The following is a 57,671-nucleotide window of genomic DNA, read 5'->3' as shown; positions in this document are numbered from 1 at the left end:
AAAAATTTTATCTTTTTCTATATTTAATTTGTATAAATTACTTTCTATTTTTCCTTTTCTTTCAAAATCACAAGCAAATAAAAACGGCTTACCTTTTACTAATTCTCCTAATATCTGCATAAAAATAACAGCATGCATATTCTCATCTTGCTTTTGATCTAGAGAAAAGTTTTGAATCAATAATTTCCCAAGAGCTAATAGCTCATCACTATATTTAAGCTTTAATTGGCTATTATAAGTAATTGGCACATTTAACGCATCCAACTGTGCTATATCATATTCAAATGAGTTAAAATTAGCTTCCTCTCCTATTTTATCTCTTAAAAATTTAAAAACTTTATCAGATAAATTTTTACTATAGTTTTCAGAAGTAAAAGAAACGGTGCTTTTTCCATCCACAGTCAATAAATTAAGATTATCCGATGTTTTAGTATTAGTAATTACAGAATCACTAATATCACTCTCTGCTAATTTTTCTGCATCTAGAGAATTATAAAGAGTTGATTTATTGTCACTCAAGCTTAATTTCCAATAATCAGGCTCTCTATTAAACAAAGATTTTCTAAACCAAATTGTTGTATGATGATCAGGTGAGTAAAAAATATTTTTTTCATCTTGAGCGGTAGTAATTTTTACATTATTTCCGTAAGAATCAATTTTTGTAATATTCAAAAACGGTATATGCCTAATAACTATTTCATCAAAATAAAAATCTATAGGTTTTAACATTACTTTATTTAAAGTAACACTAAATCCATATTTATTAACTTTTATTGCATCATAAGTTATATATTCTTCATATTTATCAAAAATAGAGATAATATTCTCTTTACTTTGATGTTCAAATTTATAGGCAGCGTATCCCCACCCTACTAATATTAAAGCTAATAAGCTTATTATAATAAATCGTATTTTCATCTTTTCTACTGTAAAAAATTATTAAAAATCAAAAATGTTATTCCTGCGTAGATACCAAATCGTCATTGCGAGCAGGCGTAGACTGCGTGGCAATCTTTTGTTTGTTTGCTGAGATTGCTTCGTCGACATAAATGTCTTCTCGCAATGACGATGAAACCGAATCATGCAACAAAACCGGTATGACATCGGAGCGCTTTTCAAGTCCAAAATAGCATATATCGCTTAAAAAATATATTTATTTTTCTTTTAAACGATCAGCTATTAGCTGATATGATTCAAAAACCTTATTTGGTTCTTTTTCAAGCAATTCAAATCCTAATTTTTCATTACTGTTAATATGCCATAATCTACAATTATCCGGACTAATTTCATCAGTTAACATAATGATAGATTCTTCACCGTTAAACACACGCCCAAATTCTAATTTACACTCAACAAGCCGAATCCCGACACCGATAAATAAGCCGCTTAGAAAATCATATATATGCAAAGCTTGCTCTTTTACCGCTTTAATTTCATCCCTAGTTAACCAGCCAAAATTTAATATTTGATACTCATTAACTATCGGATATTTAAATTCACGACTTCGGACCTTAAAATCAATGATCGGTTTATCAAATACATACCCTTCATCCATTCCGAATTCTTTTACAAATCTACCGCACGCTACCGATGATATTATTACTTGTATTGGGAAAACTTCGACATATTGAATTAATTGCTCCCTCATATTTATTTTTTCGATAAAATGATTTTCAATTCCAATCATTTCCAGTTTATCCATTAGAAAGGAAGAAATATTATTATTAAGCACTCCTTTACCTGATATATCAACAGTTTCGCCGGTTTCTAAAATAGCCTTATCGGAAAAAGCCATTATAAGTAAAAAATCTTCTTCGGCGGAATATAAAATTTTACTTGAACCTTCATATAATTTTTTTTTCATTTATTTGTCTCAAAATTCATTTTCCTCGTCATTGCGAGGAAATTACGCAAATAATTGACGAAGCAATCTCAGAAGTTTGTTATTATTTCATGAGATTGCCACGCAGCCTACGGCCGCTCGCAATGACGACTCTGGTATCTACACAAGCATATCATTAAAATCCCTGAAGATCATGAGGGCCTATAATTGCCGATGTAGTAGCACCGCTAAATATTTTATTTGCCGTATTAATAATATCATCAGCTTTTATACTCATGATAATTTCCATAATCTCTTCAGGAGAAATATATTTACCGAAAACAGAATAATTTTTACCTATTTCTTCTGACTTATAGGTATTTTTCTCTTGAGCCATTTGTAAATTACTACGAAGTTGTGTTTTAGCTCTAATAATCTCTTCTGTGTTTACTTTTTCAGTCATTTTTATTATTTCGTTTTTAATCTCTCTATATAATAATTCTAACTTGTCATGTGCAGTGGATGCATAAATTGTAAACACTCCACTATCAAAATAAGCACTATTATAACTACCTACTGCATATGCTAAACCTAATTTCTCACGAATAGTTTGGAATAAACGCGATGACATACCGCCACCGAATATTATAGAAAGTAGATGGGTTTGGTAAAGCTTTTCTAAATTAATATATGATGTACCTTCAAACCCTAACACTAAACTAGTTTGCTCTAACTCCTTATTAATAAAGCCGCTTCCGCCTATATATTTTGCCGGAATAAAGCTACTTTTTACTCCTTGCTTCAAAGAAGAAAATAACTGTTCCGCTATAATTACTATTTTATCATGATCAATATTACCGGCAATTGATAAATAGAGATTTTCGGCATTATAATGTTTACCTATAAAATTAAAAAAATGTTCTTTCGTAAAAGTTGCAAGGGTTTTAGTAGTACCTAAAATCGACTTACCTAATGGTTGCTCTCTATAAACTTTATTATAAAATTTCTCATATACTAGGTCATCCGGATTATCCTGATGATGAGCAATTTCCTGCATTATCACCTGATATTCCTTAGCTATTTCTTCGTCAGCAAAAATAGAATTTTGAATTATATCGGTAAGTATATTAAGTGCTTTATCACAATTTTCAGACAAGACTCGTGCATAATATACCGTATTCTCATGACCGGTATAGGCATTAAAATGTCCGCCTATAGAGTCAAATTCTTCCGCTATCTGTTTTGCCGTTCTAGTTTTCGTACCTTTAAAAGCCATATGCTCAAGAAAGTGAGATATGCCTTCCTCTTCTGCATTTTCATAACGTGCTCCAACTTTAGCAATTAAATTTATTGCTACCGAATTAACATAAGGCATATTATATGTTAAAATTGTCAAACCGTTTTTTAATTTACTAACGTTAAAATTTTCTTTCATAATTTATTTTTTATTTTCTAAAACGTCATTGCGAGGAGACGTTGTTACGTGGATCGGTTTTCCGTCATTACGAGAAGAATTACGTAGTAATTCGACGAAGCAATCCAGTAAAAAATTCTGTAAATCAGAATTTTTTTAATTATTTTTCTGGATTGCCGCGTCGCTTTGCTCCTCGCAATGATGACTTGGTATCCATGCAATAATGCCTATAGTCGCTCGCAATGACGTTTTTTGATTTAAATAACGACTCTCTTAATTTCGCAAGCCTTAGAAACCTTGCAAAAGCAAAAATTATTGAATCTACAAAACCGTCAAAACCGAATACAAAATATCGTCTGATAAAAAATGCTTTAAAAAACCACCATAACATTTCAAATGCTATGCGGGTATTTGAAACTTTTTTATCTTGCATCATTAAATCTTTTGCTTGCTCGCTAGAATAAAAATTTGCTTTAGTTACCAACTGCTCAATTGAAGTACCCGAATAATGATAAGCAGCTTCATTTAATAGATAAATTTTACCTGCAAAATCAACATCCTTATTAAATATCACCGAATCATGAGTAGTATTATTTACGGTATTTGCAAAGCTTGCAAATTTTTTATTATACAACCGAGTACATTTATTAAATGGAGCAAACATTCTTGGCTTTTGGTCATTACGATGCATTATTAACAACTTTATTTGATAAGCTAGATATTGATCTTGATTCTTAGATGCAAAAATATACTCTATTTCATCTTGTAACTCTTTAGATAACTCCTCATCGGCATCAATATTAAGGACCCAATCATTTACGCAAAGGCTTTCGGCAAAAGATTTCTGTCCTACATAACCAAGCCAAGGTTTTATCACTACCTTTGCCCCTAATTTTTCAGCTATACTAACTGTATCATCAGTACTTTCATTATCTACTACTATCACCTCATCGACAATATTTTTTACGCTATTTATAGCTATTGCTATCCTTGCCGCTTCATTTTTAGTAATAATAAATGCTGAGATTTTTGTCATATACCTATACTTTAATGTCATTGCATGTATTCGGTGTCATTCCGTGACTTAACCAGTCTTGTTGCATATATCAATTCCACCCTTGTCACCCCGTGGCTTGTCCACGGGGTGACAACAAAAAATAAACCTACCCTATCATCCTAAACACCAACTTAACTACATAAGTTAAAAGTAATGTGGATAATAATCCGCTGAGCCATAGAATAATAAACCATTGCCACCCTTTTAGACAAGAGGTTATTTTTTTAATATATCGGATGATGAGATGATTTGCCACGGAATATATAATAACAATAGAATGTGTAGCCAAGTATGACAGGTAGGAATATTCCAGCCCCTATCAACAGTAAAGACTGTGACTCCGGTGCTGCTGCTGCAGTTTCAAGCGTAACTTTATAAGGAACGATATATGGCCATATGCTTATCGCAAGCCCTAAATATCCTAATAAAAATAACAAGATCGTATAAATAAACGGCTTTACTTCTTTTTTTTGCTTAACGGCTTTAATTAACTTGATAAATATTAAAGCAGTTACAATAGGTACAATAGATAAATAGTAAATATTAGGTACACTAAACCAACGATGATTTATGTGGTTATTTAAGAAAGGAACCCATAAGCTTACAAGTCCCATAAAAAGTGCAACATAAAATAAAATATATAAAGCAGATTTATAAGCCCAATCTTGTGTTTTCTTTTCTGTTTTCAGAATAAGCCAAGTAGCACCCAAGAGTGCATAACCGAATATTAATGCTATCCCCGTTATAACGGAAAAGGGAGTAAGAAAATCAAAGCTCCCCCCTGCAAATTCTCGTCCTTCTATCTCTATTCCTTGGACAAACGTACCAAGCATTAAACCTTGACAAAAAACAGCAAGCATAGAACCGAAATGAAAAGCGTAGTCCCAAATATAACGATGACCTATATGAGCCTTAAAACGGAATTCAAAAGCTACACCACGAAATATTAAGCCAAGTAACATTAATATAATAGGAATATATAAAGCCGGCATTAATAGCGAATATGCCAGCGGGAAAGCTGCAAATAAACCACCGCCGCCAAGTACTAACCAAGTTTCGTTACCGTCCCAAAAAGGAGCAATAGAATTAATCATTTTATGACGGCAATCATCAGTAGGTGCAAACGGAAATAAGATCCCTACTCCTAAATCAAAACCGTCTAATAAAACATATAAACAAATAGCGGTAGCTATAAGCCCACCCCAAACAAGCGGTAAATCTATATAAGGTGCAAAATTTAACATAAGCTTATTACTTTTCTAATAATGGGTTATTCAAACCGATCTCTCCGTACATTTCTTTATTATCTATCGCTTCTATACCTTTCTTTATCAAATGCATTATATAATATATACCCGCTCCGAAAATGATCACATACACTACTACAAAAGCAATTAGAGAAATAAATACATATTTGCCGAGTACCGGTGATACCGTATCTACGGTTTTTAAAATATTATACACTATATAAGGTTGTCTACCTACCTCGGTTACGAACCAGCCGGCAAGTACTGCAATAAAACCTGAAGGTGACATTAATATATACCAATATTGAAACCAATGCGTAGTATATAATCTTTTCTTCAAATAAAGATATAAGCCGGCAATACCTGTAAATACCATTAAGAAACCGATTCCTACCATAATACGGAAGCTAAAGAATACTAATGCAACCGGCGGACGCTCTTCTTTTATCCATTCTTTTAATCCTTTCACTTCACCGTCTAAACTATGCGTTAAGATTAAACTATTAGCATAAGGTATTTCTACAGCATATTTTGTTTTTTCTTCTTCCCCGTCAGGAAAGCCGATAAGATTAAAAGCTGCTCCTTTTTCCGTATTCCAAATACCTTCCATAGCCGAAACTTTAACCGGCTGATATTTAAGAGTATTTAAACCATGCAGATCACCGATAAATATTTGAATAGGTGCAACAATTAACGCCATTAACACCGCCATAAAAAACATAATTTTAGCATGCTCTTTATAACGATTATTTAGTAAATAAAAGCTAGCTACACCACCGATAACAAAAGAAGTAGTTAAATAAGCCGCCGTAATCATATGGAAAAAGCGATATGGGAAAGAAGGGTTAAAGATAATTTCTAACCAATTCAAAGGATAAAAGAATCCTTCGCCTCGCAGTTCAAAACCAGCAGGCGTATGCATCCAGCTACTAGCTGCAAGTATCCAAAAAGCTGAGATTACAGTACCAACGGCAACTATTAACGTAGAAATAAAATGTACTTTTTTACTGACTTTATTAAAGCCGAATAACATTATACCTAAAAAAGAAGATTCGAGGAAAAATGCAGTAAATACTTCAAAACCGAGAAGCGGACCAAGGACATTTCCAACCTTATCTGAAAAATTCGACCAGTTAGTCCCAAATTGATAAGACATTACAACGCCCGAAACTACTCCCATACCGAAAGTAACGGCAAAAATCTTCACCCAAAATTTGTATATTTCTTGATAAACCGGCTTTTTTGTTTTTAACCATAACCCTTCAATTACCGCTAAAAAGCTTGCAAGCCCTATAGTAAAAGCAGGAAATATTATATGAAAACTTATGGTAAAAGCAAACTGAATCCTTGATAATAATACTTGATCAAATTCCATATTTAAGCTGCTGTTTTAAGATTCAACGTCATTGCGAGCGACTAAAAGGAGCGTGGAAATCTAGAAAAATAATAAAAAATTCTGTAAATCAAAATTTTTTACTGGATTGCTTTGTTAAAATTTTCAATTTTTCCTCGCAATGACAAAAAAACTGAAGCACACAATAACATCAATACAGTATTTGATTTAATCATCCACCTTTGCTATTATTAAATTCTATCTGATTAGTTTTAACAAATTTTCCTTTTTTGGAGTTCCAATTATAATGAACATTTACTATTCTTACTTCTGTAACATTAATATCACCATTGGGCAATTGCGTTACATCATACCCTTTTCGGATAGAATCCGTAATTAATAAACTTGCTTGACAAATATATTTTACATCAAAGAATGGAGAATCGTCTTCCTTAGACTTTTCCTGTTCTTCTAAAAAATTATTAGATAATTCTTTTTCTTGCATTTCTAATGATTTTAAAGTTATTTTCTGAATTTTGTAGCATTATTTAAGGTAAGAAGCAAGGCTTGTTTATTATTTTTCCATAGATTTAATATTTTTAGGTATATTTTTGCAAAATAATTAAATTATATGCTCCAAAATAACACGCGAATTAATATATTATTTTAAAATCGAGGTACATTATCGTGATAAAATACCCTACTTTATCTAAATCAACATTTAGCTTAGGTATTTATTTTTTAAAATTCGATAAAGTTAAAATTACTTTATTGACTGTAATTTGTATTTTACTCGGTATGATTCCGGCGATTGATAGTATATTACTTCAGAAAATCATTGATTTAATAGAATCTTTCAGCGATGAGAACGCTAATAATCCTTTATCTTCCACGATTTACTGGGCAGTATTTTATGCTTTTTGGTGGGAGAGTATTAATATAGCATATCGTTCATATGATTATTTGTATCTAAAGACTATGCCCGTAATAAAAGGGAAAATACTAAATGAACTTTATAATTATACCCAATATCATAGCCATAAATTCTTTCAGGATAATCTAGCAGGACATATTAGCAATCGTATTACCGAAACCGCAAGATCATTTGAGATGATCATTTCAATATTCGGCGAAAAAATTCTTCATAAACTTGCCATTATTGTATTTGCGTTAATTGCTTTATATTCCGTACATTACGTTTTTGCTACGATATTTATTTTATGGATTACGGTTTTTTTAGGACTTAGCGTTCTTTTCTCAGATAAAATCAATAAATACTCGTTAAATTATGCTAGAAGCCAATCTTTTGTTGCCGGCAGTATTGTAGATGCAATTAGCAATATTAATGCGGTTAGAATGTTTACAGCCCATAAACTTGAACGTCAACATCTAGAAACAAGAGTAGAAAATGCCGTAGCCGATGAGCAAACTATGCAATTCTTTATGTTCAAATTGCGTTATGCTCTTGGGACTTCTTGTTCAATAATGATTTTTATAATGATTTATTATTTATCTAAACTTCATAGCGAATTATCTATAAGCATAGGTGATTGCGTATTAGTGCTAACATTATGTATAAATGTAGCAGACGATATTTGGGATTTAACGCAAGAAATCGGTGATATGTTTGAGCAGGTCGGAGCATTTAATCAAGGTTTATCCCTAATGGCACCACATATTATAACGGATATTGAAAATGCTACTCCTTTAGATATCAAAGAAGGTGTTATTGAATTTAGAAATGTTACGTTTAATTATCACCATAATAACAATCTATTTTATAATAAATCAGTATTAATACCGAGTAAACAAAAAGTAGGGCTAGTCGGCTTTTCCGGTTCAGGGAAAACCACTTTTATTAGTTTGCTCACTAGGTTACATGATATAGAAGAAGGGGTGATTTTAATAGATAATCAAAATATTAAAAATGTAACTCAAGACTCTCTTAGAAAAGCTATTAGCCTTATACCACAAGAACCGGTACTTTTTCATCGTACTATTTTGGAAAATATCAGATACGGAAAAAAAGAAGCTACTCTTGAAGAGGTTATAGAAGCAGCAAAAGTTGCACATATCCACGATGTTATCGATAATTTACCGGACGGTTACGATACTATGTGCGGAGAGCGGGGAAATAATTTATCCGGCGGTCAGCGTCAAAGAATCATTATAGCAAGAGCTATCTTAAAAAATGCTCCTATTTTAATTCTCGATGAAGCAACAAGTAGTTTAGATAGCGAAACGGAAAGCCTAATTCAAGAGTCAATGGATTATTTAATGCAAAATAAAACCGTGATAGTTATTGCCCACAGATTATCTACTTTACTCAATATGGATAGAATTTTAGTTTTTGAAAAAGGTAGTATAATCGATGACGGTAGCCACGCAGAATTACTGAAAAATAGTAAGCTATATCAAAAATTATGGAACTCTTAAGTAAAGTAAAAGAGTTGATAGTGTGAAGCAATTATTGTCATACCGTGGTCAAGCCACGGTATGACACCGAAAAAAACTGGATTCCTGCTTTCGCAGGAATGACATAGTACCAGCCTCAACCTTTAAACTAAGTCAGTAGGAGCCACCGCTTCTCCTGCTGCTTCAACTTGAAGTAGTTTACACTCTGTCATCGCTTTTTATTGTACTCTCATGAGTATCTTCAATTTTTAAGATGCATAAAAACTCTAAAGACGGTACCAACTCAACTACCTTTTCTCTTAATTTTATTAGTGGTTGTTTTATAGAATCCGAATCCAAACTCACTTGCTTTGAAAATTTATCTAGTTCTAATAGTTTTTTGATATACTCAAATTTATTCTTAGAAGCATCTTTTGCAACCGGTAATATTTCTACTTTCCATTGAACAAATGCGGCTAAATCTTTCTTGTCAATAGCCTTAATTGCCTTGTAATCATTCTTACGAAATGCGGATTCAAGCGTTAAAAGAGCTTTAAGAGGTTCATAAATTACTTCTTTATCACGGACCATTTGACCGTCAGGATCGAGTATAGTTAGACCATAGTAAATAGGTACAGTTAAATAAACTTTAGTACGTGTTCTACAGCCATACTGATATCTTGAATTGCCCCGTAACTTTTCTTATTTCGTTCTTAATCTTAAACCAATAATGTTCTATAGGATTTAAGTCTGGGCTATATGTAGGTAAGAATAAAATTCTGCACCCAACCGACTCGATTAATTCTCTTATTATATTATTCTTATGGAAGTTGATATTATCCATAATTACTGTTTGTCCAGGATGTAATTCTTTAGTTAATATAGTCTCTACATAGGTTGTAAATATTTCTTTATTACAATTTCCTTCAAATATTACTGGCGCTATAATTTGATTATTACGAAGCCCCGCTATCATACTGATCCTGGATTTATGTTGATACACTTTGTTTCCATAACATCTAGTACCTTTTATACTCCATCCATATTCTCTACAAGCATTATCTTCTATTCCTGACTCATCAATGAATACTAGAGTTTCTTTAGAAATTTGCTGTATCTTTTCTATAAATTCATTCCTTAAACCAATATCCCTTCTGGGATGAAGATGACTTTTTTTTATAAGTGTACCCTAGTAGTTTTCTATAGTAATTTATTCTAGTTCTTTGTAATCTATTACCTAGTATAATACTTAATTCTTTAGCTGTTTTATCATGATTATTGATAATTAATTCTTCAAATTCTTTGAGATTTATTTTTGCATTATAACCCTTTGCTGGACCATAAGGTTTTGCTTTTATATCTCCTGTTTCCCATTTAAGAGTTTTCCATCTATATATAGTGTTACGACCTATATTGAATATTTTACATGCTTTAACAATTGAGAGCCCATCATCTAGAGCTTTGAATAGTTTCATTCTTAAATCGTAACTGTAACTGCTTGCCATAATTTATTTATTATCATTTATAACATATATATTAGCATAGTATGTACCTATTTACTATGGTCTAGCTATACATCCAGATTAGCACCATATTGTAAATATACTTTTACCATATCTGTACTCTGATGCCTATCCTCAAGATTTCTAGTTAAGTCTACTAAACTTTTAAATATGGTCTTTCCACAACAAATAAATTCCATATTAGCACCATAAGCGAGTAATTTAGTTACCATAGCTATATTTTTGTATAGGAAAGTAAATATTTCTAAATAACTAAAATTGTCATCTTTTACGTAATTAGGATCAGCCCCATTTTCAAGTAGAAATTCTACCATATCAAAATGTCCGGCTGTTATGGCAGTGTGTAAAACGGTTATACCGTTATTATAGTCAAGTATTATACTTGCTCCTTTTTCAAGTAAAAGCCTAGCTATCTCTTTCTGATTATTAATACACGCAAACCTTAAAAGACTGGAGGCCTCATGCTTCAACGTAGATACTTTTGTATTTGGATCAATATTTAAAGCAGTTAACATACTATCAACTAAATCATAATCACCTTGACAAATTGCTTTAACTATAGCAGTGTCAGGAAATCTTGCTATTTTATCTACATTGCAGTATGCCATATTGTACACATTAGAAATATTTGTATTTGGATCTTCAATCAAAGCTTTGAATTCTTTGACAAAACTTTCTCTAAAAATTCATATCTTTTTATTTTATCTATATTATTAAATCCCATATTTTGCTGTTCTTCTATATCTTTACTGCTTAATATCTCATAAAATTTATCTCTAATCAGGTTCTCGTTTATCATAGCATTTCCTTTCGTTATTCAATTAATAGTGTTTTGTATCGTACAGAAAAAAATCATTTTATCAACAAATAGTTTATTTATTAGTAAGCAATCAATAAACTAAAATATTATATTAAATATTGTCATATGCTGTTATAATAACTTCTTTAGCCACTAATATTTAAACAATGAAACTATCTGATTTTGACTTTGATTTACCAAGCGAACTTATCTCACAATATCCATCTAATAAACGTGACCACTCGGATTTGCTAATTGCTACCACACCGCTTATTAAAACCAAATTCTATAACATAATAAATTACTTAAAAGAAGGTGATTTATTAGTCTTTAATAATAGCAAAGTGATTAAAGCAAAGTTACATTTAGGGAAGAATATTACAATAAATTTGAATCAAAAATTACCTGATAATTGTTGGTCGGCTTTTGCAAAGCCTGCTCGAAAACTTAATATAGGCGATGAATTTTATTTTGATAATCATAAGGTAATTATTACCGCAAAACTTGCGATGGGCGAGATTAAAGTAAAATTCGAGCTTGATAATATTTCTGTATTTGAATTCCTAGATAAATACGGCGAGATGCCGCTGCCGGTTTATATTAGGCGTTCACACTCATTATGTCATACCGTGGCTACGACCACGGGATCCAAAAAATTTTTAAATAATGACTGGATACCGTGGTCAAGCCACGGGATGACAAACACTCAAAACGACAACGAACGCTATCAAACAATCTATAGTCAAATAGAAGGTTCAGTTGCAGCACCGACGGCAGGCTTGCATTTTACAAAGGATATACTTGATAAGATTAAGGCAGAAGGTATACAAACTACATTTTTAACATTACATGTGGGAGCAGGAACTTTTTTACCTGTAAAAACCGAAAATATTCATGAGCATAAAATGCATACCGAATATTGCTCTATCACTCCTGAAACTGCTGAAATCATCAATAAAGCAAAGCAAGAAGGGAGACGTATTATCGCAGTCGGCACTACAACACTTAGAACACTTGAGAGTTCTTGCAATAAAGGCACTGTAAAAGCCGGTGATTTTGAAACCGATATTTTCATAACCCCAGGCTTTAAATTCCAAACGGCAGATATGCTACTTACTAATTTCCATTTTCCTAAATCTACTTTATTTATGCTTATATGTGCTTTTGCCGGATTTAAAGAGATGCATGAATTATATAAATATGCTATAAAAGAAAAAATGTGTTTTTTTAGCTACGGCGATGCAACCTTGTTGTACAGGAAGATATGAATAGTATAATAGAATATTCCTTTTTAACAAATCTTACTAAACTACCCTTTATAGAAGAAGTTTGGCTTTTTGGGTCACGCGGGCGCGGTGATAATCGTGAACGTTCTGATATTGATATCGCCATCCTCTGCCCTAATGCAAATGAAGATGATTGGCAGCAAGTTTTAGAAATAATATATGATGCAGATACACTTTTAAAAATAGATTGTGTACGATTTGATACATTAAATGATGATGATAAATTTAAACAAAATATCATTAATTTTAAAAAAATTCTTTATAAAAAAGGAGAAGCTCTAATGGAAAAAATATTGTGGCAAGATTATTTTAAAACACTAGGACAAGCTATACAACGCTTACACGAGTTTATAGAAAGAACTAAAGTAGATAAAGATCCTTTCTTTTAGATGCTGCTATTCAGCTATTTGAATTCGTAATAGAACTATTTTGGAAAGTACTAAAGAAATACTAACCCATGAAAAAATTGATAGTACTACTCCAAAAGATGTTCTAAGTAAAGCTTTTCAATTTAGTATGATTGATGATGAAAAAATGTGGCTTGGAATGCTTGATGATCGCAATAATACTTCTCATGTTTATAAATATGAAGATGCAAAACGAGTTTTTGAAAATATTAAATTATACCTACCGATTTTAGAAAAAACATATAATAAATTAGATAAAAAATATTTTGGATGATAAAATCCTCTACTTCATTAGTACAATATATTTCAGAAAGCTTTAGACAAGACGAATTTAAAGGCGAGTCTGCGCAGCGTAGAAAACTACGTGAACACAGACGAGACCTGCAAAATTCGCTTGTATCAAGCTTTCTGAAATATATTGTACTAGATGCAAAACAAGCTGCTTTACTAGAAGAATTAAAACAACTGGCAACAGAACTTAATAAGCCAAAAAGTTTATTTAAATTCTTTAACCAAAATAATTTAAAAAGCGGAATTTATTTATACGGTCCGGTGGGCAGCGGTAAAACTATGCTCATGAATTCTTTTTTTGAAGAATTAACCACACCTAAAATAATAATACACTATCAGAACTTTATGCAGGAAATTCATAAATCTATGCATAAATTACAAACAGAAAATCAGAAAGATATCATTCCTAAAATTGCTAAAAACTATGCTAAACAAACTAAAGTGTTATGTATAGATGAGTTTGAAATTAAAGACATTACCGATGCAATGATAATCGGTAGATTATTTGATGAATTAATAAAGCAAAATATTTTTATTTTTATAACCTCTAACACGAGTCCCAATAATCTTTACAAAGACGGGTTACAACGAGAATCTTTCTTACCTTTTATAAAGATAATCAATAATACATTTTACGTTAAATATCTAGATAATCACCATGATTATCGATTTGATAAAGCGTTAGGAGTTAAAGGAGAAAGGATAATTTATCCCTTAACTTTAGAAAACCAAAACAAACTTGAAAAAATTATCACGGAGATTAGTGATAATAATCTTGTTTCTCAAAATATACAGGTTCTAGGTAGAGAAATATCGTTTCAAAAAGTGCATAAAAGAATATTAGTAACAGATTATAATGAATTATTTGCAAGAGACTTAAGCTATATCGATTATGTTAATATTTGCCAAAATTTCAACGTTATTATAGTGAGGAACGTTCATACTATCGATGCTAACGATACAAATACAGCCGTTAGACTTATCAACTTTATCGATAATGCCTATTTCTATAAAATACTCTTATTTATGAGCTTAGAAGATAACCCAAATAAAATATATCAAGGTTCAGCACGAGCCGCAGAATTTAAACGCACTATTTCAAGACTAAATGAAATGAATAGCGAATCTTATTTATTAAATAATGATTTTAAGAATTAACTTCCTTAAGAGGTTGAAATATGAATACTAATTAAAATTTATTTACAGATGACCTCTAAGAAACTTAATAAATTCATCAATATTGACCTTTATATCGTCTTCTAAATGCTCTTCTGTTGTCTGATCTACATAAAAAGGATAATAATCGCATGACATATAATTTGCCATTCTTTTATAAAAACTTCTAGAGGGAGTTGTACCGTGATCAATTTCTACTACTTTGCATTTTGGAGCCGCAAAAATAAGGTTAGCAAATCCTGATCCGTGCTGTCCAACTATTATTTTTGCTTTATTAAAAAGCTGGGCCTGTTCATACGGGGAGGATAGCTCTAGATATATTACCTTAAAACCGAGTCTCTCAATTTTTTCTATTAATTCCTCTTCATTAACTATTTTTCGGGTAGAAGCGTATTTACGAGAAATATATATTTTATCGTATGCTTTACTATTATCTTTAATAAAAATATTTCTTAAATCTTTTTTTAACCATAAAGGCAAAGGCGTACCTTTTACCGGAATAAACGGTACAGATGGAACAATTAGTCTAGTAGCTTGAATTATACAGTCACTATTTACTACAAAAAGCTTATCTTCCGATATATCTAAATAATTTAATACTATTTCTAATGACTTAATTTGCCATGAATATTTTAAATTATTAATATAGATACGGTCATATTCAAGATCTGATTCTTTTAATATAATTAATCTAGGCAAAATTTGTAGCAGCCAATGATACCAATTTTCAGAACCAGAAGATGAAATTACTGCTAATTTTCCATTAAAATATAAAGGATTTTCTGTATTAATATCTCGTTTTTTATTTAATAAACGATGTTGATCACCTAAGCTTGTTTGAGTATCTTGTAGAATATAACCTTCTTGAGTTAAAATTCCACCTTCATTAATTACTATGCCGTTTGGTAACTCTAAAATAAATTGCTCAGTATTTTTTTCTTTAAATAGCTTTTTATTTCTTGATGTTTATTCTTTAATTCGTAAGCATTACTAATATAGAGAAAGGTAAAAATTATGAATATAAAACATCTAATAAAGAGAAAGAAAGATAATTAAAAATTTGCATTGCAAGCTTGGCAGCGACTTACTCTCCCATGCCTTATGACATAGTACCATTAGCGCTATGAGGTTTCACGTTCGAGTTCGGGATGGGATCGTGTGTTTCACTCATGCTATAACCACCAAGCTAGCAATACAAACTTTTAAAAAGATAGACTTGTATTATAGTTTGCTGTTAATGTTATTGCACGACTCAAAAAAAGTCTTAACATCATATCTTAACTTTTACTACGATACTCAGCAAAATAATTTTTACTGGATACCGTGGTCAAGCCACGGTATGACATTGGTCATGCAACAACATTTTTATTCATTGATAAAGCTAATTTAACCTGATAACTTTGTGAGTTGATACTACATTTTTATAGAATTAACACTATATGCATATGTAATCTCACAGCAAAGTAAATCAATCGAGCTATTAGTATCGGTTAGCTACACACATTACTGTGCTTCCACACCCGACCTATCAACGTGGTGGTCTTCCACGGCTCTAATGGGGAAGTCTAGTTTTGAGGTGGGTTTCCTGCTTAGATGCATTCAGCGGTTATCCCTTCCGTACTTAGCTACCCAGCTGTGCCATTGGCATGACAACTGGTCCACCAGGGGTACGTCCACCTCGGTCCTCTCGTACTAAAGGCAGATCCTCTCAAACTTCCTACACCCACGGCAGATAGGGACCGAACTGTCTCACGACGTTCTAAACCCAGCTCACGTACCACTTTAATCGGCGAACAGCCGAACCCTTGGGACCTTCTCCAGCCCCAGGATGTGATGAGCCGACATCGAGGTGCCAAACGATTTCGTCGCTATGGACGCTTGGAAATCATCAGCCTGTTATCCCCGGAGTACCTTTTATTCGTTGAGCGATGGCCCTTCCACTCGGGACCACCGGATCACTATGACCGACTTTCGTCTCTGCTCGTCTTGTCAGACTCGCAGTCAGGCTAGCTTATGCCATTGCACTCTAAAAGTTGATTTCCGACCAACCTGAGCTAACCATCGCGCGCCTCCGTTACTCTTTGGGAGGCGACCGCCCCAGTCAAACTACCCACCATGCATTGTCTCGGATCCTGATTCAAGGATCTCGGTTAGATGTCAAGAACCAAAAGGGTGGTATCTCAACGATGACTCCACAAAGGCTGACACCTTCGCTTCGTAGTCTCCCACCTATCCTGCACATCTGATTTCTAACACCAGTGCAAAGCTATAGTAAAGGTTCACGGGGTCTTTCCGTCTGACCGCGGGAACTCCGCATCTTCACGGAGAATTCAATTTCGCTGAGTCGATACTGGAGACAGTGGGGAAATCGTTACGCCATTCGTGCGGGTCGGAACTTACCCGACAAGGAATTTCGCTACCTTAGGACCGTCATAGTTACGGCCGCCGTTCACTGGGACTTCAATTCAGAGCTTCGCACCCCTCCTTTTAATCTTCCAGCACTGGGCAGGCGTCAGACCCTATACGTCGTCTATTGACTTTGCAGAGCCCTGTGTTTTTAATAAACAGTCGCTACCCCCTAGCTTGTGCCACCTGCACATGGTTGCCCATATACAGGTCATCTTTCTTCCGAAGTTACAGATGTAATTTGCCTAGTTCCTTCAGCATCGTTCTCTCAAGCGCCTTGGTATACTCTACCTGTCCACCTGTGTCGGTTTTGGGTACGGTCTATAATGAAGGTGTTATTTCCTGGGAAATATTCACTGCACAATCAATCCAATAAGACTGTACAATTTACTATTTTCGTCACATCCTTCAGGTTCAGGAATATTAACCTGATTCCCATCGATTACGCCTTTCAGCCTCATCTTAGGGGCCGACTAACCTTGCGCAGATTAACTTTACGCAAGAACCCTTGGACTTTCGGCGAGAATGTTTCTCACATTCTTTATCGCTACTTATGTCAGCATTCTCACTTCCGATACCTCCAGCAAACCTTACAGTTCACCTTCGCAGGCTTACGGAACGCTCCGCTACCATTTATGCCAAATGCATAAATCCGCATCTTCGGTACATGACTTGAGCCCCGTTACATTGTTGGCGCAAGAAAACTTATTTAGACTAGTGAGCTATTACGCTTTCTTTAAATGATGGCTGCTTCTAAGCCAACATCCTAGTTGTTTTGGTCTTCTCACATCCTTTAACACTTAGTCATGATTTAGGGACCTTAGATGGCGGTCTGGGCTTTTTCCCTCTCGACTATGGACCTTAGCACCCATAGTCTGTCTGCTATGCTGTACTCGTCGACATTCGGAGTTTGATTGAGTTTGGTAAGTCTGTGGGACCCCCTAGCTCATTCAGTGCTCTACCTTCAACGGTAATCGCTATAACGCTCTACCTAAATAGATTTCGCGGAGAACCAGCTATATCCGAGTTTGATTGGCCTTTCACCCCTAACCACAGCTCATCCCCTACTTTTTCAACAGTAGTGGGTTCGGTCCTTCAGCGGATTTTACTCCGCTTTCAACCTGGCCATGGCTAGATCACCCGGTTTCGGGTCTAATTCATCTAACTAAACGCCCTATTCAGACTCGCTTTCGCTACGCCTACACCTAACGGCTTAAGCTTGCTAGATAAACTAAGTCGCTGACCCATTATACAAAAGGTACGCCGTCACAAGACATATAAATACGCTTGCTCCGACTGCTTGTAAGCATTTGGTTTCAGATACTATTTCACTCCCCTTGTCGGGGTACTTTTCACCTTTCCCTCACGGTACTTGTTCACTATCGGTCACTAGAGAGTACTTAGGCTTAGAGGGTGGTCCCCCTATGTTCAAACAGGATTTCACGTGTCCCGCCTTACTCAAGGACTTCAAACTTTTTACCTATACGGGACTATCACCCTCTATGGTCAACCTTTCCATGTTGTTTTAGTTATTTTTTTGAAGCCACTGGCCTGGTCCGCGTTCGCTCGTCACTACTAACGGAGTCTCGGTTGATGTCCTTTCCTCCAGCTACTTAGATATTTCAGTTCGCTGGGTTTGCCTCATATAGCTATGTATTCACTATACAATACCTAATAAATTAGGTGGGTTTCCCCCATTCGGAAATCTTCGGATCAAAGTTTATTCGCAACTCCCCGAAGCTTATCGCAGCGTATTACGTCCTTCATCGCCTTCTAATGCCAAGGCATCCACCAAATGCTCTTATTATATTTACTTACGCTTTTAACTTGAAATTACACGATGCATACAGAATTAATTTCACAATTATTTTCAGTATCTACTCACGATATAAATTTTTATTATCGCGGTGTATTTAGTTTTTAGCTTTATCAACTTTTTAAACAGCTCCAAAGTTTTACGTTTCAAACTTTGTGTGAAGATTTTATATCTATATTTCTAAAGCTTGTCAAACACTAATTTCAAATAATTTTAATTTTATTTTTCATGAAGGAGCTTAAAGTTATTTTAACCTCTTTTTAAAGTAGGCTTTGCCGGCTTTTTGTTTAGACTTGTGGTCCCTAATTTTGTATCTACCTTACCGCCTAAATCTTCAAAAAAGAACCTGCCTTTTTATAAAACATGATTTACTGCTTTCATTTCTCCTTCTCTGTTTATCAAACCGCTTTGAGTTTTAACAAACAATAATTTACCGTCTTTTCTAAAGACTAGATTTTCATCAATTTCAAAATCTTTAGTTATACTTAAATTACCGTTCTTATCAAATTTACCTAAAACATTTTTCTGTAAATCAGCAAATTCGGCATGAGCATATAATTTTGAAATTTCTTTTATTTGTTTTGGATCGTTTATATGTTCGCCGGCTTTGTTAATAAAGCCGCTAATTTCATATTGAGATGTTTTACCGTGTGGAGTTTTTCACAAGAAATTGAGTTTCCGTAAGTAGCTTAGTTTGATCCTCTACTTCATCATCTACTATATTAATTACTTTTCTTTTTACAGAATAAATATCACTATTCTTTTCAAGCTTTGAGGTAAACTCCTTAACGTCTAAATTATCATTAAACCTAACTTCTTTTTTATCTTTACCCATAATAATACTCTTATTTTAATACTGTATCTTTTAAAATATTTGTACCACGTAAAAATTCTTCTATATTCAAAGCTTTTTTACTCTCTTGCTGAAGTTTTTTTACTCGTAATATACCGCTTCCACAAGCTATTTCCAGCTTATCGCTAATAACGGTACCGGAAGTAAAGTGATGATCCGTATTTAAATATTCTGCTTCAAGGATTTTAATTATTTTATCATTATAACTAAAATATGCTCCGGGCCAAGGATTCATCCCCCTTATTTTACAATCTATTTTATATGCGGATTCATGCCAATTAATCTTTCCTTCTTCCTTTGTTAGTTTATGAGCATACGTAATACCGTCGCTTGACTGTTTTATCGGTACTATATTATCGATATTTGCAAGTGTTTTAATTAATAACTCCGCTCCAAGATTTGCACATTTATCATACAATTCTTCCAATGTTGTTCTTTCTTCTAAATTAAAATCTTCTTTCATCAATATATCACCTGTATCAAGCCCTGCATCCATACGCATAATACATACGCTACTTTTCCGGTCGCCCTCTATAATAGTACGCTGCAGAGGAGCCGCTCCTCTGTGGCGAGGCAAATCGGATGGATGGATATTAAGACAGCCGTATTTTTTAGCTTCTAATATAGCTTTCGGCACAATAAAACCATATGCAATAACAACTATAATATCAGCATTAACTTTATTAATTCGATTTATTATTTCATCATTACGAAGAGTAGAAGGAGTATAAACAGGAATTTGATGCTCAAATGCTAATTGATGTATGGGAGATTTAGCTAAGTTAAGTCCTCTGCCCTTAGCTTTAGGTTGCTGGGTAAAAACAGCTCTAACTTCATGATGAGTTATAAGTTTTTTAAGAGCGGGAACGGCGAATTCAGGCGTTCCCATAAAGATTACTTTCACACTATATTATTTTTGAGTTTCTTAAGCTTACGAAGTACTACATCTCGTTTCAAATTACTTAAATAATCAATCATAAGCTTACCTTCTAAATGATCATACTCATGCTGGATAACTCTTGCAAGCCAATCATTTGCCTCAAGCTCTTGTTGCTTATTATGATAGTCTAAATACCTAATCTTTATAGATTCCGGTCTTGCCACCTCAATACGTTGCTCCGGTAATGAGATACAACCTTCGTTAGCCGTAACTAGCTCTTCTGATTTTTCTATTATTTCAGGATTCACTATAAAAAGCGGATACAAATCTTTTGGTCTTTCTACCGAATCATGATCTTTTATATCAATTACTAAAATACGTTTCAATACCCCTACTTGTACTGCTGCAAGCCCTGCACCGTCTTCATGGTACATAGTTTTAAGCATATCATCCATAAATTTTCGTGTTTGATCGGTAAACTCTAAAACCGGCTGAGATTTCTGCTTTAATCTTTCATCAGGTGCCGTTACTATCGGTAATATTGACATAATTAAATCTTAATATTTTATTTTAATATACCATAAATACCATAAAATCACCAAAATGTAAAGAAAGCAAACCTGCCTAATTCCGGCAATAGTTGCATAATAAACTCACCTATTTGCAATAATTTGTCGAATTAATAATATTTAGTAAAAAATAATAACAAATATCAGATAACATGTTAATAAAAATAAGGCTTGCATAAAATTAAAGAGGAATAGTAATGTATTGGGGTGATATTGAAGAAATTACCGAACAACTCGAAGAACATTGTAGCGATCAGTATAATGAAAAAAAATTTCATTATTAAAGCTAGAGAAACTGATTAGAGATTTAAAGGACTTTGAAGATGAAGAGAAAAAAGTCGAAGAAGTTACATTAGAAGAAATTTTAGACAAATGGGAAGAATTACGTGAAGAAATGAGAGAAATCGATTAAGTAGCTTTTTGAGTTATTTTCAGGCATTTATAAATTAACTTTATAAAAATATATTATAATCAATAAAAATATGGCGACTGCCTGAAAAAAAACTCTTAAAGTCATTAGCTTTGAACTAAATTTCTTATTAAACTTTCCTCCGATAGCCCATCGACACTACCCCTATAATAAGAACCGCAACGGTTAAACCAATCGCAATTAATAACCACATCATAATTTATTACCAATATATAACTTTCCACACAAAGATTATATACTTTTTCTCTTTTAAATCATAGATAATTCAACAATTACTTATAAAAGAAAGAGAGATATTAGGTTCTTGCGTTCTTATTAATTTTTGCTCAAAAATATCTAAAAATACAAATAATTTAATTTCCCGCATGCAAGAACCTAGAGTATTTTAAGAAACCTCATCCTATTGCTGAAATATTTATTAATGCTCACGGTGGGACATGACTTAATCCATGCAAATTTGCTTAAATTAAGCTTTCTGAGTTACACTAATATATTATCTATCAGTTTAACAAAAGCACCATTTCCTAAAACATTAGCACAAGTGATCACAGGATCAAACAAGATATAAAGAGCTGTAATCAGCGACATCATATTAGTATTAAAACCTAGATATTGTTCAAGTATAGGGAGCATTACAATAATTCCGCCACCTGGTATGGCTGCTACTGAAAATTTTGCCAATACAAAATAAAAAGTAAAAATAAGATAATTAAATAAAGTAGGTTCAGCTAATCCATAACTCTTTAGTATGGCATAAGCCAAAATCGGTATGGCGAAACAATCGCCAACAAGATGAATATTTACTGTTATTGGTACAACGGTACGAGCAAGTGCTTTATTATTTGTATTATTTTCCGCTCCTATTATACTAAGTGGCATACTTACAACACTAGACATTGCACTAAATCCACTTATAGACGCTGGCATCATATTACTAAGGCTAGCTATGAATTCCTTAACTCGACAGTTACTTAAAATAAAATAAGCAAGAAAGATATAGCCAAACTGAGCAAATGCGATTGTCACAAAAATAAACATATAATCTTTAATAATTATACCTAATACTTCATCAAACTGTAGTTTTACGATAAAGCCCATTATAAATAAGGGGATTACATAGATAAACAATCGCAATATTTTTGCAACAAATACTTCTATCTTGAAAGCCAATCCAATTGCAACTTCAGCACAAAATTTTGAGGAAATAAAGCCTAAGATAATACTACTAAATACGATTTTATCATTAGAAATAATATTAGGAAAATTAAGTAACCATAAAGGCTTTAAGCTATCACTTTCTATAGGAGAGATCATTGATAAATCGAATTGATATATGTATATACCTACATAATGACTTATGAAGGTAGAACAAAAATTAGACCCACATACTAGTAATAATATTAAGAAAACTATACGTGTTGCATCTTTGGCTAGCATTACAACAGATTTAAAAAGTAAGCCAAAAATAATTAAAGGAAGAAATAATCCAATTATAGATTTAATAGATAGACTTATTGAATACAATAACCTTTTTACTTCTAAACTCATTAGTGGGTTTAACAATATGATAGCTATGATAATAGCCATTAAAATAAGTGGCATTTTACGAAACATAAAACTTACCTAATAATAATTAGTTAATTTAAATAGATGGATATAATTAAAAGAAAGATATAGAGATATTGTTACCGGCTTGGACTGGTTGTAGTAGTAAAAAAAGACTGGAAAGTTAATATTTGCATATTCATTCAACATACAGTTATTATTTATAGAGAGAAAAATTAGTGTTGCAATACTTTTCTAGAAGTTCTTTGGGGGGTATTGCTAACTAAAAGTAGATTAATTAATAAATTAACGTCATTGCAAGGAAAATTACAAAGTAATTTGTACGTCCGCAATCTCAGAAGTTTGTTATTATTTCATGAGATTGCTATGCAGCCTATGGCTGCTCGCAAGGTATTGTTGCGTGGATCAATTTCACCTCTGTCATCCCGTGGCTTGACCACGGGATCCAGTTAAAAATACTAAACTTATTAGTATTTTTTATGGTTTTTATGGCCCCCGTGGTCAAGCCACGGGGTGACACAGTGGGTTTTACCGGTCCACGCAACAATACCTCCTCGCAATGACGACTTAGGTATCTACACAAAATGCTTCCGCAAGAATAACATCGAGAGCTTTTTAAGAGCTATGCGGGAATAACAACGCCTCAGCCCTTACACCTCTTCAGATTGCTCTAAACCTTCTTCTTCCACTGCACTATCCTCTTCACCCTCGGTACTTTCAGCAATGAGAGAAACAGATACGACTTTTTCCCCCTCATCTAGCTTAAACAGGATTACGCCGCTAGTGTTACGTCCCGTAATACGTACTGACTCAAGTTTACAGCGAATTAACTTACCGCTATTGGTAATCAGCATTAACTCATCATCCATTTTAACCGGCATAACACCGACAACTAAACCGGTTTTGTCGTTAATATCCATATTGATTATGCCGCTACCGCCACGGTCAGTAATTCTATAGCCATAAGCTGAGCTTTTCTTACCAAAACCGTTCTCAGTTACGGTTAAAATGAATTCTTCGAAATTTGCCATTTCTAAAATAGAATCTGCAGTCAAAGCTACGCCTAACTCTTCGGGGTTAAACGCCTCACCTTTAGCAATCTCAAGCCTTTTTTCCCATGGCACTGTTAAATAAGCATCTCTATCCTCTTTTGTACTGCTAATGCCTTTAAGCACAGTCATAGAAATTACGGAATCCTCTCTAGCAAGCTTCATACCTCGTACACCGTCAGAAGTACGGCTCTTAATAACACGCAATGATTCAACAGGGAATCTTAAAGCTTTACCGACTTTGGTAGCAAGTAAAATATGCTCGTCTTCTTTACATGGTTTTACGTCTATTAATTTATCGTCCTCATCAAGCCTAATAGCAATTTTACCGTTCGACTGAATCTTTTTGAAATCTAATAAATCGCTTCTTCTGATATTCCCCTTGGCAGTTGCGAACATAATGTTTAAATTATCCCACTCATCCTGATTTTCCGGTAGCGGCATGATATTTGTAATATGCTCATTTTCTTTCAACGGTAATATATTAACCATCGGTCTTCCTTTACCTTGCGGATTACTTAAAGGTAATTTATACAGTTTTAAACTATAAACCTGACCGATATTTGAGAAGAACAACATTGGCGTATGAGTACTACCGACAAAAACTTGCGTGGTAATATCTTCATCACGCATTGAAAGCCCTGATCTTCCTTTACCACCACGTTTTTGTGAACGATAGCTACTTAGAGGTACACGCTTGATATACCCGCCAAGCGTTACGGTTACAACCATTTCTTCACGCTGAATTAAATCTTCTATATCTTGATCAAATTCGCCAAATTCAATTGAAGTAAGACGAGGAGTCGCAAATTCTTCTTTAACTTTAATTAGCTCTTCCTTTAAAATCTCAAGTAACCTTGTACGAGAGCCGAGTATATTAAGATATTCGGTGATTTCCGTAGCGAGGTTCTTTAAATCCTCTTCAAACTTGTTTTTCTCCATAGCGGTCAGGCGTTGCAATCTCATTTCTAAGATTGCCTTAGCTTGCACTTCGGTAAAGCTACATTTGCCCTGCTCGTTTAACATTGCTTTATCATCAACCAGCTTTACAATAGGTAGTATATTTAATGCTTCCCACTGGCGAGCCATTAATTCTTGTTTAGCTGCATTCGGGTCATTTGAAGCTTTAATAATACGTATTATTTCATCGATATTACTAACGGCAATAGTTAGTCCTAGTAAAATATGTGCTCTATCTCTTGCTTTATTTAGCAAATATATAGTACGGTTAGTAATTACCACTTCCCTAAAACTAACGAAAGCTGCGATTACTTCTTTCAAATTCATCACTTTCGGTAGCCCGTCTTTAAGAGCAAGCATAATAACACCGAAGCTAGTTTGTAGCTGCGTACATGCGTATATTTGATTTAAGACTACTTCAGCAACTACGTCTTTTTTTAACTCAATAAAAATCCTTACACCGTTTTTATTCGATTCGTCACGTAAATCGCTTATACCCTCAATACGTTTCTCTTTAACCATTTCAGCAATTTTCTCAACGAGCCTTGCTTTATTTACCATATACGGTATTTCGGTAATAATAATTGCTTGACGGCTATTACCGATATTCTCAATCTCCGCCCGACCTCGCATAATGATACTGCCTCTACCGGTAAGGTATGCCGATCTAATACCGGTAATGCCTAAAATCATTGAACCCGTAGGAAAATCCGGTCCTTTAACAACTTCTAGCAAATCTAAAATTTCTATATCGTTATTATCTATATATAAACAGCACGCATCGATAACTTCACCAAGATTATGAGGCGGGATATTAGTTGCCATACCGACCGCAATACCTCCGCTACCGTTAACCAATAAATTAGGAAACATTGCAGGAAGTACGGAAGGCTCTTCTTCAGAACCGTCATAATTAGGGTTAAAGCTGACGGTCTCTTTATCGATATCCTCTACGAGCTTATGCGAAACTTTGGCCATTCGAGATTCGGTATATCTCATTGCCGCCGCCGCATCACCGTCCATCGAGCCGAAATTACCCTGCCCGTCGACAAGCGGTAAACGGAGCGAAAAATCTTGTGCCATACGTACTAACGAATCGTAAATAGCACTATCACCGTGCGGATGGTATTTACCCATCACGTCACCAACTATTCTAGCGGATTTTCTATAAGGTTTACTAGCATGATTACCGGCTTCATGCATGGAATAGATAATTCGGCGATGCACCGGCTTTAAGCCATCCCGAACATCCGGTATAGCTCTACTTACTATAACACTCATAGCATAATCAAGATAAGATACTTTCATCTCATCTTCGATATTTACCGGTACTAAATTAGAAGAATATTTATCAGTCACGATTACTTAGCCTTAAATTTAATTTAATGAATTATATTTAATTATAGAGACATAATAAATTTCTTTCAAGGATTGCTTGTATTTATAATTTGACGGTTAACAAACTTCTATTGTCTATTATTTTATACTTTCTAAATATAATGAACGCTGCTCTATTCTTTTTATCTCATCTACCGTTACTTGTTCTTCTAGCCTTTGTTTAAACTTAGATCTTAGTTTTTCTAAATCTTTATTTTTCTTAGAAATCGGTAATATTTTAGATAATAATTTATTATTTTTGTTGAACATGTAGTTGCTCCCGATTGATTAAACTTAAATTGCTCAAGTTTCAACCACCGAAGAGAAATAAACCCCTGGTGGTCGGGGAGTGCAAAGAACCGCCTAAGACAGCTACAATAGCCTTTAAGCTTAAAGCAATGCTTTAAGCTCTGTACATAGCTATTATCTCCCCGACCGCAATGAAGTCGAGGATTATACCATTTATACGGCTGATAATACCGCTTAGGAGAGAGGCTTTGAAACCCCGGAATAACGTTACCGCTATTCTTGCAGGAAATTTTACTTAATTTTTTAAAAATGTCTTAGCTATCCATGTCATTCCTGCATGGATCGGTTTTTTCGTCATTACGAGGAATTTGCATAGCAATTGACAAAACAATCCAGTTAAAAATTCTGATTTACAGAATTTTTTTAATTATTGTTCATCCCACGACTTGATCGCGGGATCCAGTTAAAAATACTAAAATTATTAGTATTTTTAATTGTTTTTATGGACCCCGTGGTCAAGCCACGGGGTGACACAGTGGATTTTACCGGTCTACGCAACAAGGTTTTTAGTCGCTTAGCTCATGACGACATCAACTTTTATTTTGCAATGCCGTATTTTATTTACTTTTCTCTTCCTGCTGTTTATACCAAAGTTCGGCGTAATAGCCTTTATGTTGTAGTAAGCTCTTATGGTTGCCTCGCTCAACTATATAGCCGTTATCCAAAACGATAATCTCGTCTGCATCGATAATAGTTGATATTCTATGGGCAATGATAAGGGTAGTATGGCGTGCCGAGATCTCTTTAAGACTTGCCTGAATTAGCTTTTCGGTTTTAGTATCAAGCGAACTTGTTGCTTCATCAAAAACATATATTGCCGGATTTTTTAATATGGTTCTTGCGATTGCAATACGCTGTTTTTCGCCACCTGAAAGCTTCAAACCTCTCTCCCCTACCTGCGTTTCATACCCTTTGGGCAGCGTGCTAATAAACTCATGAATATGAGCATTTTTTGAGGCTGCTATAACTTCATCGTAACTAGCTGCATTATTACCATATGCTATGTTGTAATATATCGTATCGTTAAACAGTACCGTATCTTGCGGAACAATTCCGATAGACTTACGAAGCGATTGTTGTGTGACTTCTCGTATATCTTGATTATCTATAGTAATATTGCCGCTATTAATATCGTAAAACCTAAACAGCAAGCGTGATATCGTCGATTTCCCCGCTCCGCTGCTACCTACTACTGCGAGTGTTTTACCGCTCTTGATCGTAAAGCTTATATTATGCAAAATCGGACGTTCCTGATTATAAGCAAAGCTAACATTATCGAAACTAACCCCGCCTTTTGAGATAATTAGCTCCTTAGCGTTCACGGCATCCTCTACTTCTGCCGGTATATCTAAAAGATTAAACATATCTTCCATACTAACTAGAGCGTTTTTAATTTCTCTATAGGCAAAGCCAAGTATTGAAAGCGGAATTGATAGCTGAAACAAATAAGTATTAACCATTATTAAATCGCCGACGGTCATTTTATTCTGATTAATAGCATTTGCCGAAAGTATCATCAAAGAAACAAGCCCTAAGGATATTATAACATCCTGCCCGATATTTAAAATCGATAGGCTGTTAGTAGTTTTAGTGGCTGATTTTTCATAAGTTTGTAAAGCCTCATTAAACTTTATCGCCTCATATTCTTCATTACCGAAATATTTAACGGTTTCAAAATTCAGTAAACTATCGATTGCCCTATTATTGGCGGTGTTATCGCTTTGGTTCATTTCTCTTGCAAAAGAAATACGCCAAGTACTAATTAGGAAAGTATAACCAACATAAACTATCATTGTTATTAAAATAGTTACGGCAAACCAAATACCATACACATACCATAACATCCCGCTTACTAGTATAATTTCTACGCTTGTCGGGAAAATATTAAATAATGAATACCGCAGCACCGCTTCAATACCTTTAGTACCACGCTCTATTGACCTACTTAAGCCCCCTGTTTTTCTAGTAATATGAAAACGCATACTTAAATTATGCATGTGCTTAAAGACATTTAGAGCAACTAAGCGAGTCGCTTGATGCCCTACTTTTGAGAAAATAATATTTCGCAGCTCACCAAATATTTGTACCAATATTTTAGTACCGCCATATGCAACAATAATCCCGATAATAACCGAAAGAGCAAAATTTTTATTTAATCCGTCTATTATATATTTATAAACAATCGGAACGAAAATATTTATTACTTTAGCTATAACTAGACAAATAAGAGACGTAACAATACGCAGGCGTATATCAAAATCCTTCGACCATAAATACGGCAGAAGTAGATAGAATGAATTTTTGTGATTGTTGTTTTTGGACATTTTTGGAGTTTTTGTGAATTTGTATGGCTTTGTTATCCAAGAAAACTGTAGGTGTAACTCGATGTCATCCCCGCCGTAGGCGGGAATCCAGAAATACACTTGCCTAAATCTTCCCAATTAGGATTAAGTTTTTCTATTAATTTTATTTTCCAAGTACGATTCCATTTCTTTAAAGCTTTTTCTCTAGCAAGAGCTTCTTAATATCAGCAAATTCTTCTGTATAAACAAGCTTTATAACATTACATTTTGTCGTAAAACCCTTTATTATTTTTTGTTTATGTTCATAAGCACGACGTAGTATATTATTAGTAATACCAATATACAAAGTACCATTGCGATCAGAACATAATATAATACATTTTTATTATTTATTTTTTCTGGATTCCCGCCTACGCGGGAATGACATATGGCATTGTCTACATTCGCTCGCAATGACATTTTTATTAATTATGCCCCGGCAGCGGGTGAAGTCTTCTTTGGCTGATTTTCTAACAACTTATCTAGCCTTCCCTCTTTTTCAAGATCAAACAGAGCATCACAACCGCCAACATGCATATTATCTATAAATATCTGCGGGACGGTCTTTTTTCCACCGGATTTCTTAATAAATTTTTCTTTCTCTTCCTGAGTAAAATTACTTACTTCAATTTCCTCATAAGCAACATTTTTCTTATCAAGCAATGCTTTAGCTTTTATACAATAAGGACAACTAGCAAGAGTATAAATAATAATTGTGTGTAATATAGCTTTATTCATAATGTTATATTTTTTTGTTAGATTTTAATATATTATCTTAAACTATAGTTTTTAAAGCAAGTAAAAATGCATGAATAATTTTTCTATTATCTCAGAATATAAACCGGCAGGCGATCAACCAAAAGCAATAGATGAAATTATAGCAGGGTTAAATAGTAAAAAACGCTCACAAATGTTGCTTGGTATTACGGGATCAGGGAAAACTTTTACCATGGCGAATATTATAGAGAGAACTAATCGTCCTACTCTTATTATGGCTCATAATAAAACTTTAGCTGCCCAAATTTATTCAGAAATGAAGTCGATTTTTCCGAAGAATGCCGTTGAGTATTTTGTATCGTATTATGATTATTACCAGCCGGAAGCATATATAGCACGCACCGATACTTTTATAGAAAAGGATTCATCAATTAACGAGCAGATTGATTTAATGCGTCATTCCGCTACAAGATCGTTATTAGAGCGTCGTGACGTTATAGTAGTTTCTTCCGTTTCTTGTATTTACGGGCTTGGCTCTCCTGATTTGTATTATCAAATGACGGTTAATCTAGAACCAGGTCAAAGCTACCCTCGTGATAAGCTACTAAATGATTTGATAAATCTACAATATGAGCGTAACGATATTGGGTTTGAGCGTGGCTGTTTTCGAGTTAAAGGGGATAATATCGATATTTTTCCCTCACATTACAGCGATAAAGCTTGGCGTTTATCGTTTTTCGGTAATGAACTTGAATATATACACGAATTTGATCCCCTAACAGGCGAAAAACTTGCTAAGCTCGATAAAGCTATGGTCTTTGGTAATTCACATTTCGTGATGCCTCAAGAAACGGTAAATAGTGCCATATCAGGCATTGAGGAGGAGTTACAAAAACGCTTAGAGTTCTTAAAGTCGCAAGATAAACCACTTGAAACGCAAAGGCTAAATCAACGTACTCAATATGATCTTGAGATGTTAACGGAAACAGGCAGCTGTAAAGGCGTTGAAAACTACTCTCGCTTTTTCACAGGGCGTAACGCCGGTGAGCCGCCGCCTACCTTATTCGAGTACTTACCGGAAGATGCGTTATTATTTGTTGATGAAAGCCACGTATCCGTACCGCAAATTAGAGCGATGTATAACGGCGATCGAGCAAGGAAAGAAGTATTGATAGAGCATGGGTTTCGTCTGCCGTCTGCACTTGATAACAGACCTTTAAAATTTGAAGAATGGGAAAAATTTAGACCGCAAACTGTTTTTGTATCCGCAACTCCGGGACCATTTGAGTTAGAAGAAACCGACGGTACTGTAGTAGAACTGATTATCAGACCTACGGGACTGCTTGATCCTGAATGTATTATCAAACCCGCTACTAACCAAGTTGAGGATTTAATTAGCGAAATTCAAACCACTATCTCTAAAGGTTTTCGTGTCTTAGTCACTACATTAACAAAAAAAATGGCTGAAGATTTAACCGCCTATTTGCAGGATCTAAAATATAAAACTTCTTATTTACATTCTAACGTTCATACTCTAGAGCGTATCGAGATTTTACGGGATTTAAGACAAGGTACTATAGATATTTTAGTCGGTATTAATCTATTAAGAGAGGGGCTTGACATCCCTGAATGCGGCTTAGTTGCTATACTTGATGCAGACAAAGAGGGATTTTTGCGGTCGGAAGTATCGTTAATACAAACAATAGGAAGAGCTGCAAGAAATAGCGAGGGTAGAGTTATACTTTATGCCGATAAAATGACTAAATCTATCGATAAAGCCGTTAGTGAAACGTTGCGTAGAAGGCAAATTCAGCAGGAATATAATGAAAAACACGGCATAATTCCAAAAACCATCAACCGTGCTATTCACGCTTTAGCAGAACTTGAGAAAATCGATAGTAAGCTTGATAAAAAACAAGCTCATACTTTATTTGATAACCCTGCTAAGCTAAAAGCCCATATTGACAAATTAAAGAAAGACATGCTTAAAGCTGCAAATAATCTTGAATTTGAACAAGCCGCAAAACTTCGTGATCAACTAAAAACTCTAGAAGAGGCGGCACTTGAGTTGAGTTATTCCTAATGTGTCATACCGTGGCTTGTCCACGGGGTGACAGTGGTGAAACCGATCCATGCAACAACACCTATTAACAACACCTAAAACTCCTTCTATGATACGGCGATAGGCCGTGCGTATTAATAGCTTCAATATGTTCTTTGGTACCGTAGCCGGAATTTTTATGCCATAAATATTGTGGAAATTCAGCACTTAAGTCTAGCATCAAACGATCTCTAGTAACTTTTGCAATAATGGAAGCCGCTGCAATCGATAACGATAAATTATCACCGTTAACTATACTAACAAATCTTTCATCATTAAACTGCATATTACCGTCAACTAAAACTATCTCCGGCTTAGTTGTAAGATTTGCCGCAGCAATAGAACAAGCTTTTTTAGTTGCTTCTAATATATTAATTTCATCAATTTCGGTATGAGAAATAATAGCGGTTGACCAAACATAGTTACTAGTTATTTGCTCATATAATAATTCTCTTTTCTTTTTAGAAAGCTTTTTAGAATCTTTAATACCCGTTATAATATTGGCGTTATCTATTATAACGGCACTTACTACTACCGGACCTGCGAGCGGTCCTCTACCTGCTTCATCTATACCTGCTACAATATAGTTATGATATTTTTTTTCAAAATGTAATAGATCTACTTCCATAATTGTATTTTTTTAATTTTTAATGTATACTCGTTTAATTTGAAAAATTGGCGTCGTTGTATGGGGCGATGTCGTCCCCGCATGAATCGAAAAATGCGTTCGTTGTCATACCGTGGCTTGACCACGGTATCTAGAAAAAAATTAAAAAAGACTGGATACCGTGGAGGGGCCACGGTATGACAGTGAATAATATAATTACAAAAAAGTAAAAGTGCAAAATTATTTTCAATTACTAGGGCTTCCGCAAGAGTATAATATTGATTTAAAGATATTAGAAAAGCAATATTTTGCTATGCAGGTAAAATATCATCCCGATAAAGCAAAAACTTTGCAGGAAAAGAAACAAAATCTAATTACTGCGGCTGAATTAAATAATGCTTATTCTACTCTTAAAGATGCCTTAAAGCGTGCTGAATATATGCTGCTTTTGCAAAATATAAATTTGAATGACGAAAAAACACGCAAATTACTTTCGCAGCTAAAATTAAGCATATTCTGGGATGAAATGGAAATAATTGAAAATACTATCTTATTTAGTGATTTAGAAAAAATAAAAGACAAATATGAATTAATGAAAAAGCTTGAGATTGATTCTTTAAAACAAGCTTTTGAAGAACAAAATCTATCAGACGCAACTATAAAAACTAGCAAGCTTAAATATATTGGGACATTGCTGCATAAACTGCAAGAAAAAATAAAATCATGCAAATAATAGAAATTAGGGAACCGGAGCAAGCTGATTTTAAGCAAGAACGGCAAATAGCAGTCGGTATCGATTTTGGTACTACTAACTCATTAATAGCTATCTCTAGCAATAGACAAGTTAAAGTTATTAAATCTATAGATGATAAAGAATTAATCCCAACTACTATAGATTTTACAAACGAAGATTTTATAATAGGTAATAATAAAGGACTGCGTTCTATTAAAAGACTATTTGGTAAAACATTAAAAGAAATTTTAAACACTCCGGCACTTTTTTCGTTAGTTAAAGATTATCTAGATATAAATAGTAGTGAGCTTAAGCTAAATTTTGCCAATAGAAGAATACGGATTTCTGAAATTGCAGCAGAAGTTTTTATTTACCTAAAAAATCAAGCAGAAGAACAATTAAAGACTAATATAATTAAAGCAGTAATAACAGTACCTGCACATTTTAACGATGCAGCAAGAGGCGAAGTAATGCTTGCAGCTAAAATAGCAGGCTTTGAAGTATTAAGGCTAATTGCAGAACCGACGGCAGCTGCCTATGCTTACGGCTTAAACAAAAATCAAAAAGGCTGTTATTTAGTATATGACCTAGGCGGCGGCACTTTTGATGTATCTATTCTTAATATACAAGAAGGTATTTTTCAAGTTATAGCAACAAATGGCGATAATATGCTTGGTGGCGACGATATAGATGTAGTAATTACACAATATCTTTGTAATAAATTTGATTTACCTAATTCTATAGATACTTTACAACTTGCAAAAAAAGCAAAAGAAACTTTAACATATAAAGATAGTTTTAATAATGATAATATATCAATTAATAAGCAAACATTAGAACAATTAATTTTACCTTTAGTAGAACGTACTATCAATATAGCTCAAGAGTGTTTAGAACAAGCAGGAAATCCAAATATAGACGGAGTTATTTTAGTAGGAGGTGCAACCCGCATTCCTTTAATAAAAGATGAATTATATAAAGCATTTAAAGTAGATATTCTATCAGATATCGATCCTGATAAAGCAGTTGTATGGGGGGCTGCATTACAAGCAGAAAATTTAATAGCACCCCATACAAATTCATTATTGATTGATGTAGTACCTTTATCGCTGGGCATGGAATTATATGGCGGTATAGTTGAAAAAATCATCATGCGTAATACTCCGATTCCTATTTCGGTAGTAAAAGAATTTACGACTTATGCCGATAATCAAACCGGTATACAATTTCATATATTGCAAGGTGAACGTGAAATGGCTGTAGATTGCCGTAGCTTGGCTCGATTTGAGTTAAAAGGATTACCTCCTATGAAAGCAGGGAATATTAGAGCCGAAGTTACTTTTGCTATTGACTCAGACGGTATATTATCCGTTTCTGCTTATGAGAAAATCAGCAATACATCACATACTATAGAAGTAAAGCCAAATCACGGTATTGATAAAACGGAGATTGATATTATGTTAGAAAACGCTTATAAAAATGCTAAAATAGATTATACTACAAGATTATTACAAGAAGCAGTAATTGAAGCAGAGGCTTTAATCTTTAGCATAGAACGTGCTATAGCGGAATTAACAGCTTTATTATCGGAAAGTGAGATATCTATAATTAATTCTTTATTAGATAATATAAAAGAAGCCGCACACGCTAGAGATCGGATCTTAATTAATAATTCTATTAAAGAGTTTAAATCCAAAATAAAAAAATCTATGAATACAAAGTTTAATATAATAATTAATGATTTGCTAAAAGGCAAAAATATCAATCAAATTAAATAGCCTCAGTTATATATAATCGAACTAATTTAGATAAGGAAAAATAAGAAGAATGTCAGGAAAAATAAAAGTAACATTTATTATAAATGATGGAGAAGAAAAAACAGTAGAAGTACCGATAGGGCTTTCTATTTTAGAAATTGCCCATAGTAACGATCTAGACCTTGAGGGAGCTTGTGAAGGATCGCTTGCTTGTGCTACTTGTCACGTTATTTTAGAAGAAGAATTTTACAACAAATTAAAAAAACCTACGGAAGCAGAGGAAGATATGCTTGACTTAGCCTTCGGTCTTACCGATACTTCTAGATTGGGATGTCAAATTATTTTAACCGAAGAATTAGACGGCATAAAAGTACGCCTTCCTTCTGCTACTCGTAATATAAAATTATAATGGATTAAAAAAGTGATACGTAAAATACTTCTTTTTGTGTTTTTAGCCTTTACTATAATATGGTTTGCAACTGCATATACTATAAAAAATAACGTTGTAAGTTTAATTAAGAATTCTGAATCCGATAATCTTAAAATATCTTATAATGCGGTTAAGTTTTCAGGCTATCCTTTTAATTGGAAAATTACCGTAACGGATCCTAAAGTAAAATTAATTGATCATGTAAATTCTAAAGAATTTACTAGCGAAAATATTGTCCTAAATATAGCTTTTAGTACTAAAAGAGCCGCTCTTAATTTCGGTCCTTTTATTAGAGAAGTCGATAATTACGGCGACAAAACATTTACCCATGATGTACGCAGCGATGATGACATAAAGGGTATAGGAAAATTTAATAAACCTTTATATAAAATATCAAAAGATGATAATTTAAAAGAAATATTAAAATCAATTCAGTTAAATAATAAAGCATTATCGATATTTAAAGATAATCAAGAAATCTTTAAAATTAATGATTTAGCATTTCTTATAAGAAAACAGAATTTAGCAAGTGAGGAAAATATATCCTTATTTTTAAATATCAATTATTATTCAGAAAAAGATATTTTGAATTTTAAAAATGCTAATTTAGATATTGCTGCTTCTTTAAAATTTGCTGAAGACGGAGAAGATTCAGCTATTTTACAAAATTTTAATATAGAAAGATTTATTTTTACTTGTGATAATGATTCTAAAGTTAATTTAAACGGTGCTTTACAATTCTTTGCCAATAAATTACCAGAAGGAAAACTATATTTTGAGCTGGAAAATTATAATTCCATAGTTGATAAATTATTACCGAATAATATTATTTTTTCTAAGAAAATAATTATTGCTAAAGCAATTAATAAAGCTTCCGACGAGCAATTAAATATAGATCAAAATGATGTAAATTCGGCTTACAATAATATAGAAAAAGCTAAGTTTGATATTGAGTTTTCAGACAAAGGAATAAATATCGGTTCTATTAATTTATTAGAACTAAAACTTGGTGAACATAAAGAAGACCAAAACACCGGAAATAATCCAAATTAGTTTTATGAACAATTTTAAACTAACTACCATTATTAGCATATTTCTTATTTGCAGTAATATTTATGCTGCTCCAAAAGTCATTAAAATCGGTACCGGCTCTATTTTAAAAGGATATTATGCTATTGGACTTGATTTATGCAAGACTATTACAAATGATGATAAAAATAATGAACATATTAAATGTGAAGTTGTTGCAACAAACAGCAGTATAGAAAATTTAAAATTATTACAGCAAGGCAAAATTGATTTAGCCTTAGTGCAAGCTAATATTGCAGTAGAAGCATATGAGGGCATAGGTTATTATCACGATCAAGAAAAAATGCAAAATTTACGTCAGGTGCTTAATCTACATGATGAGTTTTTTACGGTTATTGTAAAAGATGAGGATAAAATAAAAGTTTTTGTTGATATTGACGGAAAAAAAATAACTAACGGTCCGGCATTTTCCAGTAGTAATATTACTTATGATGCCGTACGTTCTTTATATAAATTTTCTAAGGAACCTGAAGAGCTACACATTAATTATGAAGATTCTATTGATAAATTCTGTAATAAGGAAATAGATGCTATAATAATGATGGTTGGACACTCTAACCCCTTAGTAAATTTAATAGCTAATAAGTGTGAAGTTGATTTCGTTTCAATTGAAAATGATAAAATAGCAGAATTAATAAAACAAAATAGAGCTTTTCATAAAGCTATACTTCACAAAGGCTTATATCCAGGGATTACCGATGATCAAACTACCGTAAAAGTATCGGCAATCCTAGTAACTAGAGATGAGGCGAATCGTGATATTTTAGATAAATTTATCGGAGCTTTTCATAGAAACGTAGCAAATTTTAAACTTTCTAATTACTTATTAAATAACCTCGACATTAACTATTTCGCCGATACTAAAAATTTTGTTCTACCAAAACATGATTCAGTAAGAAACAAAAACTAACAATATCTTATGTCTGAAAATACTATATTTAAAAATATACTTATACCTATAGATTTAAATGATAAAAAATCTATAAAAGGTATTCTTTCTAAGGGTTTAATGCTTGCGACGAACTTTCAAGCAAAATTACATTTTATGTATGTAATTCCTGAATTCGGTACGAAAATGTTTGAAGATTATTTACCTAAAAATTGGAGAACGGAGAAAAAAGAAAAGTATAAAGCTCAAATTAAAGAGCTTATCAAACAATATATTTCCGATGAAATTGAAACAGATTATTATATAGGTAGCGGTGCCGTTTATGATGAAATAATTAAGCACTCTAATGAAATTAAAGCCGATTTAATAATAATCTCTGCAGTCAGACTACAATTAAAAGATTATATGCTTGGACCTAATGCTTCTAAAATCGTCCGTCATTCAGATATATCAGTTTTGGTAGTAAGAGACTAGGTACAGTTAAATAAACTTTAGTACGTGTTCTACAGCCATACTGATATCTTGAATTGCCCCGTAACTTTTCTTATTTCGTTCTTAATCTTAAACCAATAATGTTCTATAGGATTTAAGTCTGGGCTATATGTAGGTAAGAATAAAATTCTGCACCCAACCGACTCGATTAATTCTCTTATTATATTATTCTTATGGAAGTTGATATTATCCATAATTACTGTTTGTCCAGGATGTAATTCTTTAGTTAATATAGTCTCTACATAGGTTGTAAATATTTCTTTATTACAATTTCCTTCAAATATTACTGGCGCTATAATTTGATTATTACGAAGCCCCGCTATCATACTGATCCTGGATTTATGTTGATACACTTTGTTTCCATAACATCTAGTACCTTTTATACTCCATCCATATTCTCTACAAGCATTATCTTCTATTCCTGACTCATCAATGAATACTAGAGTTTCTTTAGAAATTTGCTGTATCTTTTCTATAAATTCATTCCTTAAACCAATATCCCTTCTGGGATGAAGATGACTTTTTTTTATAAGTGTACCCTAGTAGTTTTCTATAGTAATTTATTCTAGTTCTTTGTAATCTATTACCTAGTATAATACTTAATTCTTTAGCTGTTTTATCATGATTATTGATAATTAATTCTTCAAATTCTTTGAGATTTATTTTTGCATTATAACCCTTTGCTGGACCATAAGGTTTTGCTTTTATATCTCCTGTTTCCCATTTAAGAGTTTTCCATCTATATATAGTGTTACGACCTATATTGAATATTTTACATGCTTTAACAATTGAGAGCCCATCATCTAGAGCTTTGAATAGTTTCATTCTTAAATCGTAACTGTAACTGCTTGCCATAATTTATTTATTATCATTTATAACATATATATTAGCATAGTATGTACCTATTTACTATGGTCTAGCTATATTACCGTATTCTTTAACTTTTCCTTTTTCCTCAAATAGACGATTTGCACGAGCAATAGCTTGTAAAAGAGTATGTTCTTTTAACCCTTTGCATATATAAACAACAGCATTACGCGGTGCATCGAAACCGGTTAATAATTTTGAAACTACAATTAAAATTTCAGGATCACCGACACTTTTAAATTCTTTAATAATTCTATTATTAAATTCTAGTCCATATCTTGTCTTCACGTTTTTTAAAAATTTCTGTATTTTGTTTTCGCTCTCAATATCTTCATAATCTTCTCGATCATCGGTAGAAGATATAACAACTTCGGAATTTACCTGACCTATATCATCTAAAATTTCTTTAAAGCGAACAGCAATTAATCTAGAAGGAGCTATTAACATACCTTTTAGACCTGTGCCTTTAAATGTTTTTAAATAGTGCATTAAAATATCAACTGCTTTAGCCTTAATAGTTTCTTCTGTGTGAGTAAGTACCTTTACTCTACTATATTGCTTTTTTAAAGCTGCTTTTTTTCTTCATCTAATTCATTGGTAATTGTATCAAACTTTTTATTAAGTGATGATTCATCGTTAATATGTTGCTGAACAATACGTCCCTCATAAAATAACGGTACGATTATATTATCTTTTAAGGCATCTTTCATAGTATACTTATGAATTGACTCACCAAACTTTTTTATGGTATTTTTATACTCTTTAAAAAGCGGTGTACCTGTAAATCCTATATAACAAGCGTTAGGGAGAATAGCTCGCATTTTACTTGCTAAATCACCGTATTGAGTACGATGACATTCATCAATAAAAACAAAAATATTATTGCTTGAATCTCGAAAGTCATTTTCAAAAGCTCTATTAAATTTATAGTCCCTTTGGTGGTTAAAACCTCCATCTTCCAGATGGAAAAGCTTTAGCTTGCCATGTGCGCCATGATGCGTTAGCATCACAAGCACCATGAGTTCAATACGTCAGGAAATTACGTACTGTTTACTATAGTCGCTATTATACAGTGTGGTAGACATTGTGTGTGCAAGGAAGTTACTGTAGGTCTAATAGTGGTAATGTAACGATTATATGATTAATAGGCATATTGGTACACATGAGCCAGACATGATTTTGCACATACGGGTCGCATAAGCTTTAGCTTCATATGCGACTTCTAGTCGCTATAAAACAAACTTTCATCTTTCAGATGAAAGTGGTTGATTTCTTCTAGCGTATAATTATTAGATAAAATTTTAGCAAATTCTTTATGAGGTAGATTAGCTATTTTTGCTAACGTATTTATATCTTGGAAACTCATTTTATCTTGATAATGATTTGTAAAAGTATATTGCTCATTTTTTTGTTAATTTATAAGAAAATAATATTAATAAGTCAATAAGTTGTATTTAATATTTTAATAATTTATTATTCTCTTCACCGCTATAATTACTGAGTTCTAGCAAAGCTGCGTGTATTTCTTTCTCAAGTAAATTAGATACTGCCGCAAAATCATTATCAAGAGCTATTATTTGCCTTGCTAGATTATTTGGAAGCCCTAGAGCATCCTTGCTCTAAACGCTAGCAACAAATTTGACCAAGTAAGCTCTATTTCCGATATTGCTAAATATTTACCCTCTAATATGGCTACTTCTAGCTCTGCCTTATCTGCTTGAGCTTTTAGTAACCTAAGCTTTTGAGTATGTAGATTATTGTTTTTGCCTAGATTCTGCTGTTGTAAATACTTCCCATAACCAATAGTAGACAGAATATTTTTTTAGCAAGACATGGATCGAAAATTAAAACAAAAGGAACATTCAAAGTTTTTACTAAATTTCAAAAAGCCTTGAAACCCTTGTCGGAACTGGTGGAGGCAAAGGGAATCGAACCCTTGACCCTCTGCGTGCAAAACAGATGCTCTACCCCTGAGCTATGCCCCCGATTATGTAGAAGATATATTGTTTATAAGTAATTAGGATAAGCTTTTAACTAGTCCCCAAGGTAATGGTTGACCGTTACTTCCTACGACTAAATCTCCGGAAGATTCATATTCGGCAGCTAGAAAAGAATTTTGAGCAGCAATAAGCTTTACCGGTTTGATTTTCTGACCGTTATGAAAATATTCTTTAGCCTGTTCCCTAGAAGTCGGGTTATTTTTGGAAGCTGTTTTTGCTTTCGCTTTAGACATACACTATTAACTTTTTTTAAACTTGTGAAAAATATAAAACTTTTTCCTAAACTTGTCAATAACTACCGTGTCGATAAATAGACATTGCTTAGAAAAAAGTGGTTTTGTTTTACACAACTTCTAAAAAATCCCTTATTGTCATTCCTGCGAAAGGCTTGCTTGCATGGAGCAGTTGTTTCGTCATTGCGAGCACCCATTGTTACGTGGATCAATTTCACCTCTGTCATCCCGTGGCTTGACCACGGGATCCAGTTAAAAATATTAGTATTTTTTATTGTCTTTATGGACCCCGTGGTCAAGCGAACTAGGTGACACAGTAAATTTTACCGGTCTACGCAACAATTTGCGAGCAGCCGTAGGCTGCGTGGCAATCTTATGAAATAATAACAAACTCCTGAGATTGCTTCGTCGAATTACTGCGTAATTCTTCTCGCAATGACGATGAAACTAATCCATGCGAGAATGACATCCTGAACGTTCGTACACTATAGAGTCAAGCTACAGAGTAACAGTAAAAAAACCGAAGCTTAATAACAATCATTATTATTCCGTTATTACTTCACTTTCACCGACTAATGCTATTTTAAATTCTACTATTTCTGATATCGTTTTTCCATCATATATACTAAACCCTACTCCTCTAAATTCTACTTTTGCGTTGATATCAGCACCATATGATACTAACAGCTTATATATTTCATCATCCTTAATATCTTTAGAAGTACATCGAACGTTTTTAGCAACCGCATGCAAAGGCGTTTTCTCCAGATTTTCTTTGATCAACTACAGCTCCGTTCTTAAGTAATAGTTTTACTACATTAAAGTGCTTACCGCTTCATATAAAGGTGATCCTAGCCAAGCTCCATCGTTCCCGTTTACTGCAGCTCCTTTTGATATTAGATATTCTGCTACTTTATAATTTCCGTGACGTGCGGCTGAATTTAAAGGAGTATCCTTAAAAATATCACTACACATATTAACATTTGCTTTTTTTTCTTCGACTAACCATTTAGCAACTTTTAGCGCATTATTTGTAGATGCCGAAAATAGTTCAGTAGTAGATACTGCACGTAATTCATTTAAACTCCTTACTACGCCCACTTTATCAAGAAAGATAGACTCTTTTAAAACTTAAAGGTGATAAAGAGCCTATTGTCATTCCTGCAAAAGGCTTGCTTGCGTGGAGCAGTAAAACCCACCATACGCATCAAGTTAAGCCATAATTGTTAATAATTTTAGTGTATTTAAGGAAGATAATCTGGTTTTACGATATTTATCTTTCAAAGAAAATCTCCCCCAATCTATAATTAATTTCTTAAGGAACTGCTTTAAATCATTAAGACGTCCAGTAATAGACAGGAATAATTCTCTTGACCTTTTCTGTAGTTCAATAAATGCTTTGGTTAAACTAATTTCTCTATCATTTGCTAATTCTACACAATTCGATAATCCATGAAAAATAAGCACACTACATAATTTACCATATAATTCACACAAAACTCTTGCAGGTTTACTTCTCCCTTTAAGATTTTCAATTTTTGCATGACTTTTATATAATTTAAATAATAATTCAATTTGCCATCTTGCTCGATAAATTATCATTATATGCTCAGCATTAACCATATCCTCTGATATATTAGTGATAAATATTGACCAATCTAGTAATCTCTGGTTTCTTGAAGAAGATTTATATTTATGAGACTTAGCTAATAAATTAGCCTTCCTTCTTCTACCAATAGCCTGTTCATCAGTCAATTTATGACATATAATCCGTAGCTTAACTTTTGCTTGTTTACCTAAAAGTACATCTTTTGATAAAAAGAATTTATTATCTAATAGGTTTAATAAATCAATTTTTTCCTCAGTGATAGGGTCATATATATTAGTATCTGCTTTATAACGACTAATAAAATATGCACCAAGTTCGATAATTTGAATAAATGAAGCTGGGACAAAATAACCTAAATCAGATATTAATAAGTCCTTAGTAGATATGTTTGATAAATGTTCTCTATATCCTTGATCAGCCCTTATACCTTATCCGCCATATTGGCAGGTAGAATAATATGGCTACTATCCAATAATTTAACGCTATTAAATTGCTGCAAAATGTTGCAATCAAGCGGCATAGTATTTCTAAATAATTTCAAGCATTGTTCATACATTGACTGCATAAATTTTACTGCTACCTCAGTAAACCTAAAGTCTAAGCCTTGGGCAGAAATATCTATAGTTTCTTCACTTAAAAAGTTACGCATTCCATCAAGACTACAATTACTATCGCTCATATTACCAAACACTATAGCTTTTAGAAAAGCTGAACCAGTTATTTTTCGTTGTCTCTTAATAAATCCTGTTGTAATGGATAAATTATTGGCTGTCTCTCCAAAAAACTCTTGGCATAGTTTTGCTAAGTTTACTATTTTCCCCATAGGATAAATTCTCACAATTTAGTTGTTAATCTTGCAAAAATTTATACCATATATTAGCTTCTTTTTAATTCATAATTTACTACCGTAATACCAGTATAACCTACTTGCTTTTCTTAACTTGATGCGTATGGTCCTATTGACTGGGGGCTAATCAAAAGACATTATAATTATATTATACAGCATGCTGTCTCATTGAAATTAGGGATAGCTAATACAGAATGCTTACTCAGAAAATTTACCAAGAGCAATGTACAACATGAAGCATACCAAGCTATTAGGGAGTTAGGAAGAGCGGTAAAAACTATTTTTCTATGTAATTATTTTAATTCTCTAGAACTAAGACAAGAAATACATAGTGCCTTAAATGTTGTAGAACGTTGGAATGGTGTTAATGACTTTATATTTTATGGGAAGACAGGAGTATTCCGTAGTAACAACCCACTAGAGCTAAAATTATCAACTTTATGTTTGCATTTATTACAGCTATCAATGGTCTACATCAATACTTTAATGTTACAACAGATATTAGTTGAATCATCTTGGGTGGAAAGGATGAGTAATGAAGACAAAAGAGCGATTTCTCCGCTAATTAGTGAACATATTAATCCATATGGAAGTTTTAGTTTAGATCTAAATAAGCGCTTAGCAATTAATATTGATCAGACTCTTTTTACACAAGAGGCAGCATCAATATGAATAAAAGAACCTCACCAAGAAAAAAAGCTCTACAATTAGCTAAATACCTAAGATCTGAGTCACCGGATTATGGTTACTTACGTACTGTATTTATGTATTTAAGGCAAGAATTAGAAGTGGCTGTTACTGTCCAACCTAAAAAATTACCCTATGTTCCAACTGAAGACGAAATACAGAAGTATTATGATGTAATATGGAAAAGTAAAAATATACAAGACATTATAATTATCAAAGTATTAATATATACAGGTATAAGAGTAAGTGAGCTGGTAAGGCTAAAAAAGCCTGATGTTGACTTGAATGGATGTCAAATTAGAATCATTGCTGGAAAAGGAAAAAAAGACAGAATAGTACCGTTTCCAAAAAGTTTTCGGGAAACATTGGCAATGTATATCACTAGCACCGCAGAGCATAAGACTTCTTACCTATTTGAGTCAAGTTGGAAGAAACCATATTCTGATAGAGGAATTAGAAGGATATTAGAAAAATATAGTAATTTGACAGGTATGCAACAAAACATTTCTCCACACAAATTACGTCATTTTTTATTTACTTGGCTTAAAAAAAGAGGAATAGACGATGCCCTTATTCAACCATACTCTGGTCATGAAACCCGCAAGTCTCTAGAGATTTATTCAAAATTATCGTTATCGGAAGCTCAAAAAATATATGAAGAAAATATAAAAAATTTTCCTGTTTAAACTCCTCAACTTTTCCGCCCCTTGCACGATCTTTAGTATTGGGCCTATTACTGGACGTCTTAATGATTTAGAGCAGTTCCTTAAGAAATTAATTATAGATTGGAGAAAATTTTCTTTGAAAGATAAATATCGTAAAACCAGATTATCTTCCTTAAATACACTAAAATTATTAACAATTATGGCTTAACTTGATGCGTATGGTTCTATGAACGGGGTCTGTCAGATTCTTTGTGTAAGTATGATTTCTCCATTTGCCCAATTTTGTAAATTAGTATCACAAAGTATGGCAAATTGATTTAAAGCCATCGCCCAATTCTTAATAGGCATTGTCTATTTTTAGAGGCATTTGTCAACGCTAAAAAGATTATTTTCTGAATCGATTTATCACCTGGAAATACCCCTTTATTTTTGATAATTTTACGGATTGGGTATAACAATATTTTTTCAACACTCAGTGTTAACTACTACAAATAGTCATTATTTTGTAGTGTTTCTATACTTCACAGTTTAAAAGATAAATACAGAAAAACAAAAAAATCTACCTTAGCTTCTCTCAAACTTATAACTTCTTCTTTAACTTGATGCGTATGGTAGTAGCTACTGTGTCACCCCGTGGCTTGACCACGGGGTCCATAAAAACAATAAAAAATACTAATAATTTCAGTAGATCCCGTGGTCAAGCCACGGGATGACAGAGGTGAAATTGATCCACGCAACAATATAGTCCAACCCAATTTAGTAACAGGCGTAAGAAAGAAAGCCTATAATAATAGGCAAGTTCAAATCAATTGACTATAGGAATTAAGCAAGAAAAATCGCATTTTAATTGAAAAGTCAAAAAGAATTACCCTACTATAGCTTGCATTAATTTAATATATGATATTTTGACTATTAACAAATCTCTATTTATTTATCGGTGTTTCTACCAAAGCATGCTTAAGTATTTGATCAATATTTGACACAGATATAATTTCTAGGCTTTCTTTTATATTCGGCGGTATATCTTTTAAGTCTTTAACATTCTCCTCAGGAATCAACACGGTTTTAATACCTCCCCTACTTGCAGCAAGTAACTTCTCTTTAAGACCACCGATAGGTAAAACATTTCCTCTTAAAGTAATTTCGCCTGTTATTGCCACGGTGCGGTGTACGGGTATTTTAGTCATCAACGAAACAATAGTCGTAAACAAAGCACAGCCGGCAGACGGTCCATCTTTTGGAATAGCTCCGGCCGGTACGTGAATATGAATATCAAAATCTTTATAATTGTCATATTTTAATCCAAAATTTGTTGCTCTGCTTCTAAAACAACTATAGGCAGCCATTGCCGATTCTTTCATAACATCACCAAGTTTTCCGGTGGTCTTTATTTCACCTTTCCCTGGAAATGCTAAAGCTTCTATAGTTAAAAGCTCCCCGCCTACTTCGGTGTAAGCAAGTCCCGTAGTACTTCCTATTTGATCTTCTTTCTCGGCAAGCCCGAAATTATATTTCTTAGCCCCTAAAAATTCTTCAAGATTATTACTATCTATGGCAATATGCTTAACACTTTTATCTGCTAAAATTTGCTTTAATGCCTTTCTAGTTAATGCCCCTATTTCACGTTCTAAAGCTCTTACGCCTGATTCCTTGGTATAATATCTAATTAAATCCAAAATTGCCGTCTCGGATATAGTAATTTCATCTTTCTTAATTTTATACATTTTAAATTGTTTCGGCACTAAATAATTTTTGGCGATTTGGAGCTTTTCTTCCTCTACATAACCGGAAATATATATTTTTTCCATTCTATCACTTAAAGCTCTAGGTAAATCATGAGAGTTAGCAGTAGCAATAAATATTACATTTGATAGATCATATTCTACTTCTAAATAATGATCAACAAAGTGACTATTCTGCTCAGGGTCTAATACCTCAAGTAAAGCGGATACCGGATCACCTCTAAAATCAGAACTCATTTTATCGATTTCATCAAGTAGCATTACAGGGTTACTAGTCTTAACTTTCTTAAGTTGACCTAAAATTTTACCGGGCATTGATCCAAGATAAGTTTTTCTATGCCCTCTGATTTCTGCTTCGTCTCTAACACCGCCGAGAGCAAATTTAGTATATTTTCTACCCATTCCTTCAGCAATAGATTTTACAAGTGAAGTTTTACCGACCCCTGGCGGACCGATTAAACATAATATAGGTCCTCTAATTTTACTTGAACGCTGTAATACCGCTAAATATTCTATAATTCGTTCTTTAACTTTTTCGAGTCCAAAATGATCACGATTTAAAATTTTCTCGGCTTGGTTAATATCTATTTTACTATTATCATGCTTACCCCAAGGCAAACTTAGCAAAGTCTCAAGATAATTACGCGTCACTCCCGACTCTGCCGACATTTGATTCATACTACGGAGTTTTTTAAGCTCTGATTCTGCTTTCTCTTTAGCTTCTTTAGATAATTTTAAACTTTTAATTTTTTTCTCGATATCGGCAAGTTCCGATTTATCTTCATCAAGCTCCTTTTGAATAGCTTTCATTTGTTCGTGCAGATAATAATCACGCTGCGTTTTTTCGATTTGCTTTCTTACTCTTTGCTGCAATGCCTGCTCGGTTTCTGAATTTACTGTATTGGAAGTAAGCGTACTAATAACCGTAGTGATACGCTTAAAAGGACTAGTTTCTTCTAATAAATGCTGCTTTACCTCAAGTGAAGTTATCAGATGTGAAGCTAATATATTTATAATATTTATGAAATTAGTGCTATTACTTATTTCTTTATTGATAGTTTCAATAATTTCCGCATTAACTTTCTTATCATTAATCGCATATTTACTAAATAGTTGTACTGCATTATCCACTAATGAACGCATGTTATTAACGTCAAATATTTCTTCATCCGGAATAATTTCGTAATTTGCTTCAAAAGCTTCTGCGCCTTTGATATTGCTTAGCTTTACTCTTGCTACTGCTTCTATTAAGATTTTTGCCGTATTATTAGGCAGCTTCACTATTTGGATAATCTTAGCAAGTATAGCTGTGTTATAAAGTTCATGTTTACTAGGGTTTTCTTGATCAAATTTTTTCTGTAAAGTTACTAAAATATATTTATTATTATCTTCCTCGGAAATGGTAGTATGAGAGAGTGCTTGCAGCGATTTTTGCCTACCCACAAAAATAGGAGCGATTACTCCTGGGAATACTACCATATCTCTCAGTGCCATTAATGGGAGGGATTTTTTATTCATCAATTAAAACCTTTTAAAATTTCTAATTATTAACTATATAATATAGTATCAACCTGATTTCAAGCTACCATTATTAATTATATTTATGAATTTATTACTACAACCTCCTCAAAATGTAGCAGCCGCACATAATAGAATAAAACAATATCTACATTTAACTCCGATCGTTCACTCTGAAAGCTTAAATGAGATGCTCGGTCATGAGATTTTTTTTAAGGTTGAATCATTACAAAAAACCGGTGCATTTAAAGTTAGAGGAGTGTTAAATCATTTATTAGAATTAAAAGAGCAAGGGAAATTACCTGATAAAATAGTCGGTTATAGTACGGGTAACCATGGGATTGGTCTTGCTTATGCAAGTAAATTATTCGGTATTAAAACAAGGATTTATTTACCGTTAAATACTTCAAAAGTAAAACAGCAAGCAGCTCTTTATTACGGCGGTGAAGTTATATATACAGATACTCGACAAGAAGCGGAAGAAAAAGCAAAAGAAGATGAAAAGCAAGGATTTTACTATATGCATCCTTCCGATAGTGATTCTACAATAGCAGGAGCAGGCACGTTATGCTATGAAGCATTACAGCAGCTAGGCTTTAGTCCTGATGCTATTTTTGCCTCTTGCGGCGGCGGCGGTTTAATTTCCGGCTCATATCTTGCCAAGGAATTAATATCACCGACAAGCTTGTTAATAGGTTCAGAACCTTTAAATGCCAATGATGCTTATTTATCTGTTAAAGATAATAAAATATATAGATTTAACTATGCTCCGAATACTATTGCGGACGGTCTTAAAACCTTGAACGTATCGGCTCGTACATTTGAATATCTGAAAAAGCTAGATCATTTTTATTTAGCAGAAGAATATGAAATATATTACTGGACGGCGTGGCTTACTCATTTACTTAAAGTTATATGCGAGCCGTCAAGTAGTATAAATATGGTTTCAGTAATAAATTTTTTAAAAACACAATCCAAACCTCAAAAACTACTAGTACTAATCTCAGGCGGTAATATCGCCCCTATTCTTTATAACGAGCTATGGAAAGAGGAGTATTTAAGCATCTCACCTAAATCTTTATGTTCTGATGTCATTCCTGCGAGGCATTGTTGCATGGATACCGAGTCGTCATTGCGAGGAGCGAAGCGACGCGGCAATCTAGAAAAATAATTAAAAAATTCTGATTTACAGAATTTTTTACTGGATTGCCACGCTCCTTTTAGTCGCTCGCAATGACGACTCGGTGTCCATACAACAATGCCTCGCAGGAATGACATAGAAGCAATGTAACAAAGCCTCCTCACAATGATGAAGTTATATTAAAATTTAACCCCTTCTTCGTACTGCTTCTTGATTTTTAGTAGAAGTATTAGGAGTAGTTTGCGGGGGTTTTATATTAGAGCTTCTTAGTTTTATTAAATCTTCAAATATGGTTTTATCAAAGCTATTGGATTGATTTTTCTTAATTCTGCTAAATTAAAATTATTAACTTGTTGCGGTTGAACTATAATAGGCTCACCCGTAACAGGAATTAAATTTTTAAATTTAGGATTAGTTGCTGCTTTATCTTTATTTTCATTTAAAAATTTTGTTAGACCTTCAGCAATTTCAGGATTTGTTAAAGCGTTTGAAAAGATTTTATCATTAATTGTCTTCACTACATATCCATCACTCAGAGTAATATATTTATCTACAACTTTTCCTAATCTTTCTTCCAAATAGTTTCTACCTGTAAATATCTGCTTAAATTTTCCCCATAAAGAAGTGCCTCTATCATTAATATCTTTTAATTCAGTAGCTATTTTAGTACTATTTTCAGTTAGATAAGTAGAATCTAACTTATTTAATTCCCTTATTATTATTTCAGGATTCTTTATGCCTGATGAGTTAGTAAGTATAATAGTTTGTTCTAATTGCTTACTAATTTTATTATTTTTTTCTAATCTATTACTAATCTGCTGCACCATATTAGTGGCTGCCTTTTGTAATTCCTTAAATTCCGCTTGAGATAATTGATTTACTCTTGGGATAAACTGCTTACTATCTTTATTAAATTTCTGGTTTTTATCTCCTTGAATAATAAATTTTTCATATTTCTCAAGTTTTTCCGGAGTGTTTTTAGGATCTTGTTTTAAGATTTCTATAGCTTTATCTTTTACAGCCTGTGCATATTGCTCTTTAGGTATAGAATTTCCGCTTACGGCTATTAATGCTTCTTTAGTTGCTCTTATAGGATTGGCAAAGATTTCTTCTTCATCTTCTATACCCATAAATGATAATTCATCAAAAGGTCCTCCTTTATTTAGAGGAAGTACAAAACCCTTAAGTGCTGCTTCAGCCCTTGCGACATCAAACTTTAGCTTATCTGCTGCACTAGGTATTAGTTTTGTATCTTGTCCTAAATTGATATGCAGATTATCTACTAATTTTTGTACATCTTTATTTTCTACAACTTCACTAATAATTTTACTGACAAGTACTTCAAGCGTACTAGTGATATATTCTTCAGATTGTAAATATTGTTGAATAGGATCGGGAGTAACAATATTTTTATTCAAAGTATCTAATCTACTATCTACGTTTTTATATCAACTATTTTACCTTTTACTGCAGCCGATATCTCAGTTACTTCATCGTTTTTTTTAATTTTTTCAATAGTATCATCTATATTAGTTATAATCTCTACCATATAATACTCATTATTAAGTTATTTGATATAATGAACTAAATTATCAAACTTCTTAAAAATTTGCAACTATATTATCATATAAATCACTACTTACTATGCCCTGACTGTTGCCTACTCTCTCTACTTTTATTAAGGTTTTCAACATGAGATATAGGGGTTGATATAGAAGACTTATAGCTTTGGGTTGCTACTTGTTTTAGCTCTTTTACTTCTGTTACAATATTGTTTCCTTTATTTGGTGCTTGTTTTTCTCTTTGTAGTTCTTCCGACAAATTTTTCATATCTATATACAAACTATTACTTTTTTCAAAGTTAGCGACTGCTTTATCTATATTTTTTTGAGCATAATCTGTACCGGTAATAGCACTTACTATTCTTTGTCATAGCTTAGGTTTGGCTACTCTTTGTAATTCTAATGCTATACTTTCTTCCGTAAATATCCAGGATTTAGCTCTGCCAATACTCTTTTAGCACCGTTAACAAGTGCATGATTGCTGCTCTCGAGTAATGGAGCAAAATTTGCAATAATGCTACTACCTTGTTCTTTCATTTCTTCCAGGTTTTCTTGAATTGCTGAAAAAGCCTGCATATCTTGATTGACTAATTTATTAAATTTATCGATATTTTCTTTTGATTCTAATTTATTTATATCTATTAAACATATTTCTTCAGCCGATTGAGTTTTTTCACCAAAACACGTTCGCGCATGTTTCATAATTGTATTCCTTAGAGGATCTAACAATTTTCTATCACGTAATAACGGTGTAACTAAATTAGAAGGTATTTCTATACTTTGCCCTATTTTCTCATATATTACTTCTCTTTCATTGCTAGGGAAAAAAGTAAGTTTACCATTATCTAATTTTGCAAGATCTACTGCCGGAAGAACTACTTTGTCTTTGAGTCGTTTTATTACGGCAATATCAATACCTTCTTGCGTAGAATACTGGTTTTCTATTTTTTAGGTAATGCTTTAATTTCTTCTTGTAGCTTATCAAAGTAGTTTGTATATTTGAGATTGTTTTTAATAAATTTGGAAATATTTTTTTGAATATCTTGTGTAGTTGCATTTATACTTAAGACTGGCTTTACAACTACTGTTGGGTCTTTATTATTATCAGGTTCAGAATATATTAAAGAATTAACTGCGTCTTTTACTCTAACATCATTCACATCTATTTTCTTGTTCTCACTTGCCTGCCCTATCTTGACTAGCTCTCCTACTATATAACCTTGCATTTGTTTCAAATCATCTCGTGATTTATTAATCAATTCTTCGGCTTTTTCCTGATTACTCTTATTTTCTGTCGTAGCTTCTTTAGACATAATTACTTCCTATATTAATTATTATTAATTAAATTAGATAATAATTAGTTAAAGAATGCAAACCATTTTAAAATTTATGAATGAAAATTAATTAAAACTTATAAAAAGAAGTGTATTTTTTCATAGAAGAGGTCCTGATCGTAATTTCATCAGGGATTTCGGTTATGAACCTTGAAGGGTAAGAACGGACTATTTCATAAAATATTTTTCGGTTTTCCGCATGGGTAATGTATAGGTCTTTTTTGGCTCTCGTAATGCCGACATAAGCAATGCGGCGTTCTTCTTCTAAGCCTTTTTCACCGTCTTCGTCTAGAGATCTTTGAGACGGAAATACCCCCTCTTCCCATCCCGGTAAAAACACTACGTCAAACTCAAGCCCTTTAGCTGCGTGCAGTGTCATTATAGTAACAGAGCCACCGTAATTGGTTTCAAGCACTTCATTTTCCATAACTAAGCTTGAATGTTCGATAAAATCATGAATATCGTTAAATTCGGCAATAGCTCTAAGCATTTCGTTAATATTTTCGATTCTACCTAATGCTTCTTCGGTTTTTTCTTCTTGAAGCATTTCAAGATAACCGGAATCATCAAGTATTGCTTTAACCACGTTTATTGGAGCATCTATACTAAATCTTTCGTACCAATTATCGATTTTAGTAACCAAATCTTTTAGAGAATCATATGATTTTGCTTTAATCTCACCTATTTCTAGCATTTCTTTAATGGCTGCGAAATTAGAAATATTTCGCTCAAGTGCATAAACTCTAATTTTATTTAAGCTAGCTGCACCTATTGCCCTTTTCGGCACATTTATAATACGCTCAAGTGCTAGATTGTCATTTTGATTCAAAGATATACGGATATAAGCAAGCACATCTCTTATTTCCATACGTTCATAGAACCGCAAACCGCCTATAATTTTATAAGGCATAGCACTATTTATAAAAGCCTCTTCAAAACTTCTAGTTTGGAAACCTGCCCGCACTAATATAGCGATATTACCTGCATTATATCGGTCTTCTCTCACTAACTTATCTATTTCGCCGGCTATATATCTTGCTTCTTCTTTATCACTCCAACAAGAAATAATTTTTATCTTTTCACCGCTTTCCCTATCCGTCCATAACGTTTTACCGTGACGGTTCTTATTATTATTGATAACATTGGAAGCAGCAGCAAGTATTGGCAAAGTTGATCTATAATTCTGCTCTAATTTAATAATTGTTGCACCTGCAAAATCTTTTTCAAAACGTAATATATTCCCGACTTCTGCTCCTCGCCAACCATAAATAGATTGATCATCATCCCCTACACAGCAGATATTTTTATATAAACTTGCGAGCATTCTTGCCCATAAATACTGGACAACGTTAGTGTCTTGATATTCATCGATTAAAATATATCGATATTTTTCTTGGTAATATCTTAGTATTTTGGGATTTTTAATAAAAAGCTCATTATTATAAAGTAGCAAATCTCCAAAATCTAAAACATTAGAAATAAGTAAATTTTTCTGATATTCTTCGTATACAAGTTTTGCCACCCGCTGCAGCGGTAAATTAGTATCTGATGCTGATAGTTTACTTGGTAATAATCCTTGATCTTTCCATCTCGAAATTATGATATGTATTAATTTAGGAGCATATTTTTTAGTATCAATATCTTTTAGCTTTACTATATCTTTAACTAGTTTTAATTGATCATCATGACTAATAATAGTAAATCTATTATTTAAACCAAGATTTAAATGCTCAATCTGGTCACGTAATATCCTAGCTGCCATTGAGTGGAAAGTGCCTATATTAAGACCATAGCAATTAATTAGACTATTAACTCTTTCAGCCATTTCTTTAGCAGCTTTATTAGTAAAAGTAACGGCTAGAATATTTTGAGGTGAGGCTAAATTTTGGTGAATAATATTAGCTATTCTTGAGGTAAGTACCTTTGTTTTACCTGTCCCTGCACCTGCAAGCAATAAAAGCGGTCCTTCAGTGTGAAGAACTGCTTTTTGTTGCTCTGGATTTAATGTATGTATGAAATCTTGATTTTGCATTGTACCTGTCATACCGTGGCTTGACCACGGTATCCATAAAAAAATTTAAAAAGACTAGACCCCGTGATCAAGGAACTAGGTGACACTGTTGGCCTTGTTGCATGGATCAATTCCACCACTGTCATCTAATTCTTCTCAGATTTTTAATAATATAAGAAATAGTAATTATCGGACTACAAATAATTATTTTAAATAACCTAAAATAAGAGATTAAATTTCTATCTTCAATAAACCAATTATATAAATCATTTATAGGTTTAATCTCAGCAGGAATAATATATTTATCTTTAAATAATTCTTTCAAAGCTCTTTTTGCCTGTTTTGCTTCTACTTTACGCTCTATTGTTAAGCTTTGATCATGTACTCGGTAGAAATATAAAGATTCCGGTATATGAGCAAATTTCGTAACAAGTCCAAAACGAAGCCAATATTCATAATCATCCACTAACTGTATATTTTCATTATATCCACCTACCTGCCTTGCTAAATCAACTCTATATAAGAAACATGCACCGACGCAATCTCTAATCGGTAAAAACTCAGGCGGTTCTTGATAAAGTCTTGCACCTATACTACCTTGCTCATCGATTAAAGTATAATCAGTATATACAAGCCCTATCTCAGGTGAATTATCAAGTGTCTTAACCATTTTTTCTAAAGCATTTTCATGGAAAAGATTATCATCTGAAGTCCAAGTAAAATACTCCCCCTTAGCCTCTTTAAAAGCAATATTAAGACTTGCCGGTAATCTTTTATTGGTCTCATTTACTATTACCTTAATACGTGAATCCTGCTCTGCATATTTCCTAGCTACTATAACACTATTATCTTTTGAGCAATCATCAATAATAATAAGCTCAAAATCTTTAAAGCTTTGATTAAGGCAGCTCTCAATAGCAAAAGGTAATAGCTTCTCTCTATTATAAACCGGTAAAACTATTGAGATTTTTGGAAGATTACTATGCATGTACTCCTAACATGTCAAGGGTATTTAAACTATTAATTATATCTTCTATTAGTTCTGATTCTTCAGATTTACATCCATCTTCAAAGATTAATATTGCTTAAAGCATTATTAAGCATTTTGGGTATTATAGTATTTTTCTCTTCAAACCTTTTAATTAGTTGCATCAAAGGATAAACATATTCAATTGATAACGATTCTTTATATTGATCTAATAGTCCAGCAAGACAATCAGATACTGCCCATAACCAAGGATCAGCTCCTTCATTATCTATTAAATCAAATACTTCATAAATTTTTTCAATTTGTACTTCAATATTATCTACAAGAACCGGCATAATTTTTACTATTTATTACTTAGATTATTATATTTTCTATGTCATTCCTGCGAAAGCGGGAATCCAGAAAAAATAATCTTAATACTGCTACAAAGAATTATATATTTTATAAAATAAGCATATAAAATAATTTTTTATATTCTTTACTAGATTCCTGCTTTCGCAGGAATGACATAAAAGGAACCATGCGGGCATTCTTAATTCTGTAAATTTATATATTTCGTATTTAGATATTCAAATATCCCTTCAAATGAGCCTTCAACTCCAAAACCTGAAGCTTTACGTCCTGCAAAAGGTGCTTTTGCATTTGCAGGTAACAGGTCGTTAATCGATACCATACCAAAATCAAGCTTACCGGCTATCATTTGTGCCACGGATATATTATTTGAATATACATATCCTTGCAAACCGTATTCTGTATTATTGGCACGTTCTATTACTTCATCCAAATCTTTAAATTTATAACAAGCAACTACCGGGCCAAATATTTCTGTTCTAAAGATATCCATATTATCCAAACAGTCAATAATAATAGTAGGCTCAATAAAATTATCAACAGCTTTACCGCCACAAATTAATTTAGCTCCTTTATTTTGTGCATCAATGAGTAGCTTTTGTATTTTTTCTATAGCAGCGTGATTAATTAATGGACCTACATCTGATGTCTTATCAAATCCGTCCCCGGGGCTTTAAGCTTAGTAAATTTAGCTTTTAGAATTTCTATAAATTTTTCATATATAGATTCTTCTATAAATATCCTATTAGGTGAAATACAAGACTGCCCGCTATTTCTAGTTTTAGCGATTACTAAATCACTTGCCACTTTTTCCAAATCATTAGACATCTTTTCAAACTTCGCTTCTAGAGGTAATTTAGATGTAAAACTCTACACGGGCTGTTGAAAAAGTTATAAAAAGAAGTAGAAAAGAGTTAATCTAAGGAATAAGCTGTATTTTTATGCTTAAATGAAGGTGTAAAGATGCAGGGTTATAAGCTTGATCAAAGTGTGAGATGTAATAGCCTTAGCTTAAGGCACATGATACCTAATGATCATTTATTAGTGAGGATTCATGAAGCTAAAGAATTAGAGTTTTCTTTTATCTATGAAATAACTAAGAATCGTTATTGTGCTAATTACGGACGTCCATCAATTGATCCTGTATTATTTTTTAGGATGCAAATAATAAGTTACTTATATGGTATAAAGTCAAATAGACGATTATGTAAAGAAATTCAGTTAAATATAGCATATAGGTGGTTTTGTGGTTTAAGTTTAGAGGATAAAGTACCGGATCATTCATCATTAAGTAGGATAAGAGATAGATTTGGGGTAGAACTATTTCAAGAAATATTTATAAGCTTGATTAAGCAATGGTATGAACTAGATATTATAAAAGGAGAAACAATTATTTCAGATGCCTCTTTAGTTGAATCTAATGCCTCTATGAATAGCCTAATATTAAGAAAAGATCAAGGTGATTCACAAAAGAGAGAATTAAAAAAATATGAACGTCGTTATCATGATTTCCGAGAAGGGAAAAAAGTAAGGAAAATATCTAATCAAACTCATGTCAGTAGGACAGATCCTGATTGTAGTCTTGTATCAAGAACTAATGGTTATAAAAAGCTATGTTATAAGACCCACTACTCAATTGATTCAGATTCACGTATTATAATAGATTGTTATGTAAGTACAGGATCACAACATGAGTGTATTGTACTTCCAAGTAGAGTTTGGAATATATTAAATAATTTTTCTTTTAGAGTAAAAGAATGGATAGCAGACAAAGGTTATGGTAGAGGTCCAACCTATGGATATTTTAAATTACTTGGAATTACAACTTATATACCTTTACATGTAGATAATCTTGGTGAAGGAAAAATAAGTAGGGGGGAATTTCAATATGATAGAGAACAGGATAGATATAAGTGTCCACAGGGACATTATCTTTATCCGTATGATAAATTAGATAAAAAACAAATAAAACGTTATCGTATTACAGGAGGGCAT

The 57,671-nt window shown here is 33.0% G+C and carries 49 protein-coding genes, 1 tRNA gene, 2 rRNA genes and 12 pseudogenes (2 of these 64 running past the window's edge); 17 read left to right on the top strand and 47 right to left on the bottom strand.

The genetic code is table 11. The features are described 5' to 3' along the window. The 7 genes from REIP_RS04005 to REIP_RS03975 form a co-directional block, all read right to left on the bottom strand. A protein-coding gene (locus REIP_RS04005; protein ID WP_045803888.1) for a hypothetical protein crosses the window boundary here: on the bottom strand, positions 1 to 918 show its 5' portion. 684 nt of this gene lie to the left of the window's left edge; the window shows 918 of its 1,602 coding nt (coding positions 1-918); the start codon lies at positions 916 to 918; its stop codon lies beyond the left edge, outside the window. Between the two features lie 235 nt (positions 919 to 1,153). After that, on the bottom strand, positions 1,154 to 1,864 hold the full coding sequence (locus REIP_RS04000) for a phosphoribosylaminoimidazolesuccinocarboxamide synthase (protein WP_045803887.1): 711 nt from the start codon (positions 1,862 to 1,864) through the stop codon (positions 1,154 to 1,156). Between the two features lie 154 nt (positions 1,865 to 2,018). Further along, positions 2,019 to 3,257, bottom strand: a complete 1,239-nt coding sequence (locus tag REIP_RS03995) for a M16 family metallopeptidase (protein WP_045803886.1) — start codon at positions 3,255 to 3,257, stop codon at positions 2,019 to 2,021. Positions 3,258 to 3,396: 139 nt separating this feature from the next. Then, complete coding sequence (locus REIP_RS03990; RefSeq protein WP_045803885.1) at positions 3,397 to 4,272, bottom strand: glycosyltransferase family 2 protein; 876 nt, start codon at positions 4,270 to 4,272, stop codon at positions 3,397 to 3,399. 245 nt (positions 4,273 to 4,517) lie between these two features. Beyond that, positions 4,518 to 5,537, bottom strand: coding sequence for a cytochrome d ubiquinol oxidase subunit II (cydB, locus tag REIP_RS03985; protein WP_023507109.1), 1,020 nt, complete (start codon positions 5,535 to 5,537; stop codon positions 4,518 to 4,520). 7 nt (positions 5,538 to 5,544) lie between these two features. Then, entirely contained in the window at positions 5,545 to 6,915 is a 1,371-nt protein-coding gene (locus REIP_RS03980; RefSeq protein ID WP_023507110.1) for a cytochrome ubiquinol oxidase subunit I, read from the bottom strand. A 190-nt stretch (positions 6,916 to 7,105) separates the two neighbouring features. Then, a complete protein-coding gene (locus REIP_RS03975; RefSeq protein WP_023507111.1) occupies positions 7,106 to 7,378 on the bottom strand; it encodes a DUF2671 domain-containing protein in 273 nt (90 codons plus the stop codon). A gap of 182 nt (positions 7,379 to 7,560) precedes the next feature. Between REIP_RS03975 and REIP_RS03970 the strand changes: the two genes are divergently transcribed. Then, positions 7,561 to 9,309 carry an ABC transporter ATP-binding protein gene (locus REIP_RS03970; protein ID WP_045803884.1) on the top strand — a complete coding sequence of 583 codons (1,749 nt, stop codon included), beginning with the start codon at positions 7,561 to 7,563 and terminating at the stop codon, positions 9,307 to 9,309. A gap of 177 nt (positions 9,310 to 9,486) precedes the next feature. Here the strand turns inward: REIP_RS03970 and REIP_RS03965 are convergent, their stop codons facing one another. The 4 genes and pseudogenes from REIP_RS03965 to REIP_RS13650 form a co-directional block, all read right to left on the bottom strand. Then, positions 9,487 to 9,858, bottom strand: a complete 372-nt coding sequence (locus REIP_RS03965) for a hypothetical protein (RefSeq protein WP_045803883.1) — start codon at positions 9,856 to 9,858, stop codon at positions 9,487 to 9,489. A gap of 47 nt (positions 9,859 to 9,905) precedes the next feature. Beyond that, positions 9,906 to 10,772: pseudogene (locus tag REIP_RS09420) on the bottom strand (IS630 family transposase). A gap of 65 nt (positions 10,773 to 10,837) precedes the next feature. Next, positions 10,838 to 11,260, bottom strand: coding sequence for an ankyrin repeat domain-containing protein (locus REIP_RS03950; RefSeq protein ID WP_410525700.1), 423 nt, complete (start codon positions 11,258 to 11,260; stop codon positions 10,838 to 10,840). Then, a pseudogene (locus REIP_RS13650) lies at positions 11,261 to 11,589 on the bottom strand (ankyrin repeat domain-containing protein); the annotation flags it as partial. It abuts the gene before it with no gap. A 167-nt stretch (positions 11,590 to 11,756) separates the two neighbouring features. Here REIP_RS13650 and queA point away from each other — a divergent pair. Genes queA through zapE form a run of 4 tightly spaced genes read left to right on the top strand, consistent with a single transcriptional unit; the run spans position 11,757 to position 14,731 of the window. Next, a complete protein-coding gene (gene queA, locus REIP_RS03945) occupies positions 11,757 to 12,857 on the top strand; it encodes a tRNA preQ1(34) S-adenosylmethionine ribosyltransferase-isomerase QueA (protein WP_023507117.1) in 1,101 nt (366 codons plus the stop codon). Beyond that, the gene (locus REIP_RS03940; protein ID WP_231569215.1) at positions 12,854 to 13,264 is read left to right on the top strand and encodes a nucleotidyltransferase domain-containing protein; all 411 of its coding nucleotides are present in this window, start codon (positions 12,854 to 12,856) and stop codon (positions 13,262 to 13,264) included. The genes queA and REIP_RS03940 overlap by 4 nt, the downstream gene beginning before the upstream one ends. A gap of 40 nt (positions 13,265 to 13,304) precedes the next feature. Next, the gene (locus REIP_RS03935) at positions 13,305 to 13,556 is read left to right on the top strand and encodes an HI0074 family nucleotidyltransferase substrate-binding subunit (protein WP_052691094.1); all 252 of its coding nucleotides are present in this window, start codon (positions 13,305 to 13,307) and stop codon (positions 13,554 to 13,556) included. Beyond that, positions 13,553 to 14,731 (top strand): cell division protein ZapE, encoded by a 1,179-nt coding sequence (gene zapE, locus REIP_RS03930; RefSeq protein WP_082068233.1) that lies wholly within the window; start codon positions 13,553 to 13,555, stop codon positions 14,729 to 14,731. Before REIP_RS03935 ends, zapE begins: the two co-directional genes overlap by 4 nt. A gap of 42 nt (positions 14,732 to 14,773) precedes the next feature. On the opposite strand, the gene REIP_RS03925 is transcribed toward zapE, so the two are convergent. The 7 genes and pseudogenes from REIP_RS03925 to def form a co-directional block, all read right to left on the bottom strand. Next, positions 14,774 to 15,448: a glycosyltransferase family 61 protein gene (locus tag REIP_RS03925; RefSeq protein ID WP_045803882.1), complete on the bottom strand. Its 675-nt coding sequence runs from the start codon at positions 15,446 to 15,448 to the stop codon at positions 14,774 to 14,776. A gap of 372 nt (positions 15,449 to 15,820) precedes the next feature. Next, positions 15,821 to 15,935, bottom strand: a 5S ribosomal RNA gene (rrf, locus tag REIP_RS03920). Positions 15,936 to 16,208: 273 nt separating this feature from the next. Next, positions 16,209 to 18,971, bottom strand: a 23S ribosomal RNA gene (locus REIP_RS03915). A 249-nt stretch (positions 18,972 to 19,220) separates the two neighbouring features. Then, a pseudogene (locus REIP_RS09415) lies at positions 19,221 to 19,598 on the bottom strand (hypothetical protein). A 16-nt stretch (positions 19,599 to 19,614) separates the two neighbouring features. After that, positions 19,615 to 19,806, bottom strand: coding sequence for a hypothetical protein (locus REIP_RS03910; protein ID WP_045803881.1), 192 nt, complete (start codon positions 19,804 to 19,806; stop codon positions 19,615 to 19,617). 10 nt (positions 19,807 to 19,816) lie between these two features. Continuing rightward, a complete protein-coding gene (fmt, locus tag REIP_RS03905) occupies positions 19,817 to 20,728 on the bottom strand; it encodes a methionyl-tRNA formyltransferase (RefSeq protein WP_045803880.1) in 912 nt (303 codons plus the stop codon). Then, positions 20,725 to 21,252 carry a peptide deformylase gene (def, locus tag REIP_RS03900; RefSeq protein WP_023507122.1) on the bottom strand — a complete coding sequence of 176 codons (528 nt, stop codon included), beginning with the start codon at positions 21,250 to 21,252 and terminating at the stop codon, positions 20,725 to 20,727. Before def ends, fmt begins: the two co-directional genes overlap by 4 nt. A gap of 218 nt (positions 21,253 to 21,470) precedes the next feature. Here def and REIP_RS13405 point away from each other — a divergent pair. Continuing rightward, positions 21,471 to 21,685, top strand: a pseudogene (locus REIP_RS13405) (Fe-S cluster assembly protein IscX). Between the two features lie 27 nt (positions 21,686 to 21,712). On the opposite strand, the pseudogene REIP_RS09405 reads toward REIP_RS13405, so the two are convergent. From REIP_RS09405 to grxC, 10 genes and pseudogenes are all read right to left on the bottom strand, one after another. Beyond that, a pseudogene (locus tag REIP_RS09405) lies at positions 21,713 to 21,899 on the bottom strand (twin transmembrane helix small protein). A 69-nt stretch (positions 21,900 to 21,968) separates the two neighbouring features. Then, entirely contained in the window at positions 21,969 to 22,070 is a 102-nt protein-coding gene (locus REIP_RS12390) for a hypothetical protein (protein ID WP_045803879.1), read from the bottom strand. Positions 22,071 to 22,183: 113 nt separating this feature from the next. Beyond that, complete coding sequence (locus REIP_RS09400; protein ID WP_045803878.1) at positions 22,184 to 23,317, bottom strand: cation:dicarboxylate symporter family transporter; 1,134 nt, start codon at positions 23,315 to 23,317, stop codon at positions 22,184 to 22,186. Positions 23,318 to 23,642: 325 nt separating this feature from the next. After that, positions 23,643 to 23,813, bottom strand: a complete 171-nt coding sequence (locus REIP_RS10895; protein ID WP_156147417.1) for a proline/betaine transporter — start codon at positions 23,811 to 23,813, stop codon at positions 23,643 to 23,645. A 106-nt stretch (positions 23,814 to 23,919) separates the two neighbouring features. Next, entirely contained in the window at positions 23,920 to 26,637 is a 2,718-nt protein-coding gene (gyrA, locus tag REIP_RS03885; protein ID WP_045803877.1) for a DNA topoisomerase (ATP-hydrolyzing) subunit A, read from the bottom strand. A gap of 117 nt (positions 26,638 to 26,754) precedes the next feature. Further along, positions 26,755 to 26,925, bottom strand: a complete 171-nt coding sequence (locus REIP_RS11640; protein ID WP_173400488.1) for a hypothetical protein — start codon at positions 26,923 to 26,925, stop codon at positions 26,755 to 26,757. A gap of 402 nt (positions 26,926 to 27,327) precedes the next feature. Beyond that, positions 27,328 to 27,462: a proline/betaine transporter gene (locus REIP_RS10890; RefSeq protein ID WP_156147416.1), complete on the bottom strand. Its 135-nt coding sequence runs from the start codon at positions 27,460 to 27,462 to the stop codon at positions 27,328 to 27,330. A gap of 59 nt (positions 27,463 to 27,521) precedes the next feature. Further along, positions 27,522 to 29,288, bottom strand: a complete 1,767-nt coding sequence (locus REIP_RS03880) for an ABCB family ABC transporter ATP-binding protein/permease (protein WP_045803876.1) — start codon at positions 29,286 to 29,288, stop codon at positions 27,522 to 27,524. A gap of 32 nt (positions 29,289 to 29,320) precedes the next feature. After that, positions 29,321 to 29,643: pseudogene (locus REIP_RS09395) on the bottom strand (GIY-YIG nuclease family protein). A gap of 92 nt (positions 29,644 to 29,735) precedes the next feature. Continuing rightward, the gene (gene grxC, locus REIP_RS03870; protein ID WP_032139417.1) at positions 29,736 to 30,044 is read right to left on the bottom strand and encodes a glutaredoxin 3; all 309 of its coding nucleotides are present in this window, start codon (positions 30,042 to 30,044) and stop codon (positions 29,736 to 29,738) included. A 70-nt stretch (positions 30,045 to 30,114) separates the two neighbouring features. On the opposite strand from grxC, the gene uvrB reads away from it, so the two are divergent. Continuing rightward, positions 30,115 to 32,106, top strand: coding sequence for an excinuclease ABC subunit UvrB (gene uvrB / locus REIP_RS03865; protein WP_045803874.1), 1,992 nt, complete (start codon positions 30,115 to 30,117; stop codon positions 32,104 to 32,106). Positions 32,107 to 32,170: 64 nt separating this feature from the next. On the opposite strand, the gene REIP_RS03860 is transcribed toward uvrB, so the two are convergent. Continuing rightward, the gene (locus tag REIP_RS03860; protein ID WP_045803873.1) at positions 32,171 to 32,752 is read right to left on the bottom strand and encodes a ribonuclease HII; all 582 of its coding nucleotides are present in this window, start codon (positions 32,750 to 32,752) and stop codon (positions 32,171 to 32,173) included. A 211-nt stretch (positions 32,753 to 32,963) separates the two neighbouring features. On the opposite strand from REIP_RS03860, the gene hscB reads away from it, so the two are divergent. The 6 genes from hscB to REIP_RS03830 are packed head-to-tail and all read left to right on the top strand — an operon-like array spanning position 32,964 to position 38,103. Then, the gene (hscB, locus tag REIP_RS03855; RefSeq protein ID WP_045803872.1) at positions 32,964 to 33,464 is read left to right on the top strand and encodes a Fe-S protein assembly co-chaperone HscB; all 501 of its coding nucleotides are present in this window, start codon (positions 32,964 to 32,966) and stop codon (positions 33,462 to 33,464) included. Then, positions 33,455 to 35,242, top strand: a complete 1,788-nt coding sequence (gene hscA / locus REIP_RS03850) for a Fe-S protein assembly chaperone HscA (protein ID WP_045803871.1) — start codon at positions 33,455 to 33,457, stop codon at positions 35,240 to 35,242. Before hscB ends, hscA begins: the two co-directional genes overlap by 10 nt. A 49-nt stretch (positions 35,243 to 35,291) precedes the next feature. After that, the gene (locus REIP_RS03845; RefSeq protein WP_045803870.1) at positions 35,292 to 35,630 is read left to right on the top strand and encodes a ferredoxin family 2Fe-2S iron-sulfur cluster binding protein; all 339 of its coding nucleotides are present in this window, start codon (positions 35,292 to 35,294) and stop codon (positions 35,628 to 35,630) included. A 12-nt stretch (positions 35,631 to 35,642) separates the two neighbouring features. Next, entirely contained in the window at positions 35,643 to 36,704 is a 1,062-nt protein-coding gene (locus REIP_RS03840) for a hypothetical protein (RefSeq protein ID WP_045803869.1), read from the top strand. A 4-nt stretch (positions 36,705 to 36,708) separates the two neighbouring features. Beyond that, a complete protein-coding gene (locus REIP_RS03835; RefSeq protein WP_045803868.1) occupies positions 36,709 to 37,650 on the top strand; it encodes a TAXI family TRAP transporter solute-binding subunit in 942 nt (313 codons plus the stop codon). A 9-nt stretch (positions 37,651 to 37,659) separates the two neighbouring features. After that, positions 37,660 to 38,103, top strand: a complete 444-nt coding sequence (locus tag REIP_RS03830) for a universal stress protein (protein WP_045803867.1) — start codon at positions 37,660 to 37,662, stop codon at positions 38,101 to 38,103. A gap of 6 nt (positions 38,104 to 38,109) precedes the next feature. On the opposite strand, the pseudogene REIP_RS09390 reads toward REIP_RS03830, so the two are convergent. The 9 genes and pseudogenes from REIP_RS09390 to REIP_RS03785 form a co-directional block, all read right to left on the bottom strand. Beyond that, positions 38,110 to 38,976, bottom strand: a pseudogene (locus REIP_RS09390) (IS630 family transposase). Between the two features lie 54 nt (positions 38,977 to 39,030). Further along, positions 39,031 to 39,477 carry a UvrB domain 3-containing protein gene (locus tag REIP_RS03815; protein ID WP_231569214.1) on the bottom strand — a complete coding sequence of 149 codons (447 nt, stop codon included), beginning with the start codon at positions 39,475 to 39,477 and terminating at the stop codon, positions 39,031 to 39,033. A gap of 74 nt (positions 39,478 to 39,551) precedes the next feature. Then, positions 39,552 to 39,995, bottom strand: coding sequence for a DEAD/DEAH box helicase family protein (locus REIP_RS11630; protein ID WP_197069200.1), 444 nt, complete (start codon positions 39,993 to 39,995; stop codon positions 39,552 to 39,554). 903 nt (positions 39,996 to 40,898) lie between these two features. Next, positions 40,899 to 40,973 (bottom strand) — tRNA-Ala (locus tag REIP_RS03805). Between the two features lie 32 nt (positions 40,974 to 41,005). Next, entirely contained in the window at positions 41,006 to 41,221 is a 216-nt protein-coding gene (locus REIP_RS03800) for a hypothetical protein (protein WP_014412567.1), read from the bottom strand. Between the two features lie 261 nt (positions 41,222 to 41,482). Continuing rightward, positions 41,483 to 41,611, bottom strand: a complete 129-nt coding sequence (locus REIP_RS13170; RefSeq protein WP_269429009.1) for a hypothetical protein — start codon at positions 41,609 to 41,611, stop codon at positions 41,483 to 41,485. A gap of 153 nt (positions 41,612 to 41,764) precedes the next feature. After that, positions 41,765 to 42,005, bottom strand: a pseudogene (locus REIP_RS03795) (ankyrin repeat domain-containing protein); the annotation flags it as partial. A gap of 29 nt (positions 42,006 to 42,034) precedes the next feature. Further along, positions 42,035 to 42,322 (bottom strand): ankyrin repeat domain-containing protein, encoded by a 288-nt coding sequence (locus REIP_RS09380; protein WP_231569212.1) that lies wholly within the window; start codon positions 42,320 to 42,322, stop codon positions 42,035 to 42,037. Positions 42,323 to 42,433: 111 nt separating this feature from the next. Further along, positions 42,434 to 43,653 (bottom strand): annotated as a pseudogene (locus tag REIP_RS03785) (IS4 family transposase). Positions 43,654 to 43,788: 135 nt separating this feature from the next. Here REIP_RS03785 and REIP_RS03780 point away from each other — a divergent pair. Together REIP_RS03780 and REIP_RS03775 are read left to right on the top strand one after the other, a co-directional pair. Then, the gene (locus REIP_RS03780; RefSeq protein ID WP_082068231.1) at positions 43,789 to 44,349 is read left to right on the top strand and encodes a Tn3 family transposase; all 561 of its coding nucleotides are present in this window, start codon (positions 43,789 to 43,791) and stop codon (positions 44,347 to 44,349) included. Further along, a complete protein-coding gene (locus REIP_RS03775; protein ID WP_045803832.1) occupies positions 44,346 to 45,050 on the top strand; it encodes a tyrosine-type recombinase/integrase in 705 nt (234 codons plus the stop codon). Before REIP_RS03780 ends, REIP_RS03775 begins: the two co-directional genes overlap by 4 nt. Positions 45,051 to 45,952: 902 nt before the next feature. Here REIP_RS03775 and lon read toward each other — a convergent pair. Continuing rightward, positions 45,953 to 48,289, bottom strand: a complete 2,337-nt coding sequence (gene lon / locus REIP_RS03770) for an endopeptidase La (protein ID WP_045803866.1) — start codon at positions 48,287 to 48,289, stop codon at positions 45,953 to 45,955. An 85-nt stretch (positions 48,290 to 48,374) separates the two neighbouring features. Between lon and REIP_RS03765 the strand changes: the two genes are divergently transcribed. Next, entirely contained in the window at positions 48,375 to 49,460 is a 1,086-nt protein-coding gene (locus REIP_RS03765; protein WP_231569211.1) for a serine/threonine dehydratase, read from the top strand. Positions 49,461 to 49,616: 156 nt separating this feature from the next. On the opposite strand, the pseudogene REIP_RS10865 reads toward REIP_RS03765, so the two are convergent. The 8 genes and pseudogenes from REIP_RS10865 to REIP_RS03725 all read right to left on the bottom strand — a co-directional run. Further along, positions 49,617 to 50,979 (bottom strand): annotated as a pseudogene (locus REIP_RS10865) (hypothetical protein). Between the two features lie 86 nt (positions 50,980 to 51,065). Beyond that, a complete protein-coding gene (locus REIP_RS03755; protein WP_231569210.1) occupies positions 51,066 to 51,260 on the bottom strand; it encodes a hypothetical protein in 195 nt (64 codons plus the stop codon). Positions 51,261 to 51,397: 137 nt separating this feature from the next. Then, positions 51,398 to 51,694: a hypothetical protein gene (locus REIP_RS11620; RefSeq protein WP_197069234.1), complete on the bottom strand. Its 297-nt coding sequence runs from the start codon at positions 51,692 to 51,694 to the stop codon at positions 51,398 to 51,400. A gap of 239 nt (positions 51,695 to 51,933) precedes the next feature. Then, positions 51,934 to 52,305: a hypothetical protein gene (locus tag REIP_RS03745; RefSeq protein ID WP_045803865.1), complete on the bottom strand. Its 372-nt coding sequence runs from the start codon at positions 52,303 to 52,305 to the stop codon at positions 51,934 to 51,936. 91 nt (positions 52,306 to 52,396) lie between these two features. Beyond that, positions 52,397 to 54,370: a DNA helicase PcrA gene (gene pcrA / locus REIP_RS03740; protein ID WP_023507856.1), complete on the bottom strand. Its 1,974-nt coding sequence runs from the start codon at positions 54,368 to 54,370 to the stop codon at positions 52,397 to 52,399. A gap of 109 nt (positions 54,371 to 54,479) precedes the next feature. Continuing rightward, positions 54,480 to 55,325 carry a glycosyltransferase gene (locus REIP_RS03735; RefSeq protein WP_023507855.1) on the bottom strand — a complete coding sequence of 282 codons (846 nt, stop codon included), beginning with the start codon at positions 55,323 to 55,325 and terminating at the stop codon, positions 54,480 to 54,482. After that, positions 55,318 to 55,660, bottom strand: a pseudogene (locus tag REIP_RS03730) (hypothetical protein). Before REIP_RS03730 ends, REIP_RS03735 begins: the two are co-directional and overlap by 8 nt. A 197-nt stretch (positions 55,661 to 55,857) precedes the next feature. Continuing rightward, positions 55,858 to 56,498 (bottom strand): annotated as a pseudogene (locus tag REIP_RS03725) (aldehyde dehydrogenase family protein); the annotation flags it as partial. Between the two features lie 198 nt (positions 56,499 to 56,696). Here REIP_RS03725 and REIP_RS03720 point away from each other — a divergent pair. Next, positions 56,697 to 57,671, top strand: the 5' portion of a protein-coding gene (locus REIP_RS03720) for a transposase (RefSeq protein ID WP_172686766.1). It continues 339 nt past the right edge of the window; only the first 975 of its 1,314 coding nucleotides appear in the window; it begins with the start codon at positions 56,697 to 56,699; the stop codon falls past the right edge of the window.

It is taken from the genome of Rickettsia endosymbiont of Ixodes pacificus (assembly GCF_000965155.1).
Taxonomy (GTDB): Bacteria; Pseudomonadota; Alphaproteobacteria; order Rickettsiales; family Rickettsiaceae; genus Rickettsia; species Rickettsia tamurae.
The sequence above is the reverse complement of the archived record's forward strand: the minus strand, read 5'-3'. Positions and strand labels throughout refer to the sequence as shown.

Excerpts from the sequence above, each read along its gene's own strand:
- REIP_RS03815 (WP_231569214.1), bottom strand. The coding sequence starts at position 39,477 with ATGCACTATTTAAAAACATTTAAAGGCACAGGTCTAAAAGGTATGTTA.
- uvrB (WP_045803874.1), top strand. The coding sequence starts at position 30,115 with ATGAATAATTTTTCTATTATCTCAGAATATAAACCGGCAGGCGATCAA.
- REIP_RS03980 (WP_023507110.1), bottom strand. The coding sequence starts at position 6,915 with ATGGAATTTGATCAAGTATTATTATCAAGGATTCAGTTTGCTTTTACC.
- REIP_RS09400 (WP_045803878.1), bottom strand. The coding sequence starts at position 23,317 with ATGTTTCGTAAAATGCCACTTATTTTAATGGCTATTATCATAGCTATC.
- REIP_RS03765 (WP_231569211.1), top strand. The coding sequence starts at position 48,375 with ATGAATTTATTACTACAACCTCCTCAAAATGTAGCAGCCGCACATAAT.
- REIP_RS03975 (WP_023507111.1), bottom strand. The coding sequence starts at position 7,378 with ATGCAAGAAAAAGAATTATCTAATAATTTTTTAGAAGAACAGGAAAAG.
- REIP_RS12390 (WP_045803879.1), bottom strand. The coding sequence starts at position 22,070 with ATGCGGGAAATTAAATTATTTGTATTTTTAGATATTTTTGAGCAAAAA.
- REIP_RS03735 (WP_023507855.1), bottom strand. The coding sequence starts at position 55,325 with ATGCATAGTAATCTTCCAAAAATCTCAATAGTTTTACCGGTTTATAAT.
- REIP_RS03845 (WP_045803870.1), top strand. The coding sequence starts at position 35,292 with ATGTCAGGAAAAATAAAAGTAACATTTATTATAAATGATGGAGAAGAA.
- REIP_RS03830 (WP_045803867.1), top strand. The coding sequence starts at position 37,660 with ATGTCTGAAAATACTATATTTAAAAATATACTTATACCTATAGATTTA.
- REIP_RS03835 (WP_045803868.1), top strand. The coding sequence starts at position 36,709 with ATGAACAATTTTAAACTAACTACCATTATTAGCATATTTCTTATTTGC.
- REIP_RS04000 (WP_045803887.1), bottom strand. The coding sequence starts at position 1,864 with ATGAAAAAAAAATTATATGAAGGTTCAAGTAAAATTTTATATTCCGCC.
- REIP_RS11640 (WP_173400488.1), bottom strand. The coding sequence starts at position 26,925 with ATGTTCAACAAAAATAATAAATTATTATCTAAAATATTACCGATTTCT.
- lon (WP_045803866.1), bottom strand. The coding sequence starts at position 48,289 with ATGAATAAAAAATCCCTCCCATTAATGGCACTGAGAGATATGGTAGTA.
- pcrA (WP_023507856.1), bottom strand. The coding sequence starts at position 54,370 with ATGACAGGTACAATGCAAAATCAAGATTTCATACATACATTAAATCCA.
- cydB (WP_023507109.1), bottom strand. The coding sequence starts at position 5,537 with ATGTTAAATTTTGCACCTTATATAGATTTACCGCTTGTTTGGGGTGGG.
- REIP_RS03755 (WP_231569210.1), bottom strand. The coding sequence starts at position 51,260 with ATGAAAAATTTGTCGGAAGAACTACAAAGAGAAAAACAAGCACCAAAT.
- REIP_RS03800 (WP_014412567.1), bottom strand. The coding sequence starts at position 41,221 with ATGTCTAAAGCGAAAGCAAAAACAGCTTCCAAAAATAACCCGACTTCT.
- zapE (WP_082068233.1), top strand. The coding sequence starts at position 13,553 with ATGATAAAATCCTCTACTTCATTAGTACAATATATTTCAGAAAGCTTT.
- REIP_RS03965 (WP_045803883.1), bottom strand. The coding sequence starts at position 9,858 with ATGGTCCGTGATAAAGAAGTAATTTATGAACCTCTTAAAGCTCTTTTA.
- REIP_RS03860 (WP_045803873.1), bottom strand. The coding sequence starts at position 32,752 with ATGGAAGTAGATCTATTACATTTTGAAAAAAAATATCATAACTATATT.
- REIP_RS03745 (WP_045803865.1), bottom strand. The coding sequence starts at position 52,305 with ATGTCTAAAGAAGCTACGACAGAAAATAAGAGTAATCAGGAAAAAGCC.
- REIP_RS03990 (WP_045803885.1), bottom strand. The coding sequence starts at position 4,272 with ATGACAAAAATCTCAGCATTTATTATTACTAAAAATGAAGCGGCAAGG.
- REIP_RS03995 (WP_045803886.1), bottom strand. The coding sequence starts at position 3,257 with ATGAAAGAAAATTTTAACGTTAGTAAATTAAAAAACGGTTTGACAATT.
- REIP_RS03940 (WP_231569215.1), top strand. The coding sequence starts at position 12,854 with ATGAATAGTATAATAGAATATTCCTTTTTAACAAATCTTACTAAACTA.
- def (WP_023507122.1), bottom strand. The coding sequence starts at position 21,252 with ATGTCAATATTACCGATAGTAACGGCACCTGATGAAAGATTAAAGCAG.
- REIP_RS03775 (WP_045803832.1), top strand. The coding sequence starts at position 44,346 with ATGAATAAAAGAACCTCACCAAGAAAAAAAGCTCTACAATTAGCTAAA.
- REIP_RS11620 (WP_197069234.1), bottom strand. The coding sequence starts at position 51,694 with ATGAAACATGCGCGAACGTGTTTTGGTGAAAAAACTCAATCGGCTGAA.
- hscA (WP_045803871.1), top strand. The coding sequence starts at position 33,455 with ATGCAAATAATAGAAATTAGGGAACCGGAGCAAGCTGATTTTAAGCAA.
- grxC (WP_032139417.1), bottom strand. The coding sequence starts at position 30,044 with ATGAATAAAGCTATATTACACACAATTATTATTTATACTCTTGCTAGT.
- queA (WP_023507117.1), top strand. The coding sequence starts at position 11,757 with ATGAAACTATCTGATTTTGACTTTGATTTACCAAGCGAACTTATCTCA.
- REIP_RS03910 (WP_045803881.1), bottom strand. The coding sequence starts at position 19,806 with ATGGGTAAAGATAAAAAAGAAGTTAGGTTTAATGATAATTTAGACGTT.
- REIP_RS11630 (WP_197069200.1), bottom strand. The coding sequence starts at position 39,995 with ATGCTAACGCATCATGGCGCACATGGCAAGCTAAAGCTTTTCCATCTG.
- REIP_RS03880 (WP_045803876.1), bottom strand. The coding sequence starts at position 29,288 with ATGTCCAAAAACAACAATCACAAAAATTCATTCTATCTACTTCTGCCG.